Origin of the sequence: Plantactinospora sp. B5E13, assembly GCF_039871775.1 — a bacterium.
Classification (GTDB): Bacteria; Actinomycetota; Actinomycetes; order Mycobacteriales; family Micromonosporaceae; genus Plantactinospora.
This window is the reverse complement of the sequence record NZ_JBDPLT010000034.1, coordinates 1-57,250: the sequence shown is the minus strand read 5'-3', so window position 1 is coordinate 57,250 and position 57,250 is coordinate 1. Positions and strand designations below refer to the sequence as shown.

At 71.8% G+C, this 57,250-nt stretch carries 47 protein-coding genes, 1 tRNA gene, 2 pseudogenes and 1 riboswitch (1 of these 51 cut by a window edge); of the genes and pseudogenes, 29 read left to right on the top strand and 21 right to left on the bottom strand.

Translation table 11 applies throughout. From position 1 onward, the window contains the following. On the bottom strand, window positions 1-1,027 hold the 5' portion of the coding sequence (locus tag ABGB05_RS25615; RefSeq protein WP_347656160.1) for a histidine kinase. Its footprint begins 116 nt before the window's first position; only the first 1,027 of its 1,143 coding nucleotides appear in the window; the start codon lies at window positions 1,025-1,027; its stop codon lies off the left edge, out of view. 152 nt (window positions 1,028-1,179) lie between these two features. Between ABGB05_RS25615 and ABGB05_RS25610 the strand changes: the two genes are divergently transcribed. Next, complete coding sequence (locus ABGB05_RS25610) at window positions 1,180-2,160, top strand: hypothetical protein (protein WP_347656158.1); 981 nt, start codon at window positions 1,180-1,182, stop codon at window positions 2,158-2,160. Window positions 2,161-2,254: 94 nt separating this feature from the next. Here ABGB05_RS25610 and ABGB05_RS25605 read toward each other — a convergent pair whose 3' ends face one another. Then, entirely contained in the window at window positions 2,255-2,827 is a 573-nt protein-coding gene (locus ABGB05_RS25605; RefSeq protein WP_347656157.1) for a snapalysin family zinc-dependent metalloprotease, read from the bottom strand. Between the two features lie 213 nt (window positions 2,828-3,040). On the opposite strand from ABGB05_RS25605, the gene ABGB05_RS25600 reads away from it, so the two are divergent. Together ABGB05_RS25600 and ABGB05_RS25595 are read left to right on the top strand one after the other, a co-directional pair. After that, the gene (locus ABGB05_RS25600) at window positions 3,041-4,606 is read left to right on the top strand and encodes an acyl-CoA carboxylase subunit beta (RefSeq protein WP_347656207.1); all 1,566 of its coding nucleotides are present in this window, start codon (window positions 3,041-3,043) and stop codon (window positions 4,604-4,606) included. Between the two features lie 65 nt (window positions 4,607-4,671). Continuing rightward, a complete protein-coding gene (locus ABGB05_RS25595) occupies window positions 4,672-5,820 on the top strand; it encodes an acyl-CoA dehydrogenase family protein (protein ID WP_347656155.1) in 1,149 nt (382 codons plus the stop codon). A gap of 10 nt (window positions 5,821-5,830) precedes the next feature. Here the strand turns inward: ABGB05_RS25595 and ABGB05_RS25590 are convergent. The 3 genes and pseudogenes from ABGB05_RS25590 to ABGB05_RS25580 form a co-directional block, all read right to left on the bottom strand. Further along, window positions 5,831-6,922 (bottom strand): annotated as a pseudogene (locus tag ABGB05_RS25590) (serine hydrolase); the annotation flags it as partial. Between the two features lie 257 nt (window positions 6,923-7,179). Beyond that, window positions 7,180-8,103, bottom strand: coding sequence for an LLM class flavin-dependent oxidoreductase (locus tag ABGB05_RS25585; protein WP_347656153.1), 924 nt, complete (start codon window positions 8,101-8,103; stop codon window positions 7,180-7,182). Between the two features lie 98 nt (window positions 8,104-8,201). Next, window positions 8,202-8,498 carry a hypothetical protein gene (locus tag ABGB05_RS25580; protein ID WP_347656151.1) on the bottom strand — a complete coding sequence of 99 codons (297 nt, stop codon included), beginning with the start codon at window positions 8,496-8,498 and terminating at the stop codon, window positions 8,202-8,204. 155 nt (window positions 8,499-8,653) lie between these two features. On the opposite strand from ABGB05_RS25580, the gene ABGB05_RS25575 reads away from it, so the two are divergent. After that, window positions 8,654-11,059, top strand: a complete 2,406-nt coding sequence (locus ABGB05_RS25575; protein WP_347656150.1) for an efflux RND transporter permease subunit — start codon at window positions 8,654-8,656, stop codon at window positions 11,057-11,059. Between the two features lie 108 nt (window positions 11,060-11,167). Next, a complete protein-coding gene (locus ABGB05_RS25570) occupies window positions 11,168-13,807 on the top strand; it encodes a helix-turn-helix domain-containing protein (protein WP_347656148.1) in 2,640 nt (879 codons plus the stop codon). A 371-nt stretch (window positions 13,808-14,178) separates the two neighbouring features. Here the strand turns inward: ABGB05_RS25570 and ABGB05_RS25565 are convergent, their stop codons facing one another. Further along, window positions 14,179-14,664 carry a MarR family transcriptional regulator gene (locus ABGB05_RS25565; RefSeq protein WP_347656146.1) on the bottom strand — a complete coding sequence of 162 codons (486 nt, stop codon included), beginning with the start codon at window positions 14,662-14,664 and terminating at the stop codon, window positions 14,179-14,181. Window positions 14,665-14,765: 101 nt separating this feature from the next. Between ABGB05_RS25565 and ABGB05_RS25560 the strand changes: the two genes are divergently transcribed. Continuing rightward, window positions 14,766-15,347 carry a YceI family protein gene (locus tag ABGB05_RS25560; RefSeq protein WP_347656144.1) on the top strand — a complete coding sequence of 194 codons (582 nt, stop codon included), beginning with the start codon at window positions 14,766-14,768 and terminating at the stop codon, window positions 15,345-15,347. A 283-nt stretch (window positions 15,348-15,630) separates the two neighbouring features. After that, a complete protein-coding gene (locus tag ABGB05_RS25555; protein WP_347656142.1) occupies window positions 15,631-17,112 on the top strand; it encodes a glutamate-cysteine ligase family protein in 1,482 nt (493 codons plus the stop codon). 6 nt (window positions 17,113-17,118) lie between these two features. On the opposite strand, the gene ABGB05_RS25550 is transcribed toward ABGB05_RS25555, so the two are convergent. Beyond that, complete coding sequence (locus ABGB05_RS25550) at window positions 17,119-18,423, bottom strand: hypothetical protein (RefSeq protein WP_347656140.1); 1,305 nt, start codon at window positions 18,421-18,423, stop codon at window positions 17,119-17,121. A 240-nt stretch (window positions 18,424-18,663) separates the two neighbouring features. Here ABGB05_RS25550 and ABGB05_RS25545 point away from each other — a divergent pair, with 240 nt between their 5' ends. Further along, window positions 18,664-19,335, top strand: coding sequence for a PASTA domain-containing protein (locus ABGB05_RS25545; RefSeq protein ID WP_347656138.1), 672 nt, complete (start codon window positions 18,664-18,666; stop codon window positions 19,333-19,335). Window positions 19,336-19,461: 126 nt separating this feature from the next. Next, a complete protein-coding gene (locus ABGB05_RS25540) occupies window positions 19,462-20,268 on the top strand; it encodes a PASTA domain-containing protein (protein WP_347656136.1) in 807 nt (268 codons plus the stop codon). Window positions 20,269-20,339: 71 nt separating this feature from the next. Here the strand turns inward: ABGB05_RS25540 and ABGB05_RS25535 are convergent, their stop codons facing one another. After that, window positions 20,340-20,645 carry a hypothetical protein gene (locus tag ABGB05_RS25535; RefSeq protein WP_347656135.1) on the bottom strand — a complete coding sequence of 102 codons (306 nt, stop codon included), beginning with the start codon at window positions 20,643-20,645 and terminating at the stop codon, window positions 20,340-20,342. A gap of 605 nt (window positions 20,646-21,250) precedes the next feature. Between ABGB05_RS25535 and ABGB05_RS25530 the strand changes: the two genes are divergently transcribed. The 3 genes from ABGB05_RS25530 (at window position 21,251) to ABGB05_RS25520 (ending at window position 23,010) form a co-directional block, all read left to right on the top strand. Beyond that, window positions 21,251-22,132: a helix-turn-helix transcriptional regulator gene (locus tag ABGB05_RS25530; RefSeq protein ID WP_347656206.1), complete on the top strand. Its 882-nt coding sequence runs from the start codon at window positions 21,251-21,253 to the stop codon at window positions 22,130-22,132. Next, on the top strand, window positions 22,102-22,323 hold the full coding sequence (locus tag ABGB05_RS25525) for a DUF397 domain-containing protein (RefSeq protein WP_331213822.1): 222 nt from the start codon (window positions 22,102-22,104) through the stop codon (window positions 22,321-22,323). Before ABGB05_RS25530 ends, ABGB05_RS25525 begins: the two co-directional genes overlap by 31 nt. A gap of 246 nt (window positions 22,324-22,569) precedes the next feature. Then, entirely contained in the window at window positions 22,570-23,010 is a 441-nt protein-coding gene (locus ABGB05_RS25520) for a hypothetical protein (RefSeq protein ID WP_347656134.1), read from the top strand. Here the strand turns inward: ABGB05_RS25520 and ABGB05_RS25515 are convergent. Further along, entirely contained in the window at window positions 22,981-23,577 is a 597-nt protein-coding gene (locus ABGB05_RS25515; RefSeq protein WP_347656132.1) for a hypothetical protein, read from the bottom strand. The two genes, ABGB05_RS25520 and ABGB05_RS25515, sit on opposite strands and share 30 nt — an antisense overlap. Window positions 23,578-23,820: 243 nt before the next feature. On the opposite strand from ABGB05_RS25515, the gene ABGB05_RS25510 reads away from it, so the two are divergent. Further along, entirely contained in the window at window positions 23,821-25,698 is a 1,878-nt protein-coding gene (locus tag ABGB05_RS25510) for a S8 family serine peptidase (protein ID WP_347656130.1), read from the top strand. Window positions 25,699-25,753: 55 nt separating this feature from the next. On the opposite strand, the gene ABGB05_RS25505 is transcribed toward ABGB05_RS25510, so the two are convergent. The 5 genes from ABGB05_RS25505 to ABGB05_RS25485 form a co-directional block, all read right to left on the bottom strand. Beyond that, window positions 25,754-26,563 (bottom strand): 3-ketoacyl-ACP reductase, encoded by an 810-nt coding sequence (locus ABGB05_RS25505; RefSeq protein ID WP_347656129.1) that lies wholly within the window; start codon window positions 26,561-26,563, stop codon window positions 25,754-25,756. Further along, the gene (locus ABGB05_RS25500) at window positions 26,560-27,975 is read right to left on the bottom strand and encodes a hypothetical protein (protein ID WP_347656127.1); all 1,416 of its coding nucleotides are present in this window, start codon (window positions 27,973-27,975) and stop codon (window positions 26,560-26,562) included. Before ABGB05_RS25500 ends, ABGB05_RS25505 begins: the two co-directional genes overlap by 4 nt. A gap of 131 nt (window positions 27,976-28,106) precedes the next feature. Further along, window positions 28,107-28,913 (bottom strand): WecB/TagA/CpsF family glycosyltransferase, encoded by an 807-nt coding sequence (locus tag ABGB05_RS25495; protein WP_347656125.1) that lies wholly within the window; start codon window positions 28,911-28,913, stop codon window positions 28,107-28,109. Then, window positions 28,910-29,995: an NAD-dependent epimerase/dehydratase family protein gene (locus ABGB05_RS25490; RefSeq protein WP_347656124.1), complete on the bottom strand. Its 1,086-nt coding sequence runs from the start codon at window positions 29,993-29,995 to the stop codon at window positions 28,910-28,912. Before ABGB05_RS25490 ends, ABGB05_RS25495 begins: the two co-directional genes overlap by 4 nt. Window positions 29,996-30,102: 107 nt before the next feature. Continuing rightward, window positions 30,103-30,185, bottom strand: a tRNA-Leu gene (locus ABGB05_RS25485). 272 nt (window positions 30,186-30,457) lie between these two features. Here ABGB05_RS25485 and ABGB05_RS25480 point away from each other — a divergent pair. The 7 genes from ABGB05_RS25480 (at window position 30,458) to pknB (ending at window position 39,460) form a co-directional block, all read left to right on the top strand. Beyond that, a complete protein-coding gene (locus ABGB05_RS25480) occupies window positions 30,458-31,252 on the top strand; it encodes a DUF3662 and FHA domain-containing protein (protein WP_347656122.1) in 795 nt (264 codons plus the stop codon). 4 nt (window positions 31,253-31,256) lie between these two features. After that, on the top strand, window positions 31,257-31,739 hold the full coding sequence (locus ABGB05_RS25475; RefSeq protein ID WP_347656121.1) for an FHA domain-containing protein: 483 nt from the start codon (window positions 31,257-31,259) through the stop codon (window positions 31,737-31,739). Next, a complete protein-coding gene (locus tag ABGB05_RS25470) occupies window positions 31,736-33,199 on the top strand; it encodes a protein phosphatase 2C domain-containing protein (RefSeq protein ID WP_347656119.1) in 1,464 nt (487 codons plus the stop codon). The genes ABGB05_RS25475 and ABGB05_RS25470 overlap by 4 nt, the downstream gene beginning before the upstream one ends. Window positions 33,200-33,341: 142 nt before the next feature. After that, on the top strand, window positions 33,342-34,733 hold the full coding sequence (locus ABGB05_RS25465; RefSeq protein WP_347656205.1) for an FtsW/RodA/SpoVE family cell cycle protein: 1,392 nt from the start codon (window positions 33,342-33,344) through the stop codon (window positions 34,731-34,733). Beyond that, window positions 34,730-36,235 carry a penicillin-binding protein 2 gene (locus ABGB05_RS25460; RefSeq protein ID WP_347656117.1) on the top strand — a complete coding sequence of 502 codons (1,506 nt, stop codon included), beginning with the start codon at window positions 34,730-34,732 and terminating at the stop codon, window positions 36,233-36,235. The genes ABGB05_RS25465 and ABGB05_RS25460 overlap by 4 nt, the downstream gene beginning before the upstream one ends. 1 nt (window position 36,236) lies before the next feature. Then, entirely contained in the window at window positions 36,237-37,676 is a 1,440-nt protein-coding gene (locus ABGB05_RS25455; RefSeq protein WP_347656115.1) for a protein kinase, read from the top strand. Next, complete coding sequence (gene pknB / locus ABGB05_RS25450) at window positions 37,673-39,460, top strand: Stk1 family PASTA domain-containing Ser/Thr kinase (RefSeq protein ID WP_347656113.1); 1,788 nt, start codon at window positions 37,673-37,675, stop codon at window positions 39,458-39,460. The genes ABGB05_RS25455 and pknB overlap by 4 nt, the downstream gene beginning before the upstream one ends. Before the next feature lie 105 nt (window positions 39,461-39,565). Here the strand turns inward: pknB and ABGB05_RS25445 are convergent, their stop codons facing one another. Genes ABGB05_RS25445 through ABGB05_RS25430 form a run of 4 tightly spaced genes read right to left on the bottom strand, consistent with a single transcriptional unit; the run spans window position 39,566 to window position 43,156 of the window. Beyond that, window positions 39,566-40,216 carry an aminodeoxychorismate/anthranilate synthase component II gene (locus tag ABGB05_RS25445; protein ID WP_347656111.1) on the bottom strand — a complete coding sequence of 217 codons (651 nt, stop codon included), beginning with the start codon at window positions 40,214-40,216 and terminating at the stop codon, window positions 39,566-39,568. A gap of 8 nt (window positions 40,217-40,224) precedes the next feature. Further along, window positions 40,225-40,521, bottom strand: a complete 297-nt coding sequence (locus ABGB05_RS25440) for a hypothetical protein (RefSeq protein WP_347656110.1) — start codon at window positions 40,519-40,521, stop codon at window positions 40,225-40,227. Between the two features lie 5 nt (window positions 40,522-40,526). Then, window positions 40,527-42,338, bottom strand: a complete 1,812-nt coding sequence (locus tag ABGB05_RS25435) for a class E sortase (RefSeq protein WP_347656204.1) — start codon at window positions 42,336-42,338, stop codon at window positions 40,527-40,529. Between the two features lie 5 nt (window positions 42,339-42,343). After that, window positions 42,344-43,156: a DUF881 domain-containing protein gene (locus tag ABGB05_RS25430; RefSeq protein ID WP_347656109.1), complete on the bottom strand. Its 813-nt coding sequence runs from the start codon at window positions 43,154-43,156 to the stop codon at window positions 42,344-42,346. Between the two features lie 223 nt (window positions 43,157-43,379). On the opposite strand from ABGB05_RS25430, the gene ABGB05_RS25425 reads away from it, so the two are divergent. The 4 genes from ABGB05_RS25425 to ABGB05_RS25410 all read left to right on the top strand — a co-directional run bounded on the left by ABGB05_RS25425 (window position 43,380) and on the right by ABGB05_RS25410 (window position 47,900). Continuing rightward, window positions 43,380-43,643: a cell division protein CrgA gene (locus tag ABGB05_RS25425; protein ID WP_347656107.1), complete on the top strand. Its 264-nt coding sequence runs from the start codon at window positions 43,380-43,382 to the stop codon at window positions 43,641-43,643. 216 nt (window positions 43,644-43,859) lie between these two features. Next, on the top strand, window positions 43,860-46,100 hold the full coding sequence (locus ABGB05_RS25420) for a (Fe-S)-binding protein (RefSeq protein ID WP_347656105.1): 2,241 nt from the start codon (window positions 43,860-43,862) through the stop codon (window positions 46,098-46,100). A gap of 13 nt (window positions 46,101-46,113) precedes the next feature. Further along, on the top strand, window positions 46,114-47,265 hold the full coding sequence (locus ABGB05_RS25415) for a sensor histidine kinase (protein ID WP_347656103.1): 1,152 nt from the start codon (window positions 46,114-46,116) through the stop codon (window positions 47,263-47,265). Further along, complete coding sequence (locus ABGB05_RS25410; protein ID WP_347656102.1) at window positions 47,256-47,900, top strand: response regulator transcription factor; 645 nt, start codon at window positions 47,256-47,258, stop codon at window positions 47,898-47,900. The genes ABGB05_RS25415 and ABGB05_RS25410 overlap by 10 nt, the downstream gene beginning before the upstream one ends. 76 nt (window positions 47,901-47,976) lie before the next feature. Here ABGB05_RS25410 and ABGB05_RS25405 read toward each other — a convergent pair. Next, window positions 47,977-48,609 (bottom strand): annotated as a pseudogene (locus ABGB05_RS25405) (DedA family protein); the annotation flags it as partial. A gap of 221 nt (window positions 48,610-48,830) precedes the next feature. Between ABGB05_RS25405 and ABGB05_RS25400 the strand changes: the two are divergent. The 3 genes from ABGB05_RS25400 (at window position 48,831) to ABGB05_RS25390 (ending at window position 52,250) form a co-directional block, all read left to right on the top strand. Further along, window positions 48,831-49,601: a hypothetical protein gene (locus ABGB05_RS25400; RefSeq protein ID WP_347656100.1), complete on the top strand. Its 771-nt coding sequence runs from the start codon at window positions 48,831-48,833 to the stop codon at window positions 49,599-49,601. Between the two features lie 136 nt (window positions 49,602-49,737). Beyond that, window positions 49,738-51,165, top strand: coding sequence for a hemolysin family protein (locus ABGB05_RS25395; RefSeq protein ID WP_347656202.1), 1,428 nt, complete (start codon window positions 49,738-49,740; stop codon window positions 51,163-51,165). Then, a complete protein-coding gene (locus tag ABGB05_RS25390) occupies window positions 51,162-52,250 on the top strand; it encodes a hemolysin family protein (RefSeq protein ID WP_347656098.1) in 1,089 nt (362 codons plus the stop codon). The genes ABGB05_RS25395 and ABGB05_RS25390 overlap by 4 nt, the downstream gene beginning before the upstream one ends. Window positions 52,251-52,256: 6 nt before the next feature. Here the strand turns inward: ABGB05_RS25390 and ABGB05_RS25385 are convergent, their stop codons facing one another. Beyond that, entirely contained in the window at window positions 52,257-54,308 is a 2,052-nt protein-coding gene (locus ABGB05_RS25385; protein ID WP_347656097.1) for an N-acetylmuramoyl-L-alanine amidase, read from the bottom strand. A 267-nt stretch (window positions 54,309-54,575) separates the two neighbouring features. Further along, window positions 54,576-54,726, top strand: a riboswitch (cyclic di-AMP (ydaO/yuaA leader). 86 nt (window positions 54,727-54,812) lie between these two features. Here ABGB05_RS25385 and ABGB05_RS25380 point away from each other — a divergent pair. Then, window positions 54,813-55,778, top strand: coding sequence for an NlpC/P60 family protein (locus tag ABGB05_RS25380; RefSeq protein WP_347656095.1), 966 nt, complete (start codon window positions 54,813-54,815; stop codon window positions 55,776-55,778). 153 nt (window positions 55,779-55,931) lie between these two features. On the opposite strand, the gene dcd is transcribed toward ABGB05_RS25380, so the two are convergent. Beyond that, a complete protein-coding gene (gene dcd, locus ABGB05_RS25375) occupies window positions 55,932-56,510 on the bottom strand; it encodes a dCTP deaminase (RefSeq protein ID WP_347656093.1) in 579 nt (192 codons plus the stop codon). 181 nt (window positions 56,511-56,691) lie between these two features. Between dcd and ABGB05_RS25370 the strand changes: the two genes are divergently transcribed. Then, on the top strand, window positions 56,692-57,250 hold a 559-nt coding region (locus tag ABGB05_RS25370), incomplete at its 3' end, for a pyridoxamine 5'-phosphate oxidase family protein (protein WP_347656091.1).

Here is a 57,250-nt window from a genome sequence, read left to right as displayed (position 1 = left end):
CGGAGATCCCGAGCAGCCCGTGTCCGCCGCCGGTGGCCACGGTCGGGGCCAGCGAGCCGCCGCTGTCCCGGACCACCACCCGTACGCCGTCCGGGACCGCCCGGACCGAAACCACGGTCCGGGCGTCGTGGGCATGTTTGTGCACGTTTGTCAGCGCCTCCTGCACCACCCGGTAGACCGCGTGCTCGACCAGGGCCGGGGTACGCAGTCCGTCCTCGACGGCGAGTTCGACGGTCAGGCCGAGCGCCCGGGAGGAGGCGACCAGTTCGTCGAGGTCGGCGAGCCCGGGCTGGGGACGCAGCGGGGCGGCGGCGCCGTCCCGGAGCACCCCGACCAGGGTACGCAGCTCCTCCAGCGCGGCCCGGCCGATGCTCTGGATCTGGCTCGCGATCGCCACGGCGTCCCGCCCCTGCGTCGATTCCAGCGCGGTGGCGTGCAGCACCATCAGCGACACCCGGTGGGTCACCACGTCGTGCATGTCCCGGGCGATCTGGGCCCGTTCCTCGGCGCGCGCCTGCTCGATCCGCAGCCGCTCCTCGCGCTCGTTGCGGCGGGCCCGGTCGCGCAGGTTGGCCATCAGCTCGCGCCGGGAGGTCAGGTAGAGGCCGACAAGCACCGGCACCACGCAGAGCACGAAGCTGACCGGCACCGCTCCGTCGCCGCCACTCACCATCCACAGGGGGCCGGAGACGGCGGCCAGCATGACCGCGGTGAGCAGGATCTGCTGCCGGCCGGAACGCAGGTGGGCGCCGATCGCGAACTGTGCGATCAGCAGGGCCGGGTAGGCGCCGGTGACGCCCCAGGACAGCAGGGCCGTGACGTACAGCAGCCGGGGTCGGTCGCGCCGCACCAGGACGGCGAGGCCGGCCGCCACGCCGAGCGTCGCGTCGACGACCAGCGGTGCCGGACGGTCGACGATGGGCGAGCCGTTGAACAGGCCGGACTGGAAACCGTCCCAGATCCCGGCCAACACGCAGGTCGCGACCAGCGGGGTGGCCAGGACCAGGTGCTGCCGACCGTGCCACATGTCGGGAGTCTAGGCAGCCGGGCCGCGCCGCCGCGTCCGTCGTCGGACTCATCCGTTCGTAGCGGCCCGGCGCGCCGACCGGCGACCATCGACCGGCGGACCGAATCATCTTGACCGATGTCGTGCGGTTTTGGGAAACCTAGGGTCGGGCCATGCCTTCCGAGATCCGATCCGGGATCGCCGGCGCTTCGGGCGCCCGGAATCCTGCTCCGCCCACCGCCCGGGGGGCCGTGCCCGGCGGTAACCGCCCGACCGTGCCCGGCGGTACCTCGCCCGCCCTGGTCTGGCTCCAGTGGCTGTTCGTCGGCTTCGCCGGGGTGAACCTGGTCCTGCTGCCGAGCGGCTCCGACGTCCTGCCGCTGCGGGTGACGGCCCTGGTCGGCTACTCGACGGCGGTGGTGTTGTCGGTGGTCGCCGTGCTACGCGGACCGGAGCGCGGGCGTCGGATCACGATCGTCGTGCACCTCACGATGGCGGTCCTCCAGTTCGTCTTCAGCATCCCGGTCACACTCGCGCTGCTCGGCATACCGCTGTCGGTGACGATCCTGGCGTTGAGCCGGCCACGGTTTCCGCGGATGTCGACCCGGACCCGCAAGGTCTGGTTGGTTCTGCACGTGGGGGTGAGCGCCGGGTGGCTCGGGGTCGCGTTCACCATGACCGTGCTGGCGATCACCGCCCTGAACGCGGACTCCCACCCGGTCCGGCACGGCGCCTACGAACTGCTGCACGTCGTCGACCTGGCCGCCGCGATCCCGTCCATGTTCCTGTCGATCATCACCGGACTGGTGCTCTCGCTCGGCACCAGGTGGGGCCTGGTCCGACACTGGTGGGTGCTCACCAAGTTTGTCATCTCGGTGAGCATCCCGCTGGTCGCCGGCACCGTGGAGAGCGCGCTGGCGGACGAACTCGCGCTGCGTACGGTCGATCCGGCGGCGACGCCGGGCGGCACGGGTGTCGCGCTGACCGCCTGTCTGGCCGGGTTCACCGTCGCGCTCTGGGCTGCCACCATCCTGTCGGTGGTGAAGCCGTGGGGTCGGACCCGGTGGGGTCGCGCGGCGGACGCCCGGGAACGGGAGGCGCGGCGTGGTGACCCCGGGGGTACGTCCGAACCGGTCGCCGTCGGTCCGGCCTGAGTCGTTGAACGGTCCGGCCGGACGGGACCGGGGTCACCCGGTCCGGTCCGGCGCCGGACCGTTGCGGGTCGGTCCGCCTGCGGGCGGGAGCCGCTCAGCCGATCGGGGCGAGTACCGCGGGCCAGCTGTCCTGGAAGACCACGCTGTCGACGGCGCTGCCGCGCTCGGCTCCGCTGCGGGTGCCGGCGAAGAGGTTGGTCACCCGGGTCGCCTCGGCACTGCTCGGGTACGGGTTGGTGCAGCTGGTGCCGGCGCTGCCACCGGACATCAGCAGGGAGCAGTTGCCGTTGTAGTTGTCCGGCAGGCCGAGGATGTGGCCGATCTCGTGGCTCATGATCCGTAGCGGGCTGTACTGCTGGGCCTGCTGGGTGTCGATGTAGACCCGGCCGTTGCCGAGGCTGGTGCGGACCGCGTACGAGCCGCCGCCGGTGATGGAGTAGATCCGCAGGTTCGAGCCGCAGTTCGCCGTGAGCGTCAGGTTCGACGTCGCGTTGTTCCAGATCGTGGCGGCCTGGTTGGCGACGCTGACGAAGCTGCCCGCCTGGCTGGTGTTGTAGCAGATGGTCATGGCGGCGGAGGCGGGTGTGGGGTTGGCGACGGTGACGCCGAGGGTGGCACCCGCCGTCGCGACGAACGCGACCACGAGCCGGCTGATTCGTGAGGTCATGGCTCACTCTCCGAGTCCGGGAGGGTACGGGGTGCCAGGAGCCTAAGTATAGAGATTGATGCATTTCAACATCTCTCTCTGGTACGTGGGCATTCGGTATGGAAGTCGGTTGGCTGGCCCGGCGTCGTACGATGAAGTAGCCTAACGATCGTTCAGGAAGACCCGGGCGAGGTCGGGGTGGGCGAGGAGGTCGGCGTGGCACTCGACGACAGGATGTCCGGGCAGCGGGATGTGACCGAGCCGGACGGGCGGCACGGCGCGACCGAACTGGAACAGCTCGGCAAGCGGGTCCGGGCCGGTGGCACGGAGAAATACCATGCCGCCAACGCGGCGAAGGGCAAGCTCTTCGCCCGGGAGCGGATCGACCAGCTCGTCGACCCCGACTCGTTCGTCGAGGACGGGCTCTACGCCAACGCGCTCGCCGACGGGCTGCCCGCCGACGGGGTGGTGACCGGCCAGGCCACCATCGACGGCCGGCCGGTCTGTCTGATGGCGAACGACTCGACGGTCAAGGCCGGCAGCTGGGGAGCCCGGACCGTCGAGAAGATCATCCGGATCATCGAGCGGGCGTACGCGGCCGGGCTGCCGATGGTCTACCTGGTCGACTCGGCCGGGGCCCGGATCACCGACCAGGTCGACCTCTTCCCCGGCCGGCGCGGCGCCGGAAAGATCTTCTGGAACCAGGTACGCGCGTCCGGCTCGATCCCGCAGGTCTGCGCGCTGTTCGGGCCGAGTGCCGCCGGTGGGGCGTACATCCCGGCGTTCTGTGACGTGGTGGCGATGGTGGACGGCAACGCCAGCATGTACCTCGGTTCCGACCGGATGGTCGAGATGGTCACCGGGGAGAAGACCACCCTGGAGGCGATGGGCGGGGCCCGGGTGCACAACACCGAGTCCGGGGTCGGGCACTTCCTCTGCAAGACCGAGGCGGAGGCGCTCGACGTGGTCCGCCGCTACCTGTCGTACCTGCCGGCGAACTGGACGCAGGCGCCGCCGGCGGTCGCCCCGGCCGACCCGCCCGGCAACGTCGACCTGGCCGCGTTGGTGCCGGCGAGCGAGCGGCAGGCGTTCGACATGCGCCGGTACGTGAAGGGCCTGCTCGACGCCGACTCCTTCCTCGAGATCCAGCCGCTCTGGGCGAAGGAGCTGACAATCGGCTTCGGACGGCTGAACGGCGAGGTCGTCGGCGTGGTGGCGAACAACTCGATGTTCAAGGGCGGGGTGCTCTTCGTCGACTCCGCCGACAAGGCGACCCGGTTCGTGCAGCTCTGCGACGCGTTCAACGTGCCGCTGCTCTTCCTCGCCGACGTGCCCGGGTTCATGGTCGGTACGGCGGTGGAGAAGCAGGGCATCATCCGGCACGGCGCCAAGATGATCACGGCGATCAGCGAGGCGACCGTACCGAAGATCTGCGTGGTGGTCCGCAAGGCGTACGGCGCGGGTCTCTACGCGATGGCCGGCCCCGGCTTCGAGCCGGACGCGACGATCGCGCTGCCCACCGCGAAGATCGCGGTGATGGGCGCCGAGGCGGCGGTGAACGCGGTCTACGCCAACAAGATCAACGCGATCGCCGACCCGGACGAACGCGCGGCCTTCGTCGTCGCCCGCCGCGCCGAGTACGAGCAGGACATCAACCTCGTCCGGCTGGCCAGCGAACTTGTCGTCGACACCGTCGTCGAGCCGGCCGACCTGCGCACCGAACTGGTCCGGCGGTTCGCCGCCGCCCGGGGCAAGGACCGGCACTTCTCCCGACGACGGCACGGCGTCACCCCGGTCTGAGCAGACCACCGACCAGGCCGGGGGTCACAAGCCACCGGCGGGCCGAACCAACTGGAGGATCACCCATGGACTTCCGACTCTCCGAGGAGTACGAGGCACTGCGGGACAGCGTGCGGTCCTTCGCCCGCGAGGTGGTCGCCCCGGTGATCGCCGAGCACTACGAGCAGCACACCTTCCCGTACGAGGTGGTCGCCCAGATGGGCAAGCTCGGCCTCTTCGGACTGCCGTTCCCCGAGGAGTACGGCGGCATGGGCGGCGACTACTTCGCGCTCTGCCTCGCCCTGGAGGAACTGGCCCGGGTCGACTCCAGCGTGGCGATCACCCTGGAGGCGGCGGTCTCACTCGGCGCGATGCCGATCCACCGGTTCGGCACCGCCGAACAGAAGGCCCGCTGGCTGCCGAAACTGGTCCGGGGCGAGGCGCTGGCCGGGTTCGGGCTGACCGAGCCGGGGACCGGGTCGGACGCTGGCGGCACCACCACCCGGGCGGTGCTGGACGGCGACGAGTGGGTGATCAACGGCGCGAAGGCCTTCATCACCAACTCCGGCACCGACATCACCAGCCTGGTCACCGTCACCGCGGTCACCGGGACGAACCCCGACGGATCGAAGGAACTGTCCACCATCATCGTGCCGTCCGGCACCCCGGGCTTCACCGTCGCGCCCGGCTACTCCAAGGTCGGCTGGTGCGCCTCCGACACCCACGAGCTGCACTTCGACGACTGCCGGGTGCCGGCGGAGAACCTGCTCGGCCAGCGCGGCCGGGGCTTCGCCCAGTTCCTGCGCATCCTCGACGAGGGGCGGATCGCGATCGCCGCGCTCTCGGTCGGGCTCGCCCAGGGCTGCGTCGACGAGTCGGTCCGGTACGCGAAGGACCGGCACGCGTTCGGCCAGCCGATCGGCAACTTCCAGGCCATCCAGTTCAAGATCGCCGAGATGGAGCGGCGGGCGTACACCTCACGGCTGGCGTACTACGACGCGGCGGCCCGGATGCTGGCCGGGGAGGACTTCAAGCGGCAGGCGGCGATCGCCAAACTGCACGCCAGCGAGTGCGCGGTCGACAACGCCCGGGACGCCACCCAGATCCACGGCGGGTACGGCTTCATGAACGAGTTCCCGGTGGCCCGGTTCTGGCGGGACTCGAAGATCCTGGAGATCGGCGAGGGCACCTCCGAGGTGCAGCGGATGATCATCGCGCGGGATTTGGGGTTGTAGGTCCCGTTCCTCACCCGGACCGTCCGCTCGGAGTCCTGACCCGCCGTCGCGTCGACACGACCAGCAACAGCACCACACCGAGGACGGCGCCGACCGCACCGCCGACCAGGAACAGCCACCGGCTCACCGGCCGGCCGTCGTCCGTCCGGGCGTCGCTGATCCCCGCTGCCGGCGACGGGACCGGGGTGGGGCTGTCCAGTTCACCCCGGGCGACGAGCTGGCCGACGGCCGCGTCGGTGGGCAGCCCGAATCCCCAGTCGAGCAGCGCGGCACCCTGCTGCCAGCCCCTCAGCGGCTGCGACTCCGCGCCGAGCAGGGTGACCAGCAGGGTACGGCCGCCACGCTGCGCCGCCCCGACGAAGGTGTGCCGGGCCAGGTCGGTGTAGCCGGTCTTGCCACCCAACGCCCCCGGGTACTGGTGCAGCAGCTGGTTGTCGTTCCAGATTGGGAAGCCCTTGGCGCCCGGCTGGGCCGGCACCTGACCGAGGCGGGTGCCGGCGTACCGGCGGAAGTCCTCCCGGGCGAAACAGGCCCGGGCGATCAGCGCCAAGTCGTACGCGCTGGTGTACTGGCCGGGACCGTCCAGGCCAGACGGGGTGGCGGCGTGGGTCTGCAGTGCGCCGAGCGCCCGCGCCTCGCGGTTCATCGCGGCCAGGCCGCCCGCCCGCCCCGCCGGACCGCCCCCGACTCGGGCCAGGACGTTCGCCGCGTCGTTGCCGGAGTTGAGCAGCAGCCCCAACCAGAGGGTCTCGACGGAGTACCGGCCGCCCCGGACCAGGCCGACCGCCGAACTGCCCGGCTCGAAGTCGAGGTCGTCCTCGGTCACCTCGACCACCTGGGTCGGGTCGAGCTGCGGCAGCACCGCCGCCGCGAGCAGCAGTTTCTGCACACTCGCCGGAACCGCGTACTCGTGCGGGCCGCAGCCGCCGAGCACGCTGCCGGTGGTCAGGTCGGCGACCAGCCACGAGGTCGCGGTGAGCCGGGGCGGCTCCGGGGCGCCGGGCGGGACCACCAGCCCGGCAGTGCCCAGCGCCGTGCCGCCGACCTCCCGCTGGACCGGGGCGGGCGTCGGCGCGGCGGGCCGGGTCGGCCGGGCCACCGGTGGCTTCGGTGCCGGACACGCCCGGGGCGCAACCCGCCCGACCACGCCACCGACGCCCGGCGCCGGTGCCGACGCGGGCGGGGCGGCGGTGTGTTTACCGCTCGGGGCGGGTCCGGAGAGCAACAGCGCTACGACGGCTACCCTCAGTATCAGTTTTCCCCGCCCCATACTCCGGAGAGTAACCGACGTAATCCGTACGGGTGCCGGATCGCGCCCAGTAGGTCAGCCGCCGGCGCCGAGTCGGCGTGGGCGGCCGGTCAGCCGGTGGAGCCGAGGCGGCCCAGCAGGCTCGGCGCCGCGTCGAGCGCGTCCCGGCGTACGACGTACCGGGTGATGCCCCAGCGGCGTTCGTGCTCGGCGATCGCCGAGACAATCTCGTCCTCGGTGCCGATCAGCACGAACGGGGCGGCGAGAAGCTCGCTGACGGTCAGCCCGAGCTGCTCGGCGGTCTCCTTGGCGGCCGCCTCCGCGTCGTCGGTGACGACAAACCGCTGCACCAGCGCTTCGAGGTGGGGCGGCTCGTCCCGGCCGGCCGCACCCGCGGCGACCTGCGCCAACTGCGCGTCGATCTGGTCGGTCCGCCAGCGCGCCCGGTGATTGTGCCCGTCGGCGAGGGTACGCCCGAACCCGGTCAGCCCGACGATGTCGGCGTGTGCCCCCGCCCAGCGCAGCAGGTGCGAGTTGGCGGTGCCGACGGTCAACGGGATCCGCCGCTGCACCGGCCTGGGCGCGGTCAGGGCGGCCGCGTGCGCGACGAGTTCCGGGGTGTCGACGGTGACCTCCGCGCCGTCGAGCAGGTTTTGGACCGCCTGGACGACGGCGAGGCAGCGGCGTACCCGGCCGGCGACGTCGGGACGTTCCCGACCGACGGCCCGCCACTCGGCCGGGGTGTGGCCGGCGCCGATGCCGAGCCGGGCCCGCCCGTTGGAGACCAGGTCGAGGGTGGCGACGTCGGCGGCGAGCAGGACCGGCTCCCGTACGCCGGCGTTGGAGACGTTCGAGCCGAGCCCGAGCGTCGAGGTCACCGCCGACGCGGCGGCCAGCGCCACGAACGGCGACGCGGCGCTGCCCGGGTGGTCGGCGACCAGCAGCGAGTCGAATCCGGCCGCCTCGCACCGCCGTGCCAGGTCGAGCCAGTCGTCGCCGAGTTTGGGAGTGGCCTGAAGGGAGAAGATCGTCACCGGCCCAGCATCCGCCGCACCGACCCGGGCCGGCGACCGCACACCGCCGATTCCGCTGACCGCGATTCCGCTACCAGCCGAACCCTGAGCAGGGCGCCTCAGTCCGACCAGGACTGGTAACAGTGCCGACAGCGCCGGCGCGGCCGGGCGGCACCGGCCGGCGTATCCCGCCACCGGTGGCCGCCACCCGTACAGGCCCAGTGGTCGAACGTCTGGGGCAGGAGACAGCCGGCGAGTCTCAGCTTTCCTTCCGCGGCGGCCTCACCGGCCTCGGGCCCGGGCAGACCGTAGAGCACCGGTACGCCGGGCCGCCCGCACTCCGGGCACGGCGGCCCGGACGGGTCCACCGCGGCGCCGGCCTTGTCCACAGCCTGATCCTCGGCACGTTCACCCATCGGGCGAGTATCACCCACGGTGGCAACTGGCCTGTTGATCCCATGAACTGCCGGAAAGGAGGCTGACGTACGACTGCTCAGGGTGCTTGCATGTGCGCCGAGGGCGACGATCGACCGTCGTACCTCGGAGCCGGCGGGTCGGGAGGTCGCGAGGCATGTTCGGAGCGCTCGGGCGGTCGATGTGGCGGTGGCGCTGGCCGGTGATCGTCGGCTGGCTCGGACTCGTGGTCGCCGGGGCGCTGCTCGGCGGGCCGGTCTTCGACCGTCTCGTCAGCACCGACAACCTCCGCCCGGACGCCGAGTCGGAGCAGGCACAGCGGCGGATCGACGTACTGCTGCCGGAGGGACCGGTGGTCGTCGCCGTGCTCCGCGACCGGGACCCGTACGACCCGGGCCTGGTCGCCAGCGTCAACCGGGTCCGGACCGAACTGGTCGCCGTACCCGGAGTCGTCGAGGTCGAGGACCTCTACAACGCGGCCGGCGGACGGATCGGCGCCGACAACCGCAGCACCCTGGTCCGGGTCGAACTCGCCGAGGGGCTGCCGGAGGCACAACGGGAACGGACCGAGGACCGGGTCGCCGGGTTGCTGCGGAGCATCGACGCGCCCGAGGTGCTGGTCGGCGGCGAGAAACTGGCCGAGCGGGCGTTCGCCGAGCAGGCGATCGAGGACGCGGCGGTCGGCGAGTCGATCGCGCTCGGCGTACTCCTGGTCGCACTCGTGGTGATCCTCGGCGGCCTGCTCTCCGGGATGATTCCGCTGCTCGCCGCGCTGGCCGCGGTCGCCGCCACCCTGCTCGGCCTGTACGGGCTCAGCACCCTGACCGGGGTCAGCGAGTTCACCGTGAACGTGGTCAGCCTGCTCGGCATCGGGCTGACCGTCGACTACGCGCTGCTGGTGCTCGCCCGGTTCCGCGAGGAACGGGCGGCGTCGGGGCACCGGACGGCACCGGACGGCAGAGCGGTCCCGGAGGGGGCGGACCCGGCCGCCGCGCTGGCCCGGACGATGAGCACCGCCGGTCGGGCCGTACTCGTCTCCGGCCTCGCGGTCGCGGCGGCGATGACCGGCCTGTACGTCTTCGCCGAGCCGCTGCTCGCCGCGATGGCCCTCGGCGGCGCGCTCGCCGTGGTGCTGGCCACCGCCGCCGGACTGACCCTGGTACCGGCCCTGATCGCGGTCCTCCACCGGCGCATCCCGGAACCCGACGCCGTGACCTGGGTCGACCGGGTCCGGGCCGCTGTCGACGCCCCGTACCGCCGGATCCGTCCGACGGGCGGATCGGCCCGCCCGGTTGCCGGCGGCGGCCGATCCGGCGGCGGCAGCACAGCCCGACCGATTGGCGGCGGCCGATCCGGCGGCGGCAGCGGCGGCGGACTGCTCGGTCGGCTCGCCCGGTACGCCCAGGCCAGGCCGGGTCCGGTCGCGTTCACCGTCTCCGCTGGGCTGCTGCTGCTCGCGCTGCCCTTCCTCGCCGGGGCCAACCTGGCCAACTCCGACGCCCGGGCGCTGCCGGCCTCGATGGAGGCCCGTCAGGTGCACGACGTCCTGCTCCGGGATTTCGAGGCGGGCCGGGCGGGGCCGGTGACCGTGGTGGTCACGGCCGACCCGGCCAGCGGCGAGGTACGCGACCTGATGAACCAGCTCAACACGTTGCCCCAGGTGATCCGGATGCAGCCCCGGCCGGACGTGCCCGGCGACGCGGTGGTGATCGACCTGACGCCCCGTGGCGTGACCGGCGGGCCGGAGTCCCGGGAGCTGGTCCGCGCGGTCCGGGACCTGGAGCAGCCGCTGCCGCTGCTGGTCGGTGGCGCGGCCGCCGAACTGGTGGACTACCAGGAGTCGGTGGCGTCCCGGCTGCCGCTCGCCGTACTGGTGCTGCTGCTGGTCACCGGGGTGCTGCTGTTCGCGCTGACCGGCTCGTTGCTCATTCCGGTCAAGGCGTTGGTGATGAACGCGCTGACTTTGCTCGCCACCCTCGGTGTGCTGGTGGTGGTCTTCCAGTGGGGGGTGGGGGCCGGACTGCTCGGCGTCGAGCCGTGGGGGGCGATCGACCTGACCACCCCGGTGCTGCTCTTCGTCTTCGTCTTCGGCCTGTCGATGGACTACGAGGTGTTCCTGCTGGCCCGGATCCGGGAGGAGTGGCGGCGCCGGTCCGCCGCCCGGCCGGCGTCGGGACCGGGTGCCCGGCCGGCCCGGCCGCTGTCGGGCGCTTCGTCCGTCGGGCTCCAGACGGGTGAACAGGCGGTGCTGGTCGGGATCACCCGTAGCGGTCCGGTGGTCACGGCCGCGGCGGTCTGCATCAGCATCGTGTTCCTGGGTTTCCTGCTCGGTGAGCTGACCGCGGTGAAGGAGATCGGTTTTGGCATGGTGGTGGCGGTGCTGCTCGACGTCACCGTGGTCCGAGGGTTGTTGCTGCCGGCGGTGATGAGTCTGCTCGGCGAATGGAACTGGTGGGCACCCGGACCGCTGCGCCGGCTGTACGACCGGTTCTCCGGCGATGCGGAGCGGTCGGTCAACGCGCCGGTGCCGACCCACCCGGCGCCGGTGGCGGCCGATCGTTGACCGTTTCGGTCCCCGCTGTTCGGAAGTGTCGGATATTGGTGACCATCTCCGTCGGCAGGGCGACGAATAGCTGATGTTCCCTCTCCCCGGTGCGTAGTCTTCCTGCCCATGACTCCGGATCATGGCTCCGATCGAGTCTCGGGCAACTTCGCCGAGTTGCTGCGCCGGTACCGGCTCGCGGCGGGCCTGACCCAGATCGAACTGGCCGAGCGGGCCGCCGTCGGGGTCCGGACCGTCCGCGATCTCGAGCGTGGGCGGTCGTCCCGTCCACAACGTACGACGGTGGAGCTGCTCGCCACGGCGCTGGATCTCGACGGCCCGGGCCGTACCGAATTCCTGGCGGCCGCCCGGCGCCCGGCCGGCCCGGTGGTGGCCCTGGCCCCGTTCACCGATCCGGGCAGAGTGTCGGCCGGCGACACCCGTCCCGCGGGGCGCAGCCGGCCCGGTACCGGTCTCGGGCTGCCCGAGCCGGCCGAGTTGACCGGCCGTGATCACGACGTCGCCGAGTTGACCGCCATGTTGACCCCCGGTCCCCGACTGGCCCGGGGCGTGGTCAGCCTGGTCGGCCTCGCCGGGGTCGGCAAGACCGCGCTCGCCCTCAAGATCGCCCGGCGGATGCGGGACCGGCATCCGGGCGGGACCAACGGGATCGTGCTGACCGAGGGGTCGACCGAAAGCGACGTACTGTCCGTGGTCGCTGCGGTCTTCGGCGTTGGGCGGGCGAGTGACCTCGCCGGGCGGCTTCCGGAGGCGCCGTCGTTGCTGCTGGTCGACGCGGTCGAGCGGGCCCCGGGGGCGGCGGCCGGGGCGCTGGACCGGCTCGCGGCCATCGCGCCGAGCCTGCGGATCCTGGCCACCGGACGGCATCCGGTGGGGCTGCCCGGTGAGCGGGTGTGGCCGGTGACGCCGCTGGAGGTTCCGGCCGCGGCGGTGCCGGCCGACCTCGACGCGGTCGCCGGCTATCCGGCGGTGGAGCTTTTCCTGGCCCGGCTGCGACAGGTCCGCCGTGAGCCGCCGCGCCCCGACGAGGTGGCCGCGCTGGTCGAACTGGTACGTCGGCTCGGTGGCCTGCCGCTGGCGATCGAACTCGCCGCGGCCCACGGTCGTCTGCTGGACCTCAACGAGATTCTCGACCGGTACGGCAACCGGGTGCTCGACCTGGCCACGCCGCCGGTGACCCGGGCCGCGCTCGGGGTGAGTCTGCGGGACGCGGTGGCGGCGAGTTTTCGTCTGCTCGGGCCGACCGAGCAGGCGGCGCTACGACGGCTGTCGGTGCTGCGCAACCGCTGGTCGGTGGAGTTGGCCGAGCGGATGCTGACCGGCTGGCCGGCGGTTGGGGAGGGTGTGGAGTCGTCGGCCGGGAACGGTCTGGAGTCGTCGGACCGTACCGGGGCGGAGTTGGTCGACGGTGACCCGGTCCCGCTGCTCGACCGGCTGATGGCGCTGGGGCTGATCTCGTCCCGGGGCACCGGCCCGCTCCGGTTCCGCCTGCTCGACGTGGTACGCGACTTCGCCATGGAGCACGCGGTGGCCACGGGTGAACTGGCCGCGATCCGCCGCCGGCACGCCTCGGTCCTCGCCGACCTCGCCGTCCGGGTCGCGGCGGACCTCACCGGTGGCCGGTTCCTGGAGGCGGTCGGGGTCTTCGACGAGATCACCGCCGACCTGTGGGCGGCGCTGGCCCACTCCGCGAACGACGACCCGCACACCGCGCTGCGGCTCGCCGCCCAGTTGAGCCGTTGGTGGCGCTACCGGGGGCGGGACGTCGCGGGACGGCAGTGGCTGCGACGGTTGCTGGACGATCCGCGTACCGCCGACGCGGATCCGACGATCCGGGCCTGGGCGGAGGTGGGCATCGCCCAGCTCGCCCAGGAGCACGGGGCGGGTCCGGCGGAGATGCCCGCCGCCGAGCACGCGTTGGCGGAGTTCGAGCGCCTGGGCGACGTCGTCGGTGAACTCGCCGCCCGGAGTGTGCTCTGTGGACTCTGGACGGCGCTCGGCGGCCACGACGCGGCGCGCCGGCACGGCGAGGCGGCGTTGGCGCTGGCCACCCGGAGCGGTCGGGTACGGGACATGGCGGTGGCCCAGAACAACCTGACCTGGCACGAGATCCGACGCGGTGACCTGGTGGCCGCCCGCCGCCGGCTGGCCGCCGTCGACCGGCTCGCGGGCCAGTGTGGTGAGGAGCGGCTACGGGTCCTGGCCAGGGCGAATCTCGCCGAGGTGGCCCGCCTGGAGGGCCGGTACGCGGACGCGGTCCGGCAGGGCCGGCGGGCGGTACAGGCCCTGGCCGACCTCGGTGATCCGGGGCACCGCCGCCGGGCGCTCGGTACGGTCGGCCTGGCCCTCGCCGAGGACGGTCGGATCGACGAGGCGGGGGCGGTGCTCGCCGAACTCCGGGCACGGAAGGATCCGGACGGCGGCCCGGGTACGCCGGAGCTGATAGTCGGCCGACCGGCGGAGGAGCCGACACCACCGGACGAGGGGATCTGCGCCCTGATCGAGGCGGTCCTGGCGGTGCAGCGGGGAGACCGCGAGTGGGCGGCGGAGTGGTACGCGGCGGCGGCGCAGTCGTCGGCCGGCGCGCGTGACCTGAGGGATGTCGCCGAGGCGTTGGTCGGGGTGGTGGCGACGACGGACGATCCGGCGGCCCGGGCAAACGCGCGGAAGCTGCTCGACCAGGTGTGCCTGGAGGGTGGCATCACCCTGCTGCCCCGGGAGCGGGCGATGCTCGACTCGGTGGACTGACCGCAGCCAGGTGTCCGCTGGCGGGGCGGTGTCGGCGACCCCGCTGGGTGTGTCGCCCGGCCGCCCCGCCGCATGTGTGCGCTGCCCGGCGGCCGCTGTGGGGGCGTGGCGCGGGCGGAACAGCCCCCCGACGGAGCCCCTCGCTAGCCCCCGCCCGCGCCACATCCCCCAGAGCCCCCCGGCTCGCTGAACAGTATCCAGTAGCCGAGTCCGGAATATTCCTTAGGCCGGTCGTGTCCGGAACTTCGAGTGACTTCTGCCGGTCTTTCTGCCGGTTTCCGACCGCCCTTCCGGTATCCCGCCGACCAGCGACGGGAGCGCTCCCGGGCGGCGCCGACGGTGGCGCCGGCGACCAGGTCGGGAGTCGCGGGTCAGCAGTCGCCGTTTGGTCGGTCGCTGCCGGCGGTCGCACCCGGATGCACCGCGTCGCGGATGGTCCGGAGCCCGTCGAGCAGAACCCGCAGCGCCGCGGGATCGAGCTGGCCGACGAACCAGTCCTCGATCAGTTGGACGTGTCCGGGCAGGGTCTCCGTGAGTCGGGCCAGACCGGCCTCGGTGACCACCGCGAACGCGCTGCGCCGGTCGGAGGGACAGGCGCTGCGGGCGAGTAGCCCGTCGCGCTCCATCCGGTCGACGACCCGGGTCACCCCACTGGTCGACAGCGAGGTCTGGGTGGAGAGGTCGGTCATCCGGAGCCGGTGCTCGGGCGAGCGCGCCAGTCGCATCAGCACCTCGAACTCCACCGTCGAGAGCCCGTGCTCCTCGAACTGGGCGGCGAACCGGGCGGCGAGTCCGGCGTGCACCTCCATGAACAGGCCTATGGCGGTGAGGCGGGGATCGTGGAGGTTCTCGGTCACGGTGACATCGTACCAGTACTTGACATGGGGAATATTGCCGCGTCTATAGTTGCTGCGTCAGACATCCATCCGCACCCCTATCCTCCTGGGAAGGCAGCACCATGACCAGCAGCCCGGAATCCACCACCCGCAACTGGGAGAACCTGACCATCCCGACCGCCGGCACGTACGCGCTCGACCAGGCGCACAAGCGCGTCGGGTTCGTGGCCCGGCACATGATGGTGAGCAAGGTGCGCGGCGAGTTCCGTACCGCGGAGGCGACCATCACGGTGGCGGAGAACCCGCTGGAGTCCTCGGTGACCGCGACCATCCAGGCCGACAGCATCGACACCAACCAGCCCGACCGCGACGCCCACCTGCGCAGCGGTGACTTCCTCGAGGCCGAGAAGTACCCGACCCTGGAGTTCCGCAGCACCGGCGTGAAGTCGCACCACGGCAACGAGTTCGTGCTCACCGGTGAGCTCACCATCAAGGACGTGACCCGGCAGGTCGAGCTGGAGGTCGAGTTCGAGGGTGTCGGACGTAGCCCCTTCGGCCAGGACATCTTCGGCTTCACCGCGAGCACCGAGATCGACCGTGAGGAGTTCGGCCTGACCTGGAACGTCGCCCTGGAGACCGGCGGCGTGCTGGTCAGCAAGAAGATCAAGATCGAGATCGAGGGCGAGGCCGTCCGCCAGGCCTGACCCGTGCGCCGGCCGGTCGGTTCCGGCCGGACCGACAGCCGAACCGAGACGCCCCGGTGACCTGTTTACTGGTGACCGGGGCGCCTCGCTGGGTAATGCGCCCGGTGGAAGGGGTGTCACGATCGTGTGCGATTGTTGGACCCAGCGCCGCTGATCGCTTACTCAGCGCCAGTGGCCGCTTGTGGTCGCGCACGCTCAGCGCTCCTACGGTGATAGATCGGACACGCCTCCGGCGTACGGGCGACCGGACGGCGTCGACAACGCCTCGTGGCGGGGAGGGCTCATGGGCCAGGACGTCTCGCAGGTCCTCTTCTCCCGGGAGGACCGGATCCGTTACCGGCAGAAGGTCCGCCGCTGCCTGGACGTCTTCGCGCTCATGCTCGACGACCTCGGCTTCGACGCCGACCGGCCGACCACCGGCCTGGAGATCGAACTGAACCTGGTCGATGCCGACGCGGAGCCGGCGATGCGCAACGCCGAGGTGCTGGAGAACCTGGCCGACCCCACCTTCCAGACCGAACTCGGCCAGTTCAACCTCGAACTCAACGCCGCCCCCCGGCTGATCGAGGGAGCCGGCTTCGCCGACTACGAAGCGGACCTCCGGGAGAGTCTGGGCCGGGCCGAGGAACTCGCGGTGAAGTCCGACGCGACGATCATCCTGATCGGCATCCTGCCCACCCTCACCCCCCGGCACCTGGTGCTCGACAACCTCTCCACCAACGAGCGCTACCGGGTGCTCAACGACTCGATCGTGGCGGCCCGGGGCGAGGACATCGAACTCGACATCCGGGGCGTGGAGCGACTGCAGACGCACACCGACTCGATCGCCTCCGAGGCCGCCTGCACCAGCGTGCAGTTCCACCTGCAGGTCTCGCCGGACAACTTCGCGAACTACTGGAACGCCTCGCAGGCGATCGCCGGAGTCCAGGTCGCGCTCGGCGCCAACTCGCCGTTCCTCCACGGCCGGCACCTCTGGGCCGAGACCCGGGTCGCCCTCTTCGAGCAGGCCACCGACACCCGGCCCGACGAGCTCAAGGCGCAGGGCGTACGACCCCGCGTCTGGTTCGGTGAACGCTGGATCAGCTCGATCTTCGACCTCTTCGAGGAGAACGTCCGCTACTTCCCGCCGCTGTTGCCGATCTGCGACGACGAGGACCCGGTGGCGGTGCTGCACGCGGGCGGGGTGCCCAAACTGGCCGAGTTGCGGCTGCACAACGGCACCGTCTACCGCTGGAACCGCCCGGTCTACGACATCATGAACGGCCGGCCCCACCTGCGGGTGGAGAACCGGGTGCTGCCCGCCGGCCCGACCGTGATCGACATGCTCGCCAACGCCGCCTTCTACTTCGGGCTGGTCTGCGACCTGGCCGAAGGTGACCGGCCGATCTGGAGCCAGCTCACCTTCAGCGCCGCCGAGGAGAACTTCCACGCGGCGGCACGCCGCGGCATCGACGCGGTGATCACCTGGCCCCGGCTCGGCGAGGTACGCGTCACCGACCTGGTACGGGACGTACTGCTGCCCCGGGCGGCCGCCGGACTGGACCGGTTCGGCGTCGGCGCCGCGCACCGGGACCGACTGCTCGGCATCATCGAGGAACGCTGTCGTACCGGACGTAACGGCTCGGTCTGGCAGGTCGAGGCGGTACGGGCAGCCGAACGTGGCCGGGGCATGAACCGTTCCCAGGCCCTGCACCACATGCTGCGGCGCTACGGCGAACTGCAGCGGACCAACGAACCGGTGCACATCTGGCCGGTGGAGGGCTGACAGCGGTCAGAGAGGACGGCGACCGAACCGGCGCAGCCGGCCTGTCGGCTTCCCGTCGTCGGCCGGCTCCCCGGCCACCGTCGGCTCGTCCCCGGCGGACGGTTCCCCGCCGGCCCCGGCGTCCCCGGTTCCGCCGGCCCGGCCATCCCCGGTCCCACTGTCGCCGGTTCCACGGTCCCCGGTCGCACCAACCGGCTCATCCCCGGTCGCCGGCCCGGCGTCACCGGCCGGACCCTTCTCCACGCTGGACGGCCCGCCCGCGGAGCCGCCGTCCCGGCGCCCGGCGGTCGGTTGGCTCGGCACCCGTACGCCGGCTGCCGGGGACCCGGATTCCGCCGGGGTCGCGGCGGGGAGCGCGGCCGGTCTCCCGGACCGACCGGTCCGGGTCGGTCCGGCGAGCGCCTCGGCACGCTGGGCGAGCGCGGCGACCAGCGCGGACCCGGCCACCCCGGCGACCACCGCGTACGGGGCGATCAGATGGGCCGACACCTGCGCGGAGTCGGCGTCCGCCAGCCGGGGTGCCACCCCGAAGTAGCCGGCCGCCACCAGCGCCGGGCCGGCCATCCCGGAGATCGCCGCGCCCACCCGGGTAGCCGGTCGCCGGGCGGCGGACCGGGCGGCGAGCACCCCGATCAGCAGCGCCGAACCGAGCGCCAGGGTGATCGCGGGCCAGGGCAGAGGATCACGGAGCCAGTCGCGCCCGTCGTCGGTGGTGGTCTGCCAGACACCGAGCCGCGCGGTGAGTGGTCCGCCGTCGGACAGGACGTCGTGCACCACCGCCGCCACGGCGAGCGACCAGATCCAGGCGCTCGTGCCGAGCACGTTGCCGGCCACCGCCGGCGAGGATGTCGCCCAGATCGCCACCAGCAGTCCGACCAGGACACCGACGACCGCGTACCCGGCGGCGACGGTCTGCGGGGAAAGGTCGTCGACCCCGGTGGCGGTCCGGGCGGGTACGGCCACCAGTACGACGGTGACCAGTCCACCGATCGCGGCGGCGACCGCCAACGAGGCGCGCCACAGGCCGGTGGCCGACGGCGAGGACACCGGGGTCGCGTCGACGGACCCGTCGACCGGCTCGGCGGCGGACCCGAGCCGTACCGCGCAGATCGCGCCGACGACCGTGGAGGTGGCGGCGATCCAGACCGCCCAGGTCAGGCTCGCCAACCAGGCGGCCTCGCCGCTCGGATCGGTCGACGGCAGCCAGGCGATGATGCCGAGCCCGTAGCCGAGGCCCAGTTGAGCCGCACCGGCGCCGGCCGCTACGCCGACCGCCGTCGCGAGTGATCCTCCCCAGCCCCGTACGGCCATGCCGGGCAGCGTAGCGTCCACCCGCCTCCGGGGCGAGTGCGTGGCGGGCGTCCGTCGAGCCGGGCATCCCCGCGGGGGCGTCCGCCGGTCCGGGCCTCGCCGTGGCGGGCGGTCGTCCCCGAGCCTCCCCGCGGCGGGCCGTCGCCCCCGGCTTGCGGCACACTTCCACGGTTGGCTGTGGAAGGTCGGCGTGTTCCCCGACGCGGGATGGTGGGCAGAGAACAGATGACGGATCTGGACATGACGGGGCGACCCGAGACGGGCTCCGGAGCAGGACATTCCAGCCGGGCGGGGTTGGTCGCGGGCGGGGCCGTCGGCCTGGTGCTCTGTGCCGTGGTCGGTGCCTTCGGCGGGTACCTGCTGGCCGGCGACGGCACGGGCGGGTCGGACCAGGGCGCCGGACCGGTCGCGACGAGTGCGGCGCCGTCGGCGACGAAGACCTCCCGGGCGGGCACCCCCACCCGGTCCCAGACCAGTCGCCCGCCGACGACGGCCCCGCCGATCGACGGTCTGCTCCTGCCCGACGTGCTCGGCCAGGACTTCAGGGAGGCTCGGCTGGAACTGCGGGACCGTGGCCTCGGGGTGGAGGTGGTGTTCGGCGCCTCCGGCAGTGACTCCAGCGTGCACCGGACCGTGCCGCCGGGTGGCACCCCCGTGAAGCGGGGTATCACGGTCAAGATCTATGTGGTGGGTGGGCCGCCGTCGGTGGTCGTACCCGATGTCGTCGGGCAGTCCTGCCGGCAGGCCGCCCGACGGCTGGTGGACGACGGCCTCTATCCCCGGTATCCGAGCGGCGAGAGTGGCGAGGTGCGCGAACAGGACCCGCCGGCGGGCGGCACGCTGAACTGGAACGACCAGGTACGGCTGCACTGCGGAAAGGCCGTCGCGCCGACCGGCACGCCGACCTACTGAGGACGCCGACCCACTGAGGACACCGGCCGGGACACGCCGGAGGCGTTCGCGGCGGGCCGGACGTGCGTGGGCCGGCTAGGTTGAAGGAGGTTGGCCCCGCTCGCATCGGCGCCGAGAGGACGTGCCATGGCCGACGACCCGCAGAGGTTCCGGGGCACTCCGGAGCCGGACGACAACGGGCCGGACGACAACGGGCCGGACGACAACGGGCCGGACGCGGCGGGCGGCGCGGCGGAGACCCGACCGATCCCACCGGGTCCGGCGGAGCCCCGGGCGGTCCCTCCCGGCCCGTCGGAGACCCAGGTGATCCCGCCGGGCCCGGCGGAGATCCCCCGGCCCGCACCGGTTCGGGAGCCGACCTGGGCCGGCCGGGCCGAGGTGCCGGTCCGACCGGCGTACGACCCCGGCACGCAGGTGCCGACGGACTGGGCGTACGCCGAGGAGCAGGACGGCCGCCGCTGGTGGATGCCGATCCTGGTGGCGGTGATCGGCCTGGTCCTGTTGGCGGTGCTGCTCGTCGCCGGGTGGGTGATCGCCGACTCGGTACGGCGTGGCACGCCCGCCCCGCCGCCGGCCACCCCGTCCGGCGCCGCCTCGGCGGTCACGTCGGCATCGACCTCCGCGGCCCCGACGAGCGCCGTCCCGACCACTCCGGGCACCACCCCGGCGGCGGTCGCGGTCCCGCCGCTGGTCGGGTTGTCGGAGTCGGCGGCGACCGGGCTGCTGGAGCAGTTGGGGCTGGTCCCCGAACTCCGGTTCGAGGCCTCCGACGAGCCGGCCGGAACCGTGCTGGCGACGGAACCGGAGGAGGGCGCCGAGCTGACCCCGGGCGACGTGGTGGTACTTGTCATCGCCGAGCCGGCCCCGTCGACCCCGCCGGCGACCACGGGCGGCGCACCCACCGCATCACCCAACCCCACGCCGAACGGCTGACGAGCGGCGCGTCCGGTCAGGCCGGACGGTGTCGGGACCGCAGCTGTCGGGTCCGTGACACCGGCGCTGGGTCAGCCGACCCGGACCCGCTGGCCGACTGCCGTGGAGTTGGTCCGTATCGGTCGCTGCACCGGCAGGTGGTTGCGGCGTACCGGGTTGGTGTGCAGCGTTCGCAGCCCGTTGGGCTGCACGAATATCGAGCGTCGCTCCACCGCGTCGCCGCTGGAGTTGAGCTCGTAGCCGTCGAGCCAGACCCAGCCGTGGTACGTGGGCCAGTCGTGTACCCGGATCACCCGGAAGTAGATGGGATCGGCGAACTGGACGCTCGCCGTACGCGTCACGTGGAGCACATCACCGGAGCGGGGAAGAAGCAACATCAGCTCCTGTCCGTCTGGCCGGCACGCGGACCGGCGAGAGAGGCGGGCGGGGGTCTGGAGGTGGTCGGCGACGCGGTGTGCGTACGGGCGGGCGGTGCGGAACTGGGATGTCGGCCGAGGTGACGTGTGGGTCGAGCCCGTCACGCCACCCCGACCGACACCTGTCGACTCCGGGACGCGCCAGCCGCCGTAGCGGCCCTGGCATACAGCGGCGGGGGCTCTTACCCCGGAGCGGGGCTTCTCGCCGTACCGCTGGCACGGCCGCCGTCCCGGGCAGGCGAGAATGGGGGAGCATTGGATCGCCTGACCGGACGGGAACGCTGCGTAGCCCGAGCCATACGCACAGGGTGCATCAAGAACATGATCAATGCAAGTTGCACTTTGCCCTTTGCGGCATGACGGCGATAGTGGTCCGTACGGCGCTTGCTGCCCCTTGCGTCGAAGCGGCAGACTGGACCCGGTTTCGGCCCGCTGCCGCCGATCGGGACTCTGACCGCCGCGAAGTCCCCCGCCAATGGCCTGATTTCCGTGGCCGTCCACGCGGCACGAAATCCGGATCTTGTCATGATCACTCGCCCCATAATGATCAACTCGGAGGTGACCCGGTGACCGAGCGCCGGAGCCCGACCATTCGCCGCCGCCGTCTCGGGGCCGAACTCCGCCAACGCCGGGAGAAGGCGGGGGTGACCATCGAGGGCGTCGCCGACATCCTGGAATGCTCCGCCTCCAAGGTCTCCCGGATCGAGACCGGCCACACCACCGCCACCGTCCGCGACGTCCGGGACATGCTCGGCATCTACGGCGTGACCGGTGCCGAGTGCGAGGAACTGATCCAGATCGCCCGGGAGGCCCGGCAGAAGGGCTGGTGGCATCCCTACAGCCCGGTGCTGGCCGGGGCGTACGTCGGGCTCGAGGCCGCCGCCGGCTCCGTCCGGGCGTACGAGCAGCAGACCGTGCCCGGGCTGCTGCAGACCGAGGACTACGCGAAGGCGATGATCCGCTCCGCCCGTCCGGACTTCACTCCGGAAGAAGTCGAACAGCGGGTCCGTGTCCGGTTGGGTCGTCAGTCGTTACTGAGCCAGGACGATCCGATCGAACTCTGGGTGGTGCTTGATGAGGCGGTGATCAGCCGACCGGTGGGCGGCGACGCGGTCATGCGGGCCCAGTTGGAGCGGCTGGTGGAAGCCGCTGACCTACCGAACGTCACGCTCCAGGTCCTGCCGTTCGACGCCGGCGCGCATGCCGGCATGGACGGCACTTTCGCCATCCTCGGCTTTCCTGAACCGGGCGATCCGGACGTGGTGTACGCCGAAAACGCCACGGGCGGGTTGTTTCTGGAGAAGCGGGATGAACTACAGACATACATTTTCATCTTCGACCACATCCGAGCAGCGGCAATGCGCCCGGAGGAGTCCGTAGCTCTGATCGCGAAGATGGCAGAGGAGCCATTGTGGAAGTGGAGACAAAGGGGTACCGCGTCGACCTGAGCGGGGCAGCCTGGTTCAAGAGTTCGCGTAGTGGACCGAGCTGCGACAACTGCGTCGAGGTGGCCTTCGCGGGTGGCGCGATCGCGGTTCGTGACTCGAAGAACCCGACCGGCCCTGCCCTGATCTTCACGCCGGACGAGTGGGACGCCTTCCTCGGCGGTGCCAGGGACGGCGAGTTCGACCTGGCCTGACGGCCACCACGGCCGGCGGCCAACAGCGGCGCGGTCACCGGGCAGCGATCAGTTGCCGGGTGGCCGCGCTCTCCGTCTCCACCCACCGACACCCCCTCCACCTGGGATAATCCCTGGTCCCGCCGTCGCCAGCGCCGGCCCGGGTCGTTGTACCAGTGGGTGCGGCGGGGGCCGGGCCAACCCGCCGGAGGGTCCGCGACCGCGGCCCGCCGAGGGGTTCGCGACCGAGCGAGGCAGGCGAGACAGATGGCGATCGGGTCGGAAAATCTGGGCAACGGTTCGGGCAAGTCGGACCGGTTCGTCGGCAAGTACCGGGGTGCGCGCCGGGACGGCGGTACCACGGTCGAGGAGTCGTCGGCCGGCGCCGATCTCGGCCCGGTCGAGGCGACCGCCGCCGAGCGGCCACCCGAAGTGCCGCCGGAACTGGCCGGCAGCGCCACGACGGACCGGGGGCCGACCCTGCCGTCGCTGGACATGGGCGGGCTGACCGAGCCGGTCTTCCCCCCGGCGGGCTGGCCCGACCTGCCCCGCTCCGAGCCGCTGGTGGACCACCCGCTGCTCCGTGGCCTGTTGTTGGAACTGCCACCGAAGGGGACGATCCCCGGCTCGGTCTGGCTCGACCGGTGGTTCGAGGCGGCCCGGGCGATCCTCGAACTGCTATACGTGCAGGACTCGCGTACCCGATGAGGGTGAGCGGCGGGTGACCGCGCGCTCCGCCAGGCTGCTGTGCCGCAGCGCGTGCCGGACGCCGATCGTGCCGACCGCGAGCACCGCGACGGTGAGCACCACGCCGAGTTTGCCCGGGCCGGTCAACGGCACCAGACCGGTGGCGTCGACCAGGACCGGCACCATCACCAGCCCGGTGACCTGCACCGGCAACACGACCATCGGATGAGCGGCCGCGGCCCGTAGCCGCGGCGGGGCCGGGGTCCGGGGTGCGGCGGCGAAGGCGCCGGCGCGGAGCCGGAGCCGACGTATCCGCCGTACCGTCAACAGGGCGACGAAGCCGGCGGAACCGAGCGGCAGCGCGAGCCCGGCGGCGGTCCGGTCGACCAACGTCGGCCCGGACTCGACCAGGCCGGCCAGCAGCACGCCGCCGAGCCCGGCGAGGCCGAGCGCGGCGAGCCCGAAGAGCAGCCCGGCGCGCCGACGCAGCGCCCGCGCGGTCCGCAAGCCCGGCAGCCCGTCGGCGACGAACCCGGCGGCCAGCCAGACGGCGGCGATCGCGAGCAGGATGGCGAGGTCGGTGTCCATGGTATTGATGCTTGCCCGTTTCGTCGCCGGGCGAATCCGGGTCCGTCCCGGCCGTCACCCGGAGAAGACGGCGTCGGAATCCAGGATTTTTCGGTCTCACCCGTAGGGGTCATCCCTTCGGAGATATAGAAGATTCGACATCTGCCGCTATCCGTCCCGGCCGCTTAACCTCAGCACGATCGGCCCGCTGATCCCCCACCACGAGCGGGTGGACGGTTCGTGCCGATCGGAGGGAGGAGGGAGATGAATCTCCCGCGTAGGTCCGTTGTCGTCGGAGTCACAACCCTGGCCATGCTCGCCATGGTGGCCACCCCGGCCGTGGCGGCCGAACCGGAGGGACCCATCCGCAGCGCGGGCGGGGCCACCGCCGTTCCGGACAGCTACATCGTGGTCTTCAAGGACAGTTCGGTCAGCCGGAGCAACGTCGCGACGGCGGCCAAGGGCCTGGCCGGCAAGCACGGTGGCGCGGTGGCGCGCACCTACTCCGCCGCACTGCGCGGCTTCGAGATCAGCGCCTCCGCGAAGGCGGCGGCCCGGATCGCGGCCGACCCGAGCGTGGCGTACGTCGAACAGAACCACACCGTGCACACCATGGCCACCCAGCCGAACCCGCCGTCCTGGGGCCTGGACCGGATCGACCAGCGGAACCTGCCGCTGAACAGCTCGTACACGTACCCGACCACGGCCAGCAACGTGAACACGTACGTCATCGACACCGGGATCAACTTCAACCACAACGACTTCGGTGGTCGGGCGGTCAGCGGGTACGACGCGGTCGACGGCGGGTCGGCCGACGACTGCAACGGCCACGGCACGCACGTCGCCGGCACCGTCGCCGGTACGTCGTACGGGGTCGCGAAGGGCGCCCGCATCTACGGCGTACGCGTGCTCAACTGCTCCGGCAGCGGCACGAACGCCCAGGTCGTCGGCGGCATCGACTGGGTCACCGCGAACGCGGTGCGCCCGGCGGTGGCGAACATGAGCCTCGGCGGCGGCGCCAACACGGCGATCGACACCGCGGTGAACAACTCGATCAACGCGGGCATCACCTACGTGGTCGCGGCCGGCAACGGCAACGCCCTCGGGGTACGCCAGAACGCCTGCAACTACTCGCCGGCCCGGGTGCCGAACGCGATCACCGTCGGCGCGACCCAGAACAACGACGCGGCGGCGAGCTTCTCCAACTTCGGCACCTGCGTCGACATCCTGGCGCCGGGGGTCGGCATCACCTCCGCCTGGTACACCAGCAACACCGCCACCAACACCATCAGCGGTACGTCGATGGCGTCACCGCACGTCGCCGGCGCCGCCGCCCTGGTGCTGTCGGCGAACCCGACCTGGAGCCCGCAGCAGGTCCGGGACTACCTGGTCAACAACGCCACCCCGGACGTGGTCAGCAACGTCGGCACCGGCACCCCGAACCGGCTGCTGTACGTCGTCAACGACGGCACCCCGCCGCCGACCAACGACTTCTCGGTCTCGGTCTCCCCGACCTCCGGGTCGACCGCGCCGGGCGGATCGGTCACGGCGACCGTGTCGACGGCGACCACCGCCGGCTCGGCCCAGTCGGTGAGCCTGTCGGCGAGCGGTCTGCCGTCCGGCGCCACCGCCACGTTCAGCCCGAGCACGGTCACCTCGGGCGGCTCGTCGACGCTCACCATCGCCACCTCGGCGAGCACCCCGTCCGGCACCTATCCGGTGACGGTGACCGGCACCGGCGCCTCGGCGACCCGGACGGCGACCTTCAGCCTGACCGTGACCGGGACCGGGGGCGGCTGCTCGGGCAGCAACGGCACCGACGTGTCGATCCCGGACACCGGCGCCACGGTGAGCAGCAGCATCACCATCGCCGGCTGCAACCGGAACGCCTCGTCGACGTCGCAGGTGGGCGTGAACATCGTGCACACCTACCGGGGTGACATCGTCCTTGACCTGGTCGCCCCGGACGGCACCGTCTACCGGGTGAAGAACAGCAGCATCATCGACGGCACCGACAACATCAACACCACGTACACCGGCAACCTCTCCTCGGAGGCGGCGAACGGCACCTGGCAACTGCGGGTCCGGGACGTCTACTCCGGCGACACCGGCTACCTCAACTCCTGGAGCCTGACGCTCTGAGCGCGGGACGGGGCCCCCTGCGATCGTTCTCCGCAGGGGGCCCCTTCGGGCGCGGTCACAGGGTGCGCAGGTGGAACCCGCCGTCCACGTCGATCACCTGACCGGTGCTGAACGGCAGCAGGTCGGTGGCGACCGCCACCACGGCCCGGCCGACGTCGTCCGGCTGGCCCCAGCGCCGGATCGGGGTCAGGCCCTGGTGGAGGATGAGGTCGTCGTACCGGGCCTTGACCGGGCCGGTCATGTCGGTTTCGATGATGCCGGGCCGGATCTCGTACACGTTGATGCCGTGCTCGGCCAGCCGGGCGGCGTAGAGCTGCGCGGTCATCGCCAGCCCCGCCTTCGCCACGCAGTAGTCGCCCCGGTTGACGCTGGCGGTGTAGGCGCTGATCGACGAGATGATGACGATCTTCGGTCGGTCGACCCGGCCGGCCGCCTGCTGCGAGATCATCGTCTTCGCGGCGAGCTGGATCAGGAAGTACGGCCCCTTCAGGTTGATCCCGACCAGCCGGTCGAACGACTCCTCGCCGGCCTCCAGCAGGTCGGCCCGGACGTTCGGCGCCACCCCGGCATTGCTCACCAGCAGGTCGAGTCGGCCGAACGCGGCGGTCGCCTCGTCGATCAGGTGCTGGCGGTCGGCCTCGACGGAGACGTCGGCCCGGACCAGGTGAGCCCGGCCGCCGAGCGCCTCGACCTCCTTGCCGACCTCGGCCGCCGCCTCCGCGTTGCTGGCGTAGTTGACCACCACGTCGTACCCGGCTCCGGCCAGGGCCAGCACGATGCCGCGACCGATGCCGCGGGAGCCGCCGGTGACGACCGCCGCCGGTCGCCCGGTCGGACCGGTCCGCGGCCCGTCCGACCGGGTCACGCCGGGGTCCCGGCGGCGGCGAGGGTCGGCTCGGTCGCGCCGAAGAACGTCAGGTACGGCTCGTCCCGGGCCACCCGCTGCAGGTAGAGCGCCAGCTCCCGGGCGTGGTAGTCACCCCACATGCTGGACTCGCCGTTCGGCACCCGCTGCCCGGCGGGTACGTGGTCCCAGCCGTTCGGGCGGTGGTAGACCGAGTGCAGGATCAGTCCCTGGTGTCCGGGGTCGGTGCTGAGGTAGGGCTCGTCGAAGAGGGTGCCGGCGACGGTGAGTCCGGCCTGCCGGTATCGTGCCCCCTCCTCGGTTCGGCCGAGCCCGGTCAGGTGGCGACCGAGTCGGAGCAGCCCCTGCGCTCCGATCGCCGCCGCCGACGAGTCCACCGGCTCCTCCGGGTTGTACGGGTCGGCCGGGCGGTCTAGGTGGTCGCCGAGCCGGGCCAGCCCCGGCGCGCCGGTGTCCCAGTACGGGATTCCGTCGGTCGGGCTGTGCGCCAGGTAGAAGTCGCAGGTGGCGGTGGCGGCCCGGAGCAGCGTCGCCTCGACCGCGGCCCGCCCGCCGTACGGCTCCAGTTCCTCGTCGGCGAGGGTGGCGACGAACTCCAGCTGCTCGGGGAAGCCGAGCATGGCCCAGGCGAGTCCCCGGGTCCAGGTGCTGAACGGGGAGTAGCCCTGCTGGGTGCTCGGGCACCGGTAGCTGCCGTCGTTCACGTTGAAGATCGACTCGTGGGCGGTCCGCCCGGGTACGTCGTAGCTGTCCCGCCCGTCGCCGTAGAAGACGTTCCACCGGGCGGTGTTGGTGGCGTGCTCGACGAGCCGGCCGAGCAGTGAGATCCGCTCGTCCCGTTCACCCATCAGGACGTGGCCGAGCTGGTGTGCCACGGCGAGCGCCCGGCAGGACCGGATGGTGTCGACGAAGAGCGACTGTGGACCGTTGAACGAGTAGATGTAGCCGGTCCCGTCCGAGGTGGTGCGCCAGCGGCTGGCCTGGACCGCGCCGCTCACCTTGAGCGCCAACTCGTAGAAGTCCCGCTCGGCCCGGTTGGTGGGGATCCGCCCCTCGCGCATCAGCCGCCACAGGTTGCCGTACGTGCTGACGTTGTTGAAGCCGTGGTCGTGCACCCCGATGTGGCTGACGTGGCTGGCCATCACCGCCACGGTCCGGTCCCGACCGAGGTCGAGGAACCGCTGCTCACCGGTGGCGTCGTACTGCAGGAGCGCCGAGCCGTACTGGAAGCCCTGGGTCCACTCGGTCCAGCCGCGCGCGGTGTACCGGCCCTCGACGGTGAACACCGGCGACGGCGAGCCGGGCGGGCAGCTCTGCTCGATCGAGTCGATCTTCTGCGCGGAGACCTCCCACAGCCGGCCGATCCTGGGTAGCAGGGCGGCGGGGGTCAGCTCCTGGTCGATCCTCATCATCGGACCAGCATAGGAAAGCGCTTGCCCAAACGACAGGGGCGGGTGAGGGCAGGCCGGAAAACGTCGGGACCCCCCGGGTACGTACCCGAGGGGTCCCGACGATGGATCAGGTGTGGGCCGCGCGGCGCGGGTCAGACCGCGAAGCTGGCCGGACGCTCGGTCGCGGGGGGCGGCGGGGTCGCCTTCCACCAGCCGAGCTTCTGCGCGGTCAGCCGCCCGACGTACGCCGGGTTGAGCACCATGTAGCGGTGGAAGAGCCGCTTCGGCTCCAGACCGAACCGCCACAGCCACTCCAGGCCGACCCGCTGCATCCACGGCGGCGGCTTACGGAGCAGGCCGGCGTGGTAGTCGAAGGCGGCGCCGACCGCCATCAGCGGCATGTCGAGCAGCGGCCGCATGGCGTACGTGAAGACCTCCTGGCGCGGGCAGCCGAGCCCGACCAGGACCAGCCGGGCCCCGGAGGCGCGGATCCGGTCGGCGATCTCCGCGTCCTCACCGGGCTGCACCGGGCGGAACTTCGATGCCTCCACCCCGGCGATCTTCAGCGCCGGGAACATCCGCTCCAGCTCCGGCACCAGCCGGGCGAGCGTGGCGTCGGTCGAGCCGTACAGGTAGACCGGCAGACCCTCGTCGGCGAACCGGGCCAGCACGCTCAGCGTCAGGTCCGGGCCGTAGACCCGCTCGGCCAGCGCGGCGCGGTGCAGCAGGTTCAGTGCCCAGCGGACCGGCTGCCCGTCCGGGGTGACCACGTCGAAGGCGTTGAGCCGGGCGTTGTGCGCCGGATCCAGCACCCCGGTCATCACCCCGTGCACGGCCAGCGCGGTCAGCGCCAGCGGGCGACGCTCCCGGCCGGCGGTCACCACCTGCTCGGTCGCCGCCTCGTAGTCGATCGCGTCGACGAGGACACCGAGGATGTTGCGCTTACCCCGAGAGATCACGACCGCTCCCCAGCCTGCGGCACCCACTTGTCGACGTTCGCCTCGTAGATCTCCTGCAGGATCATCGGTACGTCGTACACCTGCTTCCAGTCCGGGTAGTCGGCCTGGAAGGCGGCGTTCGAGCCGATCCACCACTGGTGGTCGCCGACCCGGTTCGCCTCGACGTACTCGGTGACCATCTCCTGCCCGGTGATCCGCTCGGCCAGCGTGAACGCCTCCCGCATGGAGGTGTTGGAGTGCCGACCGCCGCCGAGGTTGTAGACCGCCGCCGAACGCGGGTTGCGGAAGAACGCCTCGAAGGCGGCGACCACGTCGTGGCTGTGGATGGCGTCCCGGACCTGCTTGCCCCGGTAACCGAAGATCTTGTACGTCCGGCGTTCCATGTTGGCCCGCATCACGTAGCCGAGGAAGCCGTGCAGTTCGGTGGCGGAGTGCGCCGGACCGGTCAGCGTGCCGCCCCGGAAGCAGGCGGTCTTCATGTCGAAGTAGCGCCCGTACTCCTGCACCATCACGTCGGCGGCGACCTTGGAGGCGCCGAAGACCGAGTGCAGGGTGGCGTCGATCGACATGTCCTCCTTGATCCCGTCGAAGTACGGGTGGTCGGCGGCGAGTTCCCACCGGGTCTCCTGCTCGACCAGCGGCAGGCTGTTCGGCCGGTCGCCGTAGACCTTGTTGGTCGAGCAGTGGATGACCGGGGTGTCGACGCAGTGCTCGCGGACGTTCTGCAGGACGTTCAGCGTGCCGCCGGCGTTCACGTCGAAGTCGGTGTACGGGTCACGCACCGCCCAGTCGTGCGACGGCTGCGCGGCGGTGTGCACCACCACGGCGATGTCGCGGCCGTACCGCCTGAAGATCGCCGCCAGCGCGTCCCGGTCGCGGATGTCGGCGTCGTGATGGGTGTACGCGTCACCGAGGTCACTGGTGAGCCGTAGCACGTTCCAGGCGGTCGACGCCTCGGCACCGAAGAACTGTCGGCGCATGTCGTTGTCGATACCGACCACGTCCAGACCGAGTCCGGCGAAGTGCCGGACCGCCTCGGATCCGATCAGGCCTCCGGATCCGGTCACCAACGCGACACTCACATGCCACTCCTGCTCTGAGGGTCGGAAACCACCGGAGCATAGCGCGGTGCCGGCTTTGCCCCGATATGACGAAGGGGCTCCGTGATACCACGGAGCCCCTTCAGCGGTGGGGAAGGGGGGAGTTGAACCCCCACGCCCTTTCGGGCACACGGACCTGAACCGTGCGCGTCTGCCATTCCGCCACTTCCCCTTGCGAGGCGTGAGCCCTGAAGACCCTAAGCCCTGGACGGGCTTCGAACCAAACCGGCTCCACCTCGAGCGCGCCACAGGACGGTAACGATCTGTCCGGAGCCCACTCTTCGGCATGTGCCGGGACATACTACGCTGTCCCTGTTGCCGCCACGGGCGTTACCGCTCGCGGCGGATGGAAGAGTAGCACGACCAGACCCGGCCCCTGAGGAGAGGCCGGCTGCAGGCGGCCGAGCGGCGTACGAGCTGTACGTGCGGCGGCCGGATACCATCATGTCCTCGGAACCCGAGGAGGAGCCGGTGAGCGTGCTGCAACGCTTTGAGAAGCGTCTGGAGGGCCTGGTCGAGGGGGCCTTCGCAAAGGTGTTCAAAGGGGTCGTGCACCCCGTCGAGATCCTCAACGCGATGCAGCGGGAGGCCGAGGCGCACAAGGCGATCCTCGCTGGCGGGCGCACCCTCGTGCCGAACCGCTACGTGATCGATCTCTCCCCGTACGACCACAGCCGGTTGGCGCCGTACGCCGCCGCGCTCGCCCAGGAGCTGGCGCAGTCGCAGGCGGAGTTCATCGGCGAGCAGGCGTGGACGGTCTACGGCGACGTCATCGTCGAGATCGAGCGCGGCGACGGCCTGGACACCGGCATGTTCCGGGTCACCGCCGAGGTCTACACCGGCGGTGACGTGGCGCCGGTGCACCAGTCCCCGTACGACGCGCCCGGCCAGCCCGCCTACCCCCCGTACGACCAGGGTGGCGGCTACGGCCCGCCGCCCGGGCACGGGCAGGGTGGCCGCAACATCCGACTGGTCTCCGGCGACGGCCGGACCTATCCGCTGCAGATGGGTTCCACCGTGATCGGCCGGGGCGACCAGGCCAACCTCCGGCTGCCCGACGTCGGGATCTCCCGTCGGCACGCGCGGCTCGACTTCGACGGTGCCCAGGTGGTCCTCACCGACCTCGGCTCCACCAACGGGACGATGGTGAACGGCCAGCGGATCTCGGCCGTCGCGCTCAACCCCGGAGACATGATCCAGCTCGGTACGACCACCCTGACGTTCCGCGTGGACGGTTGAAACCTTGCCCCCATTCGTCCTGACCGTCGCCAGAATCGGGTTCATCGTCCTGCTGTGGATCTTCGTGTTCACCGTGGTCGGCGTGATCCGTCGAGACCTCTTCGCCGGAGCGCGCTCCAGCCGCCTCGTCGCCGCGCCGCGCGGGGTGGGGGCCGCGCTGGGGCAGAACAAGCCGGCGAAGGTCAAGCGGGGCCGGGCGGCGCATCAGCTGGTCGTCACCGGGGGCCAGCTGGCCGGCACCCGGATAACCCTCGGCGAAGCCCAGATCACCATCGGCCGGGCGGAGGACTCGACCCTGGTGATCACCGACGACTACGCCTCGGCGCGGCACGCCCGACTCGTGCCCCGGGCCGGGCAGTGGTACGTCGAAGATCTCGGTTCGACTAACGGGACCTACCTCGATCGCGCTAAGGTCACCGGACCTACCCCCGTCCCCCTCGGCGTGCCGATCCGGATCGGCCGCACTTCACTCGAATTACGGCCATGACTCTGACCCTGCGTTATGCGGCGCACAGCGACCGTGGGCTGATCCGAGACGGCAACCAGGATTCCGTCTATGCCGGGCCACGGCTTCTCGCCGTCGCCGACGGTATGGGCGGGATGGCCGCCGGTGACGTCGCCAGCAACATCGTCATCGGTGCCATGGCGCCGCTCGACGAGGACGTCCCAGGTGACGCCCTCGTCGACGCGTTGCGTTCGGCCGTGGACACCGCCAACCAACAGTTGCGCGACACCGTGGACGCCAATCCACACCTGGAGGGGATGGGCACCACGCTGACCGCCCTGCTCTTCTCGGGCAGCAAGATCGGCATGGTGCACATCGGCGACTCGCGCGCCTACCTGCTCCGCAACGGCGAGTTCAACCAGATCACCAAGGACGACACGTACGTCCAGATGCTGGTCGACGAGGGCCGGATCAGCCTGGAGGAGGCGAGCAGCCACCCCCAGCGCTCGCTGCTCACCCGGGCCCTGGACGGCCGGGACATCGACCCCGAGTACTCCGTACGCCAGGTGCTGCCCGGTGACCGTTACCTGATCTGCAGCGACGGTCTCTCCGGGGTGGTCAGCGCCGAGACGATCGGGGACACCCTGCGGGAGTACCCCGACCCGCAGCACTGCGTCGAGCGGCTGGTCCAGCTCGCCCTGCGCGGCGGCGGACCGGACAACATCACGGTGATCATCGCCGACGCGAGTGACCAGGACATCCTGGAGGCGGCACCGATCGTCGGCGGTGCGGCGTCCCGGGACCGGGGCATGGCGACCTCGGCCGACAGTTCCACCCCGGCCGCCCGCGCCTCGGCGCTCTCCCCGCCCCGCCCGCCGAGCCCGGAGCAGACCGAGACCGACAACACCGACGACGGCGACGAGGAGAACAACCGGCCCCGCCGACGGCCGTTGCGGACCGCGTTGCTGGTGGTCGCTCTGCTCGCGGTGGTGGGCGGCGGCCTCTGGGGCGGCTGGACCTACACCCAGCGGCAGTACTACGTCGGCGCCACCGACGACGGCCAGCTCGCGGTCTTCCAGGGCGTACAGGGACGGATCGCCGGCCTCGAGCTCAACACCGTGCACCAGCTCAGCTCCACCGAACTCGACGACCTGACCGTCGCCGCGCAGGAGCAGGTCCGGCAGGGCATCGTGGCCAAGGACGCGCCCGACGCCGAGCGGCGGCTCGCCGAGCTGACCAACGAGGACCCGAACAACCCCAACCTGAAGCCGATCTGCCCGTCGACCCCCGCGCCGGGCGTTTCCGCCTCCGTCGCGCCGGGCGCCACCGCCACCGCCACCCCGAGTGCCTCCGCCCCGTCCTCGCCGCGGGCCGGTACCCCCACCCCCACCCCCGGCCGATCCGTGCAGGCCTCCGCCACCCCGGCGGACTCGCCCGACGCCCCACCGTCCGACCCGCTTCCGCCGGCCAGCGACCCGGCGGAGTGCCGGTCGATCGAGTGAGCGTCAGCTCCGACGACCCGAGGGATTCATCGTGACCGCCCCGCCTGGATCGGTAGCCACGCCCGCGCCGACGGGCGAGCTGCCGCGCGTCCGGTCGACCACGGCCAGACGCAACGCCGAACTGGCGCTGCTGCTGTTCGCCATGGCCCTGGTGGCGGCGTACGCGGCGACGGTCGAGGCGACCCTGCTCCAGACGGTGACGCTCGACTTCTGGGTGCCGACCGCCGCGCTCACCGTGGTCTTCCTCGCCCTGCACGTGGTGGTCCGGTGGCGGGCACCGTACGCCGACCCGGTGCTGATGCCGGCGGTCGCCCTGCTCAACGGGCTCGGCGTGGCCTTCCTGCGCCGGCTCGACCTGGTCGACTCCGAACTCGCGCCGCAGGACCGGGCCGACTTCCCGATCTTCGCCGGTATCGGTGGCCGACAGCTCGCCTGGACCCTGGCCGCGGTGGTGCTCGCCGCCGTCCTGCTGGTCCTGATGCGCGACCACCGGGCGATCTCCCGGTACTCGTACACCCTGGGGTTGGCCGGTATCGTCCTGGTGATGCTGCCGGCGGTGCTGCCGCGCAGGTTCTCCGAGATCAACGGCGCCAAGCTCTGGGTCATCATCCCCGGCCTCGGCCAGATCCAGCCCGGTGAGTTCGCCAAGCTGGCCCTGCTGGTCTTCTTCGCCTACTACCTGGTCCGCAAGCGTGAGGTGCTGTCGCTGGCCAGCCGGCGCTTCCTCGGCATCGACTTTCCGCGCGGCCGTGACCTCGGCCCGGTGCTGGTGGTCTGGGCGGTCAGCCTGCTGGTCCTGATCTTCGAGAAGGACCTCGGCACCTCACTGCTCTACTTCGGCATGTTCGTGGTCACCCTGTACATCGCCACCGAGCGGGTCAGCTGGCTGATCATCGGTCTGCTGCTCTTCTTCGGCGGGGCGTTCCTGGCCTACTTCCTCGGCAGCACCGTCGGGGGGCCGTTCGCCAACTTCTACCTCCGGGCCGAGATCTGGCTCGACCCGTTCGCCGACCCGCACAACGCCGGCTACCAACTGGTGCAGGGGCTGCTCGGTCTCGGCACCGGCGGCCTGTTCGGCGCCGGGCCGGGCGGTGGACAGCCGGACCTGGTGCCCGAGGTGCACAACGACTTCATCTTCGCCGGCATGGGCGAGGAGATCGGCCTCTTCGGCCTCTCCGCGCTGCTGGTGATCTACCTGCTGGTCGTCCAGCGGGGGCTGCGGGCCGCGCTGGCCGTCCGGGACTCGTTCGGCAAGCTGCTCGCCGGCGGTCTCTCCTTCACCCTGGGCCTGCAGGTCTTCGTCATCGTCGGCGGGATCAGCAAGCTCATCCCGCTCACCGGCCAGACCACCCCGTTCCTCTCGGCCGGTGGTTCGTCGCTGATGGCGAACTGGCTGCTCATCGCGACGCTGCTGCGGATCTCCGACGCGGCCCGCCGACCGGTCGAGTCCGGCGGCGCGCCACGACAGAGCGGGGCACCCGCCGGACCGCCGGTCCAGTTGCACGGCGCCCCAACGGAGGTGATCCGACCGTGAACGCGCCCCTGCGCCGGGTAGGCGTCGTGGTGATGGTCCTGTTCGGCCTGCTCTTCGTCAACCTCAACTACGTGCAGGCCCTCAAGGCCGACGACTACCGCAACAGCGACTACAACGGCCGGGTCCAGGTCGCCGAGTACCAGCGCAAGCGTGGCATCATCGAGGCGGCCGGCACCCCGTTGGCGACCAGCAGGGAGACCGACGGGACGCTGAAGTTCCTCCGGACGTACCCGAAGGGCGAGGTCTACGCCCACGTGCTCGGCTACAAGCCGGTCAACCTCGGTGCCACCGGGATCGAGAAGAGCGAGAACGAGTTCCTCGCCGGCACCAGCGACCAGCTCTTCGCCGACCGGCTGCGGGACCTGTTCACCGGCAAGCAGACCGCCGGCGGTGACGTGCTGCTCACCCTCTCGCCCCGGGCCCAGGAGGCCGCCTTCAAGCAGCTCTCGGAGAACCGGGTCGGCGCGACCAGGGGGGCCGCGGTGGCGATCGACCCGCGTACCGGGGCGATCCAGGCACTGGTCTCGATGCCGAGCTTCGACCCGAACGAGCTGGTCGACCCCAGCACCAAGCAGGCCCAGGCGGCGTACGACAAGCTGCTGGCGGACAAGGACGGCCCGCTGAAGAACCGGGCGCTCTCCGAGGTCTTCCCGCCCGGCTCGACCATGAAGGTCATCATGGCGGCGGCGGCCCTGGAGAACGGCTACACCCCGAACACCAACATCCCGGCCGGTGCCAGCTACCTGCCGCCGACCGGTGGCCAGCCGATCCGGAACGCCGCGCCGAGCATCTGCCCGGAGGACGAGGTGACGTTGAAGGACGCGCTCACCGAATCCTGCAACACCGGCTTCGCCAAACTCGGCGTCAAGCTCGGCTCGCAGAAGATCAAGGACGAGGCCCGGAAGTTCGGCTTCGAGGACGAGGAACTCGCGGTGGGCCGGCTGAACGAGGGCGGCCAGTCGGTGGCGCCCAGCCGTACCGGCGACATGGTCGCCCCCGGCGGCCAGGACGACCCGCCCTCGGTCGCCCAGTCCTCGATCGGGCAGAACAACGTCCGGATGACCCCGCTCGAAGGTGCCATGATCGCCGCCGCGGTGGCCAACAACGGCCAGCAGATGCGGCCGTACCTGGTGGACCAGCTGCTCGGCCCGGACCGCACCACCAAGTACTACAAGGCGGCCCCGAAGCAGCTGCGCCAGTCGGTCAGCGGCGACGTGGCCCGGACGCTGCAGGACATGATGGTCAGCGTCGTGCAGAACGGCACCGGTACGAACGCCCGGATCAACGGCTACCGGGTCGGCGGCAAGACCGGTACCGCCGAGAACGGCGGCAACACCCCCGACCACGGTTGGTTCATCGGTTTCGCGTTGAACGACAAGGGCGAGCCGATCTCCGCCGTCTGCGTCTTCCTGGAGGCCGCCGGCCCCGGCGGCAGTGGCGAGGCGGCGCGGATCAGCGGCGAGATCATGCGTGCCGTCATCGCCGACCGGGGAGGCCGGTGACATGCTCAAGCCCGGGGTGCTGCTCGGCAACCGCTACCGCCTCGACGAGCGGATCGCCGGTGGCGGCATGGGCGACGTCTGGCGGGGCACCGACGAGGTGCTCGGCCGGACCGTGGCGGTCAAGATCCTGCTGCCGGCCCTGCTCGACGAACCGGGGTTCGCCGAACGGTTCCGGGGCGAGGCCCGGACCATGGCGACCATCAACCACCCCGGGGTGGTCGACGTCTACGACTACGGCAGCGACCAGCAGATCGCCTTCCTGGTCATGGAGTACGTCGAGGGCGACGCGCTGTCCCGGACGCTGAGCCGGGTCGGCCGGCTCACCCCGGCCCGGACGATGGCCCTGGTCGCCCAGGCGGCCGACGCGCTGCAGGCCGCCCACGACAAGGGCATCGTGCACCGGGACGTCAAGCCCGGCAACCTGCTGGTCCGGCCGAACGGCACCCTGGTCCTCACCGACTTCGGCATCGCCCGCTCGGACATGGTCGGCCAGCTCACCGCCGCCGGCTCGGTGCTGGGCACCGCGTCGTACATCTCGCCGGAGCAGGCGGCCGGCGCCGTCGCCACCCCCGCCTCCGACGTGTACGCGCTCGGCGTGGTGGCGTACCAGTGTCTTGCCGGCCGGCGGCCGTTCGAGGGCAACACCCCGATCGACATCGCCATGAAACACGTCCGGGACCAGCCGCGACCGCTGCCCGGTGACATCCCGCCGGCGGTCCGGGCGATCGTCGAGCGGTCGATGGCGAAGGACCCGGCGACCCGGTGGCAGAGCGCCGCCGAGCTGGCCGCGGTCTCCCGGCAGGCCGCCGCCACCATCGGTACGTCGCACCAGCCCGCCCGACCGGTGGTCGCGATCCCGATGCCCCCGCAGCAGCCGGGTCCGCCCACGCCGCCACGGGGACCGGTCTCGACCCCGCCCGCATCCCGGCCGACCTCCGGGCACAGCGCCCGGGTGGCACCGAACTTCCCGCCGGCGGTCACACCGCACTCCCCGGTGGCGCCGCCGCACTCGCCGGCCGCCCCGCCGCACCCGGCGGTACCGGCCCCCCGACCGCCAGCCGGCGCGACCCCCGGTCCGGCCGGTTACAACCGTGGGGCGGCGGCGGTGCCGCAGCCGCCCCGCCCCCGGGCCGACGCCCCCTACTCCTACCCGGCGAGGCCGGTCGGCCCGACGTCGACCGCACCCTCCGGAAACCGCTCGTTGCTGATCGTGCTCTTCGTCGTACTGGGCCTGATGGTGTTGATCTGTTCGGGCGTGATTGCCTATCAGTGGCGACAGGCACAGTTGAACGGCGGGATGGCGGGGACGAGGGTGACGGCAGCGGACTCCTGGTCGGTAAGCGGACGCGACGATTCGCCGAACGCGCCGTACCGTCAGGTGGAGCGGACCGGCAATCCCTGGCCGGGTTACCAGACGAGCGAAGGACGAGACACGAGATGACGGCGCAGGCCCGCCTGCTGGGAGGCAGGTACCAGGTCGGCGAGCTGCTCGGGTACGGCGGCATGGCCGAGGTGCACCGTGGTCGTGACCTTCGACTCGGTCGTGATGTCGCGATCAAGATGCTCCGTACCGATCTTGCCCGGGACGACACGTTCCAGATGCGGTTCCGCCGGGAGGCGCAGAACGCCGCGTCGCTGAACCACCCGGCGATCGTCGCGGTCTACGACACCGGCGAGGAGATCGCCCCGACCGGCGAGACCCTGCCGTTCATCGTCATGGAGTTCGTCAACGGCCGGACGCTGAAGGAGGTGCTCGCCGCCGAGGGGCGGCTGATGCCCCGCCGGGCGCTGGAGATCACCGCCGACGTCTGCGCCGCCCTGGAGTTCAGCCACCGACACAACATCATCCACCGGGACATCAAGCCCGGAAACGTGATGATGACCCAGACCGGCCAGGTCAAGGTCATGGACTTCGGTATCGCCCGGGCACTGGCCAGCGGGGCGACCACGATGACGCAGACCAGCGCGGTGATCGGGACCGCCCAGTACCTCTCCCCGGAACAGGCCCGGGGCGAGGCGGTCGACGCCCGGTCCGACGTCTACGCCGCCGGCTGTGTGCTCTTCGAACTGCTCTGCGGTCATCCGCCGTTTGTCGGCGACAGCCCGGTGAGCGTCGCGTACCAGCACGTCCGGGAGGACCCGCCGTCGCCGAGCGACATCAACCCGGACGTCACCCCGCCGATCGACGCGATCGTCCTGAAGGCGCTGTCGAAGAACCCGCTCAACCGCTACCAGAGCGCCGCCGAGATGCGCGCCGACCTGCTCCGGGCGGCGGCGGGCCGCCCGGTGATGGCGACCCCGGTGCTGCGGGAGGACGAGACGGTCCGGATGGCGCAGCAGCCGCCGGCCCGCCCGGTCTCCGGTGGCGGGCGGCCGATGCCACCGGCGGCCCGGGTCGGCGACGCCCGTCGACGCCGCTCCTCGGCCTGGGTGATCGCCACCCTGAGCGCGCTCGGCGTGCTGGCCGTGATCGCCCTGGTCGCCGCCCTGGTGCTGCGGGAGTCGCCGCAGAAGGTGCCGGTGCCGGACGTGGTCGGCGCCAGCCGCGACGTCGCCGCACAGCGGCTGGAACAGGCCGGGCTTACGGTGCAGAACGGGCAGCCGGACACCAGCGACGACTGCGAGGTGGGCCAGGTCACCGGTCAGACCCCCGCCGCCGGTGCTCAGGTCACCGAGAAGTCCACGGTCGAGATCGTGCTCTGCACCGGGCCGGGCACCGTCGAGGTTCCGCTCGGCCTGGTCGGCGGAAAGTACGAGTTTGTCGAGGCCCGGCTGAAAGAGGCGGACCTGGAGGCCGACCGCAAGGACGTCGACAACGAAGCACCCGAGGGTGAGGTCGTCAAGATCAGCCCTGCGTCCGGCGAGAAGGTGAAGCCGGGCAGCAAGGTTGTCGTCGAGGTCTCCCGGGGCAACATCATCTCGGTGCCGAACGTGGTCGGACTCTCGCCGGAGACGGCGCAGGCCCGACTGCGGGAGGCCGGCTTCCCGTCCCGGCTGACCGACGGCAGGGAGGTCGGCCCGGACGAGGTTCCGGAGGTCGAGAAGCAGAGCCACACCAGGCCGACCAAGCGCGGCACGACCATCGTGCTCACCGTCACGGTGCCGGGAGAGCAGCTCCCCGAGAACCCGCCGACGGGGCCGCCGACCACCCCGCCGCCGACCGAGCCGCCGGGCGGGGGTGGCGGGATCCTGCCGCCGCTCACCAGTTCGCCGCGGACCCGCTGACGACGCGGCCGGGTCGGGGACTGCCCCCGGTCCGGCCTTGGTCGCGGACCGGCCGTGGTCACGATCCGGCGTGGTCGCGGACCGGAATCTAGCGGGGGCGGCGACTCAGGTGGTGGCGAAGGCCGCCAGCCGCCGGGCGTTTACCTCGGCGGCCAGCGCCGGAGCCCGGTCCAGGGCGGCGGGCAGACCGCAGGCGGCCAGCCAGTTGGCCAGCAGCAGGTGACCGCCCTCGGTCAGCACCGACTCGGGGTGGAACTGCACACCCTCGATCGGCAGGGTGCGGTGCCGCATCGCCATCACCACCCCGGACTCGGTCCAGCCGGTGACCTCGATCTCCGCCGGCAGCGTCTCCGACGGTACGGCGAGCGAGTGGTACCGGGTCGCGGTGAACGGATCCGGCAGGCCGGCCAGGACTCCCTCGCCCCGGTGTCGGACCTCGGACGTCTTGCCGTGCAGCAGCTCCGGTGCCCGGGTGACGGTGGCGCCGAACGCGGCACCGATCGCCTGGTGCCCCAGGCAGACGCCGAAGATCGGCAGTTTGCCGGCGTACTCGTGGATCACGTCGAGGCAGATCCCGGCCCGGTCCGGCGCCCCGGGGCCCGGGGACAGCAGCACCCCGGCCACGTCGAGCCGGCCCACCTCGGCCACGCTGATCTCGTCGTTGCGGCGTACCTCGCAGTCGGCGCCGAGCTGGCCGAGGTACTGCACGAGGTTGAAGACGAACGAGTCGTAGTTGTCGATCACGAGGACGCGCATCGGGTCGCCTACCTGGTGGGGCTGGGTGGTGGAGTGTTGTTCTCTTCGGTGTCGTACGGGATGTCGTGTTCGTCGCCCGGAGCGTCCTGCTCTCCCCCGACCCCGTCGACCCCCGCCTCGCCGCCGGCCGGGTCGTCCCCGGGGATACCGGATTCGACCTGTACGTCGTCGAACGGTAGCAGCGGCTCGGCCCAGGGGAAGACGACGTACCAGAGCAGGGCGAGCAGGCTCGCGGTGATCAGGAGTGAGCCGAGCAGCTTCCCCGGCAGGCCGAACGGCAGCTTCCGCCAGATCCAGGCGTACATGACGGTCAGCCACCCAACTCGGCCGGGCGCGGGCTGCCCGGTGTCTTCGGATCGGTCCGGACCAGCTCGGCGTGGATGATCAGGCGCTGGTAGTTGTCGAACTTGGGATTGCAGGTGGTCAGGGTCAGCATCGCCTTCTTCGGTTTGGCGCCGGGCTGACCGGGTACCGGCGCGACCACCTCCACCTGGGACGGCTTGACGATCCGGGTCTGCGAGACGTGGTAGACGTACCAGGCGTTCCTGGCCTCGACGACGATCGGGTCGCCGTTGCGCAGTTCGTCGAGACGCCAGAAGGTGGCACGGTTGCGGTGGCCGGCGACGGAGAAGTTGCCGACCTGGCCGGGCAGGGCGCTCTTCGGGTAGTGACCGGGGGCGTACCGGATGTCCTTCTGGGTCACCCCCTCGACCACGATCCACTCCTTGTCGAACTTGGGGATGTAGAGCCCGGCGATCGGTTTGCCCTGGACCGGTTTGACGGGGGACGGGGTGACGGTCGGGGTCGGGCCGGTGGAGACCGTCGGGTCGGGCTCGTCCCACTGCTGGGCCAGTTGCTGGCCGAGGTCGTCCTGGTGGGCGTTGACGATTGTCGACTTGCCCCAGATCTCGTACGCGGCGAAGAGGAGCACCACCAGCCCGAAGGTGATCAACACTTCGCCGGTGGCCCGTACGCCGGTGCGGATCCGGGACCCGAGCGTGGGTCGGGTCAGTTCGGAGTAGACACTCTTGTAGCCCTCGCCGACCTGCTCCGGGCGGAGTCGGACGACCTTTTCGCCACGGCGTGGCCGGCGTTCGGCCTCCGCCGCCCCGGTGTTGTCGTCCGGCTCGTCGCTGGTTGCGGGCCTGGGCGGGATGGCGCCGATGAGTGCGGTCGCCTCGATGTCCTCCCGCTGCCCCCGGGCGGTGCCGCCGCTTCCACCGGTCCGGGCGGACACGGCGGGGATCAGCGCGGTGGCCGCCGGGTCGGAGTGCGGGGTCGGCGGAATCTTCGGGATGACGGTGGTCGGGCTGTCGACGGCCGGTGCGGTGCCGGTGCGGTCGCCGGTGGGCGGCGGCGCCGACGGTTGAGCGTGCGGCGTACGGCCGTGGTTGTCCGGCAGATCCGGACCGGACGGCCGGATCTGTCCCGTGTGCGGCGCCGGGCGGAGGCCGGCGGCCGGATCGGACCCGCCGGGTGCCGCCTGGCGCCACTCGGGGCTGGTGGCGGGCTCGGGCTGGCGCCACTCGGGGCTGGCGGCGGGGGACCAGCGCTCGGCGTCGGGCGCCGGGGTGGGCCGCCAGGGGTCGCGGTCGTCGCGGTCGGGGCCGGTCGCGCGGGCCGGCTCCCACCGGTCCTGGGCGCCCCGGGGTGCGGGATCCCAACCGGCCTGGCGCGGGCTGTCCCGATAGGGGTCCGTTGGCTGCCGCTGCTGCTCGACCCGATGCGGCGGCAGCTGCTGCTGGTCGGTCCGGGGTGGGGTGGTCCACTGGTCGGCCCGGCCGGGCGGCATCTGCTGCTGGGAGGTCCGAGGCTGTTGCCGTTGTTCGGACTGGGCGCCGGCGGCGGGTGGCCGGGCGTCCCGGTCCGGCGTGTCGCGCGGGCGTGGCCCGGCCGGTGACGTCGGTGGAGCCGCCCCACCCGCCACGGGTCCGGTGCCGGCCGGCCGGGTCACCGGACCGGTTTCGGCCGGCCGCTGCCCCTGGCTCCCGGAGGGCAGCGCGATGGTGTCCTCCGGGTCCGAGCGGGGGCTGTCCACCGGACGGGGAATGATCATGGTGGGGTCGTCGTGGTTCGAGGCACGGTGCCGACCGTTGCGCGCCGGATTCGGGTCGCCAGACATGGGGCTCACTCCGGAATGACCTTGGCGGACCGCAGCCCGCCGGGACCGTCGTACGCGGGTACGGTCACTGTCGGCTCCACGGTCTCCCGGTAGCCGAGTTGGTAGTGGTCGACGGCGTCCTTGAACAACCGGACCCCCTCGGAGGCGGCGAGGGCGCGTTGCAGGGCGGCCGGGTCGCCGATGGCGGTGATCAGGAAGGGTGGCGAGTACACCCGGCCGTGCAGCAGCAGGGTGTTTCCCACGCAGCGTACCGCGCTGGTGGAGAGGATCCGGACATTCATGATTGCCACCGCCTCGGCGCCGCCGGCCCAGAGCGCGTTGACCACGGCCTGTACGTCGCCCTGGTGCACCACGAGGTCGTCGTTGCTGGCGCCCGCCGGCTTGCTGCCGTCGGCGTGCTGGGGTGCGTCGTTGAGTTCGACGCTGACGCCGGGGCCGCTCAGCGCGGTGAATCCGGCGGCCTCCCGGTACGCCGCCGCGCGGTCCTGCTGGGCCCGGACCCTGCTGTCCGAGCCGCCGAGCGCGGCGGTCTGACTCTCGACGTCGTCGTGCAGGGCGGCGGCCTGTTCCTGGCCCGCCGCGACCTGTTCCCGACGCTCCTCGATGAGTTGGGCGAGTTTCGGTCGGCGGTCCTCGCGCAGTGAGGTGCCACCGGCGGTGGTGGCCGTGGTGGTGAAGAGCAGGCCGGCCGCGAGGGCGATCACCGGCACCCCGATCGACCAGCCGGTCCGGCGTGATTTCGACCGCCGGGGAAGCAGTGCGGCGATGGCCCGACGGAGTGCTTTCTGCCAGGAGGCGCCGCCGGTCGTGTACTCCACCGACCCTCCCTCCGGGTACAGTCGTTTCGTCGATTATGTCCCGTTCTGGAGGGATATGGTCGACGATCGGTATGATCAGTCGCCGTATCCAACCTGCCCGGGGTCCGTGGCCTGAACGGGTTCTCGCGACTACGCTAGCTGTCGAACATTATTGGCCATGGACCGTCGCCCTTGCGTCCGGTTGTAGGCCGGACGAGGATCACCACCCCCTCAGGAGAGCGCCGTGCCCAAGTCGCAGGTTCGTAAGAAGAAGGTGTACACACCGCCGACCGACGTACGACCGACGTCCACGGCGGCGACGCGTAAGCCTAGCCCGGTCTGGCTGCCGATCACCGCGGTGTCGTTGATCGTCTTCGGTATCGGCTGGCTGGTCGTTTTCTACCTTTCTGAGATGGAGTACCCGGTCGCCACCTGGCGCTACTGGAACCTCGCGATCGGGTTCGGTGCCATGGTCGGTTCGCTGGGGCTGCTGTCCCGCTGGCGCTGACCCTCCCCGACCGGCCTCCGCCGGCGGGTGCCCCGGTTTGGGCAGGCAGGGTTCCGACCTAAGGTGTGCGCAGGCGACGATGGGGTCGGCTGCGACCGCGGTCACGTTACCGGCGAGTAACCTTCCCGCGTAGGCTGCACACATCGCTGCCGACGGTCGATGCGCCGTCCGTCCGGGCAGCGGACCGGTCAGGGCAGCAGACGGGGAGGGCAAGGCATGGGCAGCGTCCAGATCGTCACCACGGTCCTCGCGGCCGCGATCACCGCGGTCGCGGTGTGGCTGGCGACCCGTGCGGTGCGGAAGATGGTGGCGGTGGTCCGGCTGGGCCAGCCCGACCCGGAACGCTTCACCGACCGCCGCACCCGGGCCCGCACCATGCTGGTCGAGACGCTCGGCCACACCCGGATGCTGCGCTGGGGCGTGGTCGGCGCCGCGCACTGGTTCGTGATGGTCGCCTTCGTGGTGCTCTCCCTGCTGGTCCTGGAGGCGTACTTCGAGGTCGTGACCCCCACCGGCGGCCTGCCGGTGCTCGGCTCCTGGGCGGTCTACGGCCTGGTCACCGAACTGATCGGGGTACTCGGCCTGATCGGCATCCTGGTGCTGATCACGATCCGACTGGCGAACCGGCCGGGCAACCCGGAACGGCGGTCCCGCTTCACCGGGTCGACCATGTGGCAGGGCTACTTCGTCGAGGCGGTGGTCCTCGCCGTACTGGTCTGCGGATTCCTGATCCGGGGCTTCAAGGTCGCCACCGACCACTTCGAGTTCCCGTTCTGGGCCACCCCGGTCAGCCACGCGGTCGGCGGCCTGCTGCCGGACTGGGACGCCGGCACCAGCGTGGTCGCCCTGGTCAAGATCGCCATTTCGATGACCTGGGTCATCGTCATCGCCCTGAACGTCACGATGGGCGTCGCCTGGCACCGCTTCGCCGCCTTCTTCAACATCTTCTTCAAGCGCGAGCCGGCCCGGGCCGGCTCCGGCCTCGGCGCGCTCCGGCCGATGATGAGCCAGGGCAAGCCGCTCGACTTCGAGGAGGCCGACCCGGAGGCCGACCAGTTCGGGGTCGCGCACGTCGAGCAGTTCACCTGGAAGGGCCTGCTCGACTTCACCACCTGCACCGAGTGCGGCCGGTGCCAGTCACAGTGCCCGGCCTGGAACACCGGCAAGCCGCTGTCGCCGAAACTGCTGGTGCTGTCGCTGCGCGACCACGCGTACGCCAAGGCGCCGTACCTGCTGGCCGGCGGCGGCAAGGACGCGGCCGGCGAGGAGAAGGCGACCGAGGCGCAGCTCGCCCACGTCGACGTCCTCGCGCTCGCCGAGGCGAACCGGCCGCTGATCGGCGGCGCCGGAGACGGCGGCATCATCGACCCGGACGTGCTCTGGTCCTGCACCACCTGCGGGGCCTGCGTCGAGCAGTGCCCGGTCGACATCGAGCACGTCGACCACATCGTCGACATGCGCCGCTACCAGGTGCTGATCGAGTCGAGCTTCCCGGCCGAGGCCGGCGTGATGCTGCGCAACCTGGAGAACAAGGGCAACCCGTGGGGCGCCCCGCCGAACACCCGGGAGGACTGGACCAAGGGACTCGACTTCGAGGTGCCCCGGGTCGGCGAGGTCGACGACTTCGAGTACCTGTTCTGGGTCGGCTGCGCCGGAGCGTTCGAGGACCGGGCCAAGAAGACCACCCGGGCGGTGGCCTCCCTGCTGCACGAGGCCGGAGTCAGCTTCGCCATCCTCGGCGAGGGCGAGACCTGCACCGGCGACCCGGCCCGGCGGATCGGCAACGAGTTCCTCTTCCAGACGCTCGCCCAGCAGAACGTCGAAACCCTGAACGAGGCGTTCGAGGGCCGGGAGAAGAGCAGGCGCAAGATCGTGGCGACCTGCCCGCACTGCTTCAACACCCTCGGCAACGAGTACGGCCAGCTCGGCGGCGAGTTCGAGGTCGTACACCACACCCAGCTGCTGGCCCACCTGGTCGCCACCGGCCGGCTCACCCCGGTCCAGCCGGTCGACGGCGGCCTGACCTACCACGACCCGTGCTACCTCGGCCGGCACAACCGGGTCTTCACCCCGCCCCGCGAGGTGCTCGGTGCCGCGATCCGGGGTGGCGCCGAGGACGGCCGGGCCGGCGGCGCGGCGGCCGACGGGATCACCGAGATGCCGCGCAACCAGGAACGTTCCTTCTGCTGCGGCGCGGGCGGGGCCCGGATGTGGATGGAGGAACGGATCGGCAAGCGGATCAACGTGGACCGGGTCGAGGAGGCCATCTCCACCGGTGCCCGGACCATCGCGGTCGGCTGCCCGTTCTGCTCGACGATGCTCAACGACGGGGTCAACGGCAAGGGCGCCACCGACCAGGTCGAGGTCGTCGACGTGGCGACGGTGCTGCTCCGCTCGGTCAAGCCGACCAACCCGGACAAGCCGTCGGATCCGGTCCCGGCCGAGACCGGCAGCTGAAACCGGGGCGCTGGTGCGCGACCTGCTCCGACACTGGCTCCGGCTCGGAACCGGCCTGCTGCTCGGTGTGCTGACCGGGGTGGTGGAGCTGACGTACCTGCTCGGGCTCGGCTCGGTGCTGCTGATCGCGGCCGGGGCACGGGGCGACGGCCCGCCGCAGACCCGGCACCGGGTCGTCGGCTGGGTCGAGCTCGGCGCCCGGCACCTCGCCGAGGTCGAACGGTGGCGACTGGCCACCTTCCTCGACAGCGAGAACTCCGCCGACTACAGCGGCCGCCGGGCGGCACGCTACCTCGCGGCGCGCTGGGTGGTCGGACTGCTCGGCGGCGCCGTGCTGCTGCTGTTCGGCTGGGGCGTACTGGCCGGCGGGATCTGGGTCTGGGAGGCGCTGCACGGACAGAGCGGTCTGCCGCTGCTCCTCGGCCAGTTCGCGCTCGCGCTGGTCGGTCTCTTCCTGGTGGTGCAGGGCGGGCTCGGCACCGCCGCGCTGGACCGTCGGCTGGCCCGACGGTTTCTCGGCCCGAGCGGCCGGGAGGTGCTGGAACGGCGGATCACCGAACTGACCAGCAGCCGGGCCGGGATCGTCGCGGCGGTGGACGCGGAACGGCGACGGATCGAGCGGGACCTGCACGACGGCGTACAGCAGCGGCTGGTGGCGCTCGGGCTGCTTGTCGGGCGAGCCCGGCGCAGCACGGACCCGGCGAAGGCGGCGGAGCTGCTCCGGCAGGCACACGAGGAGTCCGCGCGGGCCCTCGACGAGCTGCGCGAGGTGGCCTGGCGGGTCCATCCCACCGCGCTGGACAACCTGGGACTCGTCGACGCGCTGGCCCGGGTCGCCGAATCGGCGGGGCTACCGGTCCAGGTCGACTGCCGGTTGACCGACCGGCCGCCGCCGACGGTGGAGACAGCGGCGTACTTCGTGGTCTCCGAGGCGGTGACCAACGCCGCCCGGCACTCCCGGGCCGGTCGGGTCGACGTGGAGGTCACAGACAGGGAGGGCTGGTTGACGGTGACGATCACCGACGACGGGGTCGGCGGTGCCGATCCGGCCGGCGGCGGACTCTCCGGGCTGGCCCGGCGGGTCGCCGCCGTGGACGGCCGGTTCGCGGTGACCAGCCCGGTCGGCGGGCCGACCCGGATCAGGGCGGAGCTGCCGTGCGGGTGATCCTGGCCGAGGACTCGATCCTGCTCCGGGAGGGCCTGGTCCGGCTGCTGGCCGAGGAGGGGCACCAGGTCACGGCTGCGGTCGGGGACGCGGACGAGCTGCTCGCGGCGGTCGCGGTGGACCCGCCGGAGGTGGCGGTGGTCGACGTACGGATGCCGCCGACCCACACCGACGAGGGGCTGCGCGCCGCGCTGGAGCTGCGCCGCCGCTGGCCCGCCGTCGGGGTCCTGGTCCTGTCCCAGTACGTCGAGAAGCGTTACGCCGTGGAACTGCTGACCGACACCGGTGGCGGGGTCGGCTACCTGCTGAAGGACCGGGTGGCCCAGGTCGGCGAGTTCCTGGACGCGCTGCTCCGGGTCGGTTCCGGCGGGGCCGCCTTCGACCCGGAGGTGGTACGTCAACTGTTGGCCCGGACCAGCCACACCGACCCGCTGAGCCGGCTCACCGCCCGCGAGCGGATGGTTCTCGACCACATGGCGCAGGGGCACACGAACGCCGGCATCGCCGAGCAGCTGCACGTCTCGCAGAGCGCGGTGGAGAAACACGTCAACGCGATCTTCGACAAACTCGACCTGTCCCGGACGACCGCGTACAGCCGGCGGGTGCTCGCCGTACTGCGCTACCTGGGCAGTTGAGAGCCGGCCGGGATGTCGTCCCGGCCGGCTGCCGTACCAGTCGGTCCGGTCAGCCCCGGTGCTGGCCCCGGGGCGGGCGGTTGCGCCGGGTCAACCGGGAGATCACGAACCAGGCGATGCCGAGGACCACCGCCACGATGACCACGTTCTGCAGGATTCCGGCGTACCCCTCGACCACGTGCCAGTTCTCGCCGAGCAGGTACCCGGCGAACACGAAGACGGAGTTCCAGATCAGGCTGCCCAGCGCGGTGCAGATCAGGAACGTGCCGAGCGGCATCCGTTCGATTCCGGCCGGAATCGAGATCAGGCTACGGAAGATCGGGATCATCCGGCCGAAGAAGACCGTGCCCTTGCCGTGCCGGACGAACCACGCCTCGGTCCGGTCGACGTCACTGAGCTTGACCAGCGGCAGCCGGGCGACCAGGGCGCGGGTCCGGTCGCGGCCGAGCAGTGCGCCGATGTAGTAGAGCGCGACCGCGCCGACCACCGAACCGAGGGTGGTCCAGAAGATCGCCGAGGCGAGGCTCATCTCGCCCCGACTTGCGGCGAAACCGGCGAGTGGCAAGATGATCTCGCTCGGCAGCGGCGGGAAGAGGTTCTCCAGCGCGACCGCCAGACCCGCTCCGGGTGCACCGAGCGTATCCATCAGGTCGGTGGCCCAGCCGGCGATTCCGGTCAGGGGTGTGGGTTCGTCAGCGGGCGAATCCAGGAGACTGATCACGAATTCGACGCTAGTCGTCGGCACCTGATCAAAACCTGGGGATCGCCACCCGACGCCGTTCCGGAGGCCGCGGTCACGCAGCGTGGTGAACCGCAGTCGGCGTCCCGCCGTACAGGTTGATGTTGGACGTGCTGACGGCGGCCGATGGCCGGCGTCGACCGGGGGCCACGGGAACGAACGGCCCGGGACTGTGAGGAGGCTGGCGGCGGGTGACGGCTAACGCACCGGACGCGACGGAGGCGGATACGACGGGGCGGCACCGGGTGGGACGCGCCCAGGGATCGGCGGGACAGGCCGCCGGGTCGGGTCGGCGCGCCGCGGTGACCCGGGAGCGGGGCGGGGGTCGGATCCGACTGCTCTCGATGGTCGGTCTCGGCGTCGTGGTGCTGGCCGCCGCCGTGTCGTTCGGGCCGACCCCGGTCCGTCCGCTGATCTGGGGAGAGCCTGAACCGCAGGTCGGCGTACCGGTGAACGGAAGTCGGAACGAGCCGCCGCCAGCACCGTCGCTGCCGCCGCCGACGGTCGTACCGGTGGAAACGCCGAGCGGGGCGGTGCCCAGCGGTACCCCGTCCCCGACTCCGACCGAGCCGGACGACCGGGCGACAGCCACTCCGTCGGCCAGCCCGAGCCGGCCGTCCGGGGCGGGCGGCGCGTCGACCCCGACCCCCGGCGGTACGACCAGCGCCCCCGCCGGGCCGCCCCCGCCGGCGGTCCCGGCCCCGCCACCATCGCCGGTGCTGCTCGGTCCGGACGACCAGAGCGGGCTGTCCCGGATGATCGACCAGTACTGCGACCGGCACGTCGGGGGTGCGAGCTGGGCGGATCCCCGCGGCGACGGCGGCTGGGAGTGCGACCGGTTCCTGCTGTCGTCCCGAAGGGTTGATCTGGACCTCGCCTGCCGGGACGCGTACGGCGACGGCGCGTTCCCGGACAACCCGGATCCGGGGGACGCCCACGGTTGGCGTTGCTACCGGCGCTGACCGGCGCCGATGGACGTTGACCGGGGACGACCGGGACGCTGGCCGGGGCGGTGACCGGGGCGGTGACCAGCCGGGCGGGCCGGTAGTGTGCTGGTGACCGCGGGCGGGCCGCAATTCCGGCAGAGGTGAACCGACCATCGACGCCCTACTCCTGACCACGCTGCTACCGCTGCTCGGCTTCGCCCTGTTGACCGGCGGAAACGCCTTTTTTGTCGCGGCCGAGTTCGCGTTGGTCACGGTGGACCGGGCGGAACTCGACCGCCGGGTGGCCGACGGTGACCGACGGGCCCGTACGGTCCACCGCGCGTTGCGGGAACTCTCCTTCCAGCTCTCCGGTGCGCAGCTCGGTATCACCATCACCGCCCTGCTCACCGGCTATCTCGCCGAGCCGGCGCTGGCCAAGCTCTTCGCCCCGGCGCTGCGGCCGCTCGTCGGGGAACACACCGACCGGGTGACCCCGCTGCTGGCGCTGGCCCTGGCCACCCTGCTCTCGATGCTCTTCGGCGAGCTGGTGCCCAAGAACGCGGCCCTCGCCCGGCCGATGCCGGCGGCGCTGGCCACCGCCGGGCCGATGCGGGCCTTCTCCCGGACCTTCGGCTGGCTGATCCGTGGACTGAACAACTCGGCGAACTGGCTGGTCCGCCGGCTCGGGGTCGAGCCTCAGGAGGAGTTGGCCAGCGCCCGGTCGCCGGAGGAGCTGGGACTGCTGGCGGCGATCTCGGCGCAGGCCGGCGCCCTGCCCCGGGAGACCGCGATGCTGTTGCAGCGGACGATCCGGTTCGGCGACAAGCGGGCCGCCGAGGCGATGACGCCCCGGGTCGACGTGATCGCGCTGCGCGCCACCGCCCCGGTGGCCGAACTGCTCGGCCTGGCCCGGCGGTCCGGCCGGAGCCGGTTCCCGGTCTACGAGGAGACCCTCGACCTGGTGACCGGGGTGGCCGGGGTGGTCGACGCGCTGGGCGTACCGCCGGCGCGGCGGGCGAGCACGACGGTGGCCAGCATCGCCCGGGAACCGGTGTACGTGCCGGAGAGCCTCGATCTCGACGGGGTGCTCGCCGCACTCCGGGCGGCCGGTGCCGACCTGGCGATCGTGGTCGACGAGTACGGCGGCACCGACGGGGTGGTCACCGTCGAGGACCTGGTGGAGGAACTGGTCGGAGAGATCGCCGACGAGTTCGACGCCGTCGACCCGGTCGCCGTGCCGAGGCAGAAGCAGCCCGCCGCCGGCGGTGGTACGGGCGTCGGCGGGACCGGCGCGGTCGCCGGGTCGGCTCCGGGGCCGGCCGCTGCCGCCGGTGTCGAGCTGACCGCCCCGGGGGGTGACCGGACGGCTCTGCTCGACGGCGTGCTGCGCGCCGACGAGCTTGCCGAACGGAGCGGATTCCGGCTGCCCGACGGCCCGTACGAGACCCTGGCCGGCTTCCTGCTGGCCCGGCTCGGCCACATCCCGGTCGCCGGGGAGACGGTGACCGAGGCCGGGTACGAGTTCACCGTCGTCGAGGTGGAACGGCACCGGATCGAGCAGGTCCGGGTGGTCCGCCCGGAGGATCCGGACCAGCGATGATCAATCTGATGGTCACCGCGCTGCTGCTGCTCGGCAACGCCTTCTTCGTGGGCAGCGAGTTCGCCCTGATCGCGTCCAGACGTACCGTGATCGAGCCGCTCGCGACCCGGTCCAAGCGGGCCCGCTGGGCGCTGTCGGCGATGAACCAGATCCCGCTGATGATCGCCGGCGCCCAACTCGGCATCACCATCTGCTCGCTCGGCCTCGGCGCGATCGCCGAGCCGGCCCTCGCCCACCTGCTGGAGGAGCCGTTCCACACGCTCGGGATGCCGGACGGGGCGGTGCACCCGGTCGCGTTCGTGCTCGCCCTCGCGGCGGTCGTCTTCCTGCACACCGTGGTCGGCGAGATGGTGCCGAAGAACATCACCCTGGCCGGCCCGGAGCCGTCGGCGCTCTGGCTCGGCCCGGCGATGCTGGCGTTCTGCGTGGCGACCAAACCACTGCTGCTGGCGATGAAGTGGATCTCGGCGCGGATCCTGCGGTTGTGGCGGATCGAGGCGGCCGACGCGGTGAAGACCGTCTTCACCGCCGAGGAACTCGCCGGGCTGGTCTCGCAGGCACGCACTGAGGGACTGCTCGGCTCGGAGGAGCACGCCCGGATCACCGGGGCGCTGGCGTTGCACCGGCGTACCGCCGCCGACGCGTTGCGGCCGTGGGCCGAGGTCACCACGGTCGCCGAGGACGTCTCGCCGGCCGCCCTGGAGGTGCTGGCCACCCGGACCGGCCGGTCCCGGTTCCCGGTGGTCGCCCGGGCCGGCCGACGGGTGCTCGGCTTCGTGCACGTGAAGGACGTTCTCGGGTACGCCGGCCCGGCGCGCCGGGCCCCGGTGCCGGCCGACCTGATCCGGCCACTGGCCCCGGTGCCCCCGGACCGGACCCTGGCCGACCTGCTGTTGTCGATGCGTCGGGAACGCCGGCACATGGTGCTGGTCAGCGACGGCCGGGTACCGCTCGGCGTGGTCACCCTCGACGACGTGCTGACCGCGGTCGTCGACGCGCCGACCGATCCGGAGCAGAGCGGTCGGCCGGGTCGGCGGGACGACCGGACCGGCCGGTCGGAGTCGCACCGGGCGACCCCGACCTGACCGGGTTCAGCGCGGCGCGCCGACCGGGGACGGCAGCAGCAGTACGTCGTCCGCGTCGACGTACATGATCCGGTGGCCGAACTGGATCTGGACGTACCGGGTGTCGCCCCGAATCACCGTCCAGTCACCCGGGGACGAGCCGTCGAAGGTGGTGGCCCGGTAGTACTCGCCGGGAAGCACGTCACCGACCGCGTAGCGCTGACCGGCGGCGAGGGTGTACTGCAGCGGGGTGACCGCCTGCACCGGTACCCCGGCCGGGTAGGCGGCGGCCTCCGGGTACGCGCGCCCGTACACCGGGATCGTCGCGCGACCCGGCTTCGGGGTGGCGACCAGGCCGGTCGCCCACTTCGCGGTCGGCTTCGAGGCCGGGTTGTGGAACCAGGCCCGCTGTCCGAGGTACCAGATCGCCGTCCAGTCGCCCTGCCGGCCGGCGACCGCGTACGTCTGCCCGGCCGAGACCCGGGCGCCGTGGTCGGCGATGTGCATCGTGTTCGGGGTGCCGTCCGGCCGCAGCCCGACGTCGTTGACCAGCGGGGCGTCGGCGGACGGGGCGCTGTGCAGGACCACCGCCGAGGAGCCGTGTGGTGCGCACGGCGTGCCGGCGGTCTCGCAGCCGGTGAAGGCCGGCCGGTTGGTGTGCACGTCCGGGTCGATGGTGACCAGGCCGGTGCGGGGGCCGCCGGTACGGGAGAACGGCGCCCGGAGCAGGTCGAAGTAGTGCGACCAGTCCCAGTACGGTCCCGGGTCCCAGTGCATGCCGGCGACGTTGCCGGGCAGCACCCCTGGCACGTTGTCGTGGCCGATGATGTGCTGCCGGTCGAGCGGGATGTCGTACCGGGCGGCGAGGTGGCGGACCAGTTTGGCCGAGGTCCGGTACATCGCCTCGGTGTACCAGGTGCCCTGGGCGGCGAAGCCCTCGTGTTCGAGGCCGATCGACTTGGCGTTGACGTACCAGTTGCCGGCGTGCCAGGCGACGTCCTTCGCCCGGACGTGCTGCGCGATGTGCCCGTCGGCGGAACGGAGGGTGTAGTGCCAGCTCACGTACGTCGGGTCCTGCACCAGCCGGAGCGTGTTGTCGTACGTCTCCTCGGTGTCGTGGATGACGATGTACTCGATCTTCTGCCGGGCCGGCCAGTCGGAGAGGTCGTGGTTGCCGTAGTCGCCGTCGCCGAACGCCTCGTAGGGCGCCGGGATCCACTCGCAGGAGATGTCGCGTGGGCACTCCGCCCCCGCCCCGGTCGCCGGGGTCGGCGGCGTCCGGAGGCCGAGCCGGTCCAGCCGGGAGCGCTGCGGGACGAGGCCGGGGTGGGCGGCGAGGCTGATCCGGTGGCCGTCGTCGGTGGTCCGGGCGGCGCCCTCGACGATGGTCCGGTACACCTCGTCGGCGAAGACCGCGGCGGCGTCCGCCTGGTCGCTGCCGGCGTACCGGGCCACCGCGCCGTACCAGGCCGCCGGGTCGCTGGCCCGCCCCGTCGGCCCGGCCAGGTCCCGCTGGTACGTTGCGAGCAGTGCCGCCCCGCCCCGGATGTTCGCCGCCGGGTCGGTGCGCAGGGCGGTCTCGGTGGCGCCGGTGAGCCCGGCTGCGGTGTCCAGGGTCTGGGAGCCCGGGCTGTCCGCGCTGGGGTCGTCCGGGGCCGTGGCGGTGGCCGGGCTGGGTTGGCCGGGGACCGTCGGCCGGCTCGTGGCGTCGGGGGCGGCCTGGCCGGTGACCGGGCCCGGTCGGGCGGGATCGCCGCGCCGGTCCTCGCCATGCTCGGGTTCGGCGCCGCCGAGTGAGCGGACGTGGCGGTGGTCGGTGAGGTGCATCGGGCCGTAGCCGCCACTGGTGCTCGGGGTGCCGGCGTTGCTGTCCCAGCGGGATTCCAGATAGGAGACGGCGAGCAGCACGCTCTCCGGTACGCCGAACTCGGCCGCCGCGGCGGCGTACTCCTGTTGTCGGCCGGGTGTGGGCGGTGCGCCCGCCGCCGGGGTGGCGCCGACCGGGACCAGCGCCGCGGCGCCGAGTACGGCGGTGCCGATCGCGATTCTCCTGGTCAGCGGCCTTCGTGTCCGGAGCATGGGACCTCCTGTCACCGGGGATGGCTGATGATCACCATCCACCCGGGACACCGTGGCCGTCAATAGCTGCCACCTGCGCTTGTCGCCCTGTAGGAAACTTTCACGGCTGTGTAACGACGTGGTGAATTGTCGATCGTCCCCCCGCACAATCCGCGACCGGGCCGATGCGGTGCGAATTAACTGCTTTCACGGGTTGCGTTTGGATAACAGGCTTCTCTAATGTTGGGGACCGTCGAGGCGGTGGCAGGCCGCCAGTCCGGCGACCACGTCTCGACACCGCCGAATCGTCGACAAAATCAACGACTCACACGAACCGGGGACCCGGGCACCATGGGGTGAATCCGCGCGTCAGCGGTAGGGCGAATCTCTTCCCGCCCGAACCCGTCAGCTAACCCGGTAGGCGGACTTGAGGAAGAAGGAGTACGGACCCCGGTGGCAGCCCCCGCCCCGCGGTCGTCGTCCCCGCGCCCGGCCCAGGCCGGCGGTCCGACGACGAAGACCCGCTTGCGACGGTCCATCCTCACCACCACACTCGCCGCGATCGCCAGCGTCGCCGTGCTGTTCGTCGGCATGACGCCCGCCGTCGCCGAGCCGTCGGTCTCCGAGATCGAGAGCCAGATCGACAAGAACTGGCGCGAGCTCGAGCCGCTGATCGAAAAGCACAACGCCACCCGTGAGGACCTGGCGAAGAAGAAGAAGCAGGCCAAGAAGCTGCAGGACAAGATCGCCCCGCTGCAGAAGCAGATCGACGCGGCGATGAACCGGGTCAGCGAGTTCGCCGTCGAGGCGTACAAGGGTGACCGCGCCTCGATGATGAACGCCGTGCTCAGCAACAAGACCCCGAGCACGCTCATCGGCCAGCTCTCGGTACTCGACCAGTTCGCCCGCCGCGAGCAGCGCGAGGTGCAGGCGGTCGTCGACCTCAAGAACCGGTTGGCCGAGCAGAAGGCGCCGCTGGACGCCCTGGTCGCCGAGCTGACCAAGACCGAGGCCGAGCAGGCGAAGAAGAAGAAGCAGATCGACTCCGAGATCGACAAGCTGCAGCGGATGCGGATCGAGGCGTACGGCAGGGGTGCCGGCGGCCCGCTGCGGCCCGCGCCCTGTCCGGCGACCTACCCCGGCGGCGACATGGGTACGGCGGTCAAGTACGCCTGCGCCCAGATCGGCAAGCCGTACGTCTGGGGTGCCGAGGGACCGGGCTCGTACGACTGCTCCGGGTTGACCCTGCGGTCGTGGGCCCAGGCCGGCGTCTCCCTGCCGCACAACGCCGCCCGGCAGTACAGCGTCACCAGCCGGGTCAGCCGCTCCCAACTGAAGCCCGGAGACCTGGTCTTCTACTTCTCCCCGATCAGCCACGTCGGGATGTACGTCGGCGACGGCTGGATCGTGCACGCCTCCACGGCCGGTGAGCCGGTCAAGATGGCGCGGATGGACTCGGTCGGCAGCCTTGCCGGCTTCGGTCGCCCCTGATCCTGGCCACGGCTCCGGCCCGGATCCCCGGGTCGGAGGGCCGACAACACCAACAGGCCCCGGTCGCGGAATGCGGCCGGGGCCTGGTCGTCTGCGCCGACATCCGGGGCCCGCCCGCCGGCCGGGCGGCCCTTTGGTCAGCGGGTCAGCGGGTCAGCGGGTCGGCCAGGTGCGCCAGTTCTGCCAGGAGCGGCTCGGGGTCGGACCCCGCTGACCCTGGTAACGCGACCCGTAGACGGCCGAGCCGTACGGGTGCTCGGACGGCGACGAGAGCCGGAAGATGCAGAGCTGTCCGATCTTCATCCCCGGCCAGAGCCGGATCGGCAGGTTCGCCACGTTGGAGAGTTCCAGGGTCACGTGCCCGGAGAATCCGGGGTCGATGAAGCCGGCGGTGGAGTGGGTGAGCAGTCCCAGTCGGCCCAGCGAGGACTTGCCCTCGAGCCGGCCGGCGAGCTGGTCGCCGAGGGAGATCACCTCGAGCGTGGAGGCGAGCACGAACTCGCCCGGGTGCAGCACGAACGGCTCACCGTCCGGCACGTCGACCAGCGAGGTCAGGTCGTCCTGCTGGACCCCCGGGTCGATGTGCGTGTAGAGGTGGTTGTTGAAGACCCGGAACAGCCGGTCGAGCCGTACGTCGATGCTCGACGGTTGTACCAACGCCGGTTCGAACGGCTCCAGCGCGAGCGCGCCGGCCTTGATCTCGATCACCAGGTCGCGGTCGGAGAGCAGCACCGTGCCACCTTAGCGAGTCAGTGCCCGGGCCAGCGCCTCGGCCGGCCCGGAGGCAGCTCCTGGGGCCGTGTCCGGACCAGCGCCGCGGCCGTCCCGAACCACCCGGTGCGGTCGTCCCGGATGGCGGACCGCACCGGCGGGTCGGGTAGGTGATCGAACGTATGTTCGATAGAATGACAACATGGCATCCTGGTCCGAATTCGCCGCTGACGAGCCCGACCTCGCCGGCGCGATCCGCGCCCTCCTCCAGCAGTACGGGCCGGGTCTCGGCTATCTGGCGACCGTGCGCGCCGACGGTGGGCCGCGCGTGCACCCCGTCTCCCCGGTCATCACCGACGAGGGACTCTTCTGTTTTGTCGTCGACTCACCGAAGCGTCGCGACCTCGAACGCGACGGGCGGTACGCGTTGCACTCGTTCCCGCCGGAGGAGAGCGACGACGAGGCGTACGTCGCCGGCCGGGCCCGGCCGGTGACCGACCGGGCCCGGATCGAGCGGCTGGCCAGCAACCTGCGGGCGGCGCCCCAGGTCGACTGGCGGCTCTTCGAGTTCACCGTGGACGTGGCGATGCTCGCCCGGCACGGCAGCAACGGCGCCACCCCGCTGGCCGGCGACGACGCGGCCCGGCCGGCGGTCCAGGTCTGGCTCGACCCGTCCGGCGCCGCCGGCAGCGTCAGCACCCGTGGCGGTGTCGGTTCCCGGCGACGTGGTCGTCGTCGGCTCCTGGCCGAGGAGGAGGCAC

Excerpts from the sequence above, each read along its gene's own strand:
- ABGB05_RS25610 (WP_347656158.1), top strand. The coding sequence starts at position 1,180 with ATGCCTTCCGAGATCCGATCCGGGATCGCCGGCGCTTCGGGCGCCCGG.
- ABGB05_RS25605 (WP_347656157.1), bottom strand. The coding sequence starts at position 2,827 with ATGACCTCACGAATCAGCCGGCTCGTGGTCGCGTTCGTCGCGACGGCG.
- ABGB05_RS25600 (WP_347656207.1), top strand. The coding sequence starts at position 3,041 with ATGTCCGGGCAGCGGGATGTGACCGAGCCGGACGGGCGGCACGGCGCG.
- ABGB05_RS25595 (WP_347656155.1), top strand. The coding sequence starts at position 4,672 with ATGGACTTCCGACTCTCCGAGGAGTACGAGGCACTGCGGGACAGCGTG.
- ABGB05_RS25580 (WP_347656151.1), bottom strand. The coding sequence starts at position 8,498 with ATGGGTGAACGTGCCGAGGATCAGGCTGTGGACAAGGCCGGCGCCGCG.
- ABGB05_RS25575 (WP_347656150.1), top strand. The coding sequence starts at position 8,654 with ATGTTCGGAGCGCTCGGGCGGTCGATGTGGCGGTGGCGCTGGCCGGTG.
- ABGB05_RS25570 (WP_347656148.1), top strand. The coding sequence starts at position 11,168 with ATGACTCCGGATCATGGCTCCGATCGAGTCTCGGGCAACTTCGCCGAG.
- ABGB05_RS25560 (WP_347656144.1), top strand. The coding sequence starts at position 14,766 with ATGACCAGCAGCCCGGAATCCACCACCCGCAACTGGGAGAACCTGACC.
- ABGB05_RS25555 (WP_347656142.1), top strand. The coding sequence starts at position 15,631 with ATGGGCCAGGACGTCTCGCAGGTCCTCTTCTCCCGGGAGGACCGGATC.
- ABGB05_RS25550 (WP_347656140.1), bottom strand. The coding sequence starts at position 18,423 with ATGGCCGTACGGGGCTGGGGAGGATCACTCGCGACGGCGGTCGGCGTA.
- ABGB05_RS25545 (WP_347656138.1), top strand. The coding sequence starts at position 18,664 with ATGACGGGGCGACCCGAGACGGGCTCCGGAGCAGGACATTCCAGCCGG.
- ABGB05_RS25540 (WP_347656136.1), top strand. The coding sequence starts at position 19,462 with ATGGCCGACGACCCGCAGAGGTTCCGGGGCACTCCGGAGCCGGACGAC.
- ABGB05_RS25535 (WP_347656135.1), bottom strand. The coding sequence starts at position 20,645 with ATGTTGCTTCTTCCCCGCTCCGGTGATGTGCTCCACGTGACGCGTACG.
- ABGB05_RS25520 (WP_347656134.1), top strand. The coding sequence starts at position 22,570 with ATGGCGATCGGGTCGGAAAATCTGGGCAACGGTTCGGGCAAGTCGGAC.
- ABGB05_RS25515 (WP_347656132.1), bottom strand. The coding sequence starts at position 23,577 with ATGGACACCGACCTCGCCATCCTGCTCGCGATCGCCGCCGTCTGGCTG.
- ABGB05_RS25510 (WP_347656130.1), top strand. The coding sequence starts at position 23,821 with ATGAATCTCCCGCGTAGGTCCGTTGTCGTCGGAGTCACAACCCTGGCC.
- ABGB05_RS25500 (WP_347656127.1), bottom strand. The coding sequence starts at position 27,975 with ATGATGAGGATCGACCAGGAGCTGACCCCCGCCGCCCTGCTACCCAGG.
- ABGB05_RS25480 (WP_347656122.1), top strand. The coding sequence starts at position 30,458 with ATGTCCTCGGAACCCGAGGAGGAGCCGGTGAGCGTGCTGCAACGCTTT.
- ABGB05_RS25470 (WP_347656119.1), top strand. The coding sequence starts at position 31,736 with ATGACTCTGACCCTGCGTTATGCGGCGCACAGCGACCGTGGGCTGATC.
- ABGB05_RS25465 (WP_347656205.1), top strand. The coding sequence starts at position 33,342 with ATGGCCCTGGTGGCGGCGTACGCGGCGACGGTCGAGGCGACCCTGCTC.
- ABGB05_RS25455 (WP_347656115.1), top strand. The coding sequence starts at position 36,237 with ATGCTCAAGCCCGGGGTGCTGCTCGGCAACCGCTACCGCCTCGACGAG.
- pknB (WP_347656113.1), top strand. The coding sequence starts at position 37,673 with ATGACGGCGCAGGCCCGCCTGCTGGGAGGCAGGTACCAGGTCGGCGAG.
- ABGB05_RS25445 (WP_347656111.1), bottom strand. The coding sequence starts at position 40,216 with ATGCGCGTCCTCGTGATCGACAACTACGACTCGTTCGTCTTCAACCTC.
- ABGB05_RS25440 (WP_347656110.1), bottom strand. The coding sequence starts at position 40,521 with ATGTACGCCTGGATCTGGCGGAAGCTGCCGTTCGGCCTGCCGGGGAAG.
- ABGB05_RS25435 (WP_347656204.1), bottom strand. The coding sequence starts at position 42,338 with ATGTCTGGCGACCCGAATCCGGCGCGCAACGGTCGGCACCGTGCCTCG.
- ABGB05_RS25420 (WP_347656105.1), top strand. The coding sequence starts at position 43,860 with ATGGGCAGCGTCCAGATCGTCACCACGGTCCTCGCGGCCGCGATCACC.
- ABGB05_RS25390 (WP_347656098.1), top strand. The coding sequence starts at position 51,162 with ATGATCAATCTGATGGTCACCGCGCTGCTGCTGCTCGGCAACGCCTTC.
- ABGB05_RS25385 (WP_347656097.1), bottom strand. The coding sequence starts at position 54,308 with ATGCTCCGGACACGAAGGCCGCTGACCAGGAGAATCGCGATCGGCACC.